54 protein-coding genes (1 of these 54 cut by a window edge) are annotated in these 48,012 nt (G+C 33.5%); 14 read left to right on the top strand and 40 right to left on the bottom strand.

Going from position 1 to position 48,012, the window contains the following annotated elements:
- Positions 1–1,294, bottom strand: partial view of a septation ring formation regulator EzrA gene (locus tag FD688_RS03115; RefSeq protein ID WP_138741753.1) — the 5' portion only. It extends 416 nt beyond the left edge of the window; the window shows 1,294 of its 1,710 coding nt (coding positions 1–1,294); it begins with the start codon at positions 1,292–1,294; its stop codon lies off the left edge, out of view.
- Positions 1,295–1,462: 168 nt separating this feature from the next.
- Between FD688_RS03115 and FD688_RS03120 the strand changes: the two genes are divergently transcribed.
- From FD688_RS03120 to FD688_RS03145, 6 genes are all read left to right on the top strand, one after another.
- A complete protein-coding gene (locus tag FD688_RS03120) occupies positions 1,463–1,927 on the top strand; it encodes a GAF domain-containing protein (protein WP_138741754.1) in 465 nt (154 codons plus the stop codon).
- Between the two features lie 197 nt (positions 1,928–2,124).
- Positions 2,125–2,733, top strand: coding sequence for a 30S ribosomal protein S4 (gene rpsD, locus FD688_RS03125; RefSeq protein WP_034532104.1), 609 nt, complete (start codon positions 2,125–2,127; stop codon positions 2,731–2,733).
- 119 nt (positions 2,734–2,852) lie between these two features.
- Positions 2,853–3,332, top strand: a complete 480-nt coding sequence (locus tag FD688_RS03130; protein WP_138741755.1) for a YueI family protein — start codon at positions 2,853–2,855, stop codon at positions 3,330–3,332.
- Positions 3,333–3,366: 34 nt separating this feature from the next.
- On the top strand, positions 3,367–4,620 hold the full coding sequence (locus FD688_RS03135; RefSeq protein ID WP_138741790.1) for a replication-associated recombination protein A: 1,254 nt from the start codon (positions 3,367–3,369) through the stop codon (positions 4,618–4,620).
- A 9-nt stretch (positions 4,621–4,629) separates the two neighbouring features.
- Positions 4,630–4,914, top strand: coding sequence for a hypothetical protein (locus FD688_RS03140; RefSeq protein WP_138741756.1), 285 nt, complete (start codon positions 4,630–4,632; stop codon positions 4,912–4,914).
- Between the two features lie 20 nt (positions 4,915–4,934).
- Positions 4,935–5,396, top strand: a complete 462-nt coding sequence (locus tag FD688_RS03145; RefSeq protein ID WP_138741757.1) for a universal stress protein — start codon at positions 4,935–4,937, stop codon at positions 5,394–5,396.
- A 33-nt stretch (positions 5,397–5,429) separates the two neighbouring features.
- Here the strand turns inward: FD688_RS03145 and FD688_RS03150 are convergent, their stop codons facing one another.
- From FD688_RS03150 to FD688_RS03290, 29 genes are all read right to left on the bottom strand, one after another.
- On the bottom strand, positions 5,430–6,248 hold the full coding sequence (locus FD688_RS03150; RefSeq protein ID WP_138741758.1) for a helix-turn-helix transcriptional regulator: 819 nt from the start codon (positions 6,246–6,248) through the stop codon (positions 5,430–5,432).
- Positions 6,249–6,268: 20 nt separating this feature from the next.
- Positions 6,269–6,823 (bottom strand): DNA-3-methyladenine glycosylase I, encoded by a 555-nt coding sequence (locus FD688_RS03155; RefSeq protein WP_138741759.1) that lies wholly within the window; start codon positions 6,821–6,823, stop codon positions 6,269–6,271.
- A 138-nt stretch (positions 6,824–6,961) separates the two neighbouring features.
- Positions 6,962–8,062 carry a D-alanine--D-alanine ligase family protein gene (locus FD688_RS03160; RefSeq protein WP_053791639.1) on the bottom strand — a complete coding sequence of 367 codons (1,101 nt, stop codon included), beginning with the start codon at positions 8,060–8,062 and terminating at the stop codon, positions 6,962–6,964.
- 70 nt (positions 8,063–8,132) lie between these two features.
- On the bottom strand, positions 8,133–8,894 hold the full coding sequence (locus tag FD688_RS03165) for a hypothetical protein (protein WP_138741760.1): 762 nt from the start codon (positions 8,892–8,894) through the stop codon (positions 8,133–8,135).
- Positions 8,894–9,760, bottom strand: a complete 867-nt coding sequence (locus FD688_RS03170; RefSeq protein ID WP_190242893.1) for an ABC transporter ATP-binding protein — start codon at positions 9,758–9,760, stop codon at positions 8,894–8,896. The genes FD688_RS03165 and FD688_RS03170 overlap by 1 nt, the downstream gene beginning before the upstream one ends.
- Positions 9,741–10,124, bottom strand: a complete 384-nt coding sequence (locus FD688_RS03175; RefSeq protein WP_138741762.1) for a GntR family transcriptional regulator — start codon at positions 10,122–10,124, stop codon at positions 9,741–9,743. The genes FD688_RS03170 and FD688_RS03175 overlap by 20 nt, the downstream gene beginning before the upstream one ends.
- Before the next feature lie 99 nt (positions 10,125–10,223).
- A complete protein-coding gene (locus FD688_RS03180; RefSeq protein ID WP_138741763.1) occupies positions 10,224–11,048 on the bottom strand; it encodes a MetQ/NlpA family ABC transporter substrate-binding protein in 825 nt (274 codons plus the stop codon).
- Between the two features lie 13 nt (positions 11,049–11,061).
- A complete protein-coding gene (locus tag FD688_RS03185) occupies positions 11,062–11,697 on the bottom strand; it encodes a methionine ABC transporter permease (protein ID WP_190242897.1) in 636 nt (211 codons plus the stop codon).
- Between the two features lie 49 nt (positions 11,698–11,746).
- Positions 11,747–12,781 (bottom strand): methionine ABC transporter ATP-binding protein, encoded by a 1,035-nt coding sequence (locus tag FD688_RS03190; RefSeq protein WP_138741765.1) that lies wholly within the window; start codon positions 12,779–12,781, stop codon positions 11,747–11,749.
- 335 nt (positions 12,782–13,116) lie between these two features.
- Positions 13,117–14,319 carry an FtsW/RodA/SpoVE family cell cycle protein gene (locus FD688_RS03195; RefSeq protein ID WP_138741766.1) on the bottom strand — a complete coding sequence of 401 codons (1,203 nt, stop codon included), beginning with the start codon at positions 14,317–14,319 and terminating at the stop codon, positions 13,117–13,119.
- A 22-nt stretch (positions 14,320–14,341) separates the two neighbouring features.
- Positions 14,342–14,566: a DUF2969 domain-containing protein gene (locus FD688_RS03200; RefSeq protein WP_034532084.1), complete on the bottom strand. Its 225-nt coding sequence runs from the start codon at positions 14,564–14,566 to the stop codon at positions 14,342–14,344.
- 46 nt (positions 14,567–14,612) lie between these two features.
- The gene (gene yidD / locus FD688_RS03205; protein ID WP_080768519.1) at positions 14,613–14,888 is read right to left on the bottom strand and encodes a membrane protein insertion efficiency factor YidD; all 276 of its coding nucleotides are present in this window, start codon (positions 14,886–14,888) and stop codon (positions 14,613–14,615) included.
- 26 nt (positions 14,889–14,914) lie between these two features.
- Positions 14,915–15,910 (bottom strand): rod shape-determining protein, encoded by a 996-nt coding sequence (locus FD688_RS03210; RefSeq protein ID WP_054449825.1) that lies wholly within the window; start codon positions 15,908–15,910, stop codon positions 14,915–14,917.
- A 64-nt stretch (positions 15,911–15,974) separates the two neighbouring features.
- Positions 15,975–17,282, bottom strand: a complete 1,308-nt coding sequence (gene murA, locus FD688_RS03215) for a UDP-N-acetylglucosamine 1-carboxyvinyltransferase (protein ID WP_138741767.1) — start codon at positions 17,280–17,282, stop codon at positions 15,975–15,977.
- 25 nt (positions 17,283–17,307) lie between these two features.
- Entirely contained in the window at positions 17,308–17,673 is a 366-nt protein-coding gene (locus FD688_RS07450; protein WP_318530872.1) for a DUF1146 domain-containing protein, read from the bottom strand.
- Complete coding sequence (locus FD688_RS03225; protein WP_034532079.1) at positions 17,657–18,079, bottom strand: F0F1 ATP synthase subunit epsilon; 423 nt, start codon at positions 18,077–18,079, stop codon at positions 17,657–17,659. The genes FD688_RS07450 and FD688_RS03225 overlap by 17 nt, the downstream gene beginning before the upstream one ends.
- Before the next feature lie 12 nt (positions 18,080–18,091).
- The gene (gene atpD / locus FD688_RS03230) at positions 18,092–19,498 is read right to left on the bottom strand and encodes a F0F1 ATP synthase subunit beta (protein WP_034532076.1); all 1,407 of its coding nucleotides are present in this window, start codon (positions 19,496–19,498) and stop codon (positions 18,092–18,094) included.
- Positions 19,499–19,521: 23 nt separating this feature from the next.
- Positions 19,522–20,424, bottom strand: coding sequence for a F0F1 ATP synthase subunit gamma (locus FD688_RS03235; RefSeq protein WP_034532074.1), 903 nt, complete (start codon positions 20,422–20,424; stop codon positions 19,522–19,524).
- 21 nt (positions 20,425–20,445) lie between these two features.
- A complete protein-coding gene (gene atpA, locus FD688_RS03240; protein ID WP_034532072.1) occupies positions 20,446–21,975 on the bottom strand; it encodes a F0F1 ATP synthase subunit alpha in 1,530 nt (509 codons plus the stop codon).
- Positions 21,976–22,006: 31 nt separating this feature from the next.
- Positions 22,007–22,549: an ATP synthase F1 subunit delta gene (gene atpH / locus FD688_RS03245; protein WP_053795281.1), complete on the bottom strand. Its 543-nt coding sequence runs from the start codon at positions 22,547–22,549 to the stop codon at positions 22,007–22,009.
- The gene (gene atpF, locus FD688_RS03250) at positions 22,539–23,075 is read right to left on the bottom strand and encodes a F0F1 ATP synthase subunit B (protein WP_034532069.1); all 537 of its coding nucleotides are present in this window, start codon (positions 23,073–23,075) and stop codon (positions 22,539–22,541) included. Before atpF ends, atpH begins: the two co-directional genes overlap by 11 nt.
- Positions 23,076–23,120: 45 nt before the next feature.
- The gene (gene atpE / locus FD688_RS03255; protein WP_034532067.1) at positions 23,121–23,333 is read right to left on the bottom strand and encodes a F0F1 ATP synthase subunit C; all 213 of its coding nucleotides are present in this window, start codon (positions 23,331–23,333) and stop codon (positions 23,121–23,123) included.
- Positions 23,334–23,361: 28 nt separating this feature from the next.
- Positions 23,362–24,078 carry a F0F1 ATP synthase subunit A gene (gene atpB, locus FD688_RS03260; protein WP_034532065.1) on the bottom strand — a complete coding sequence of 239 codons (717 nt, stop codon included), beginning with the start codon at positions 24,076–24,078 and terminating at the stop codon, positions 23,362–23,364.
- Positions 24,079–24,351: 273 nt separating this feature from the next.
- Positions 24,352–24,984, bottom strand: coding sequence for a uracil phosphoribosyltransferase (gene upp / locus FD688_RS03265; RefSeq protein ID WP_034532064.1), 633 nt, complete (start codon positions 24,982–24,984; stop codon positions 24,352–24,354).
- Positions 24,985–24,996: 12 nt separating this feature from the next.
- Positions 24,997–26,238 (bottom strand): serine hydroxymethyltransferase, encoded by a 1,242-nt coding sequence (gene glyA, locus FD688_RS03270; protein WP_138741769.1) that lies wholly within the window; start codon positions 26,236–26,238, stop codon positions 24,997–24,999.
- A gap of 30 nt (positions 26,239–26,268) precedes the next feature.
- Entirely contained in the window at positions 26,269–27,288 is a 1,020-nt protein-coding gene (locus FD688_RS03275) for an L-threonylcarbamoyladenylate synthase (RefSeq protein WP_138741770.1), read from the bottom strand.
- Between the two features lie 17 nt (positions 27,289–27,305).
- Positions 27,306–28,148: a peptide chain release factor N(5)-glutamine methyltransferase gene (prmC, locus tag FD688_RS03280; protein WP_138741771.1), complete on the bottom strand. Its 843-nt coding sequence runs from the start codon at positions 28,146–28,148 to the stop codon at positions 27,306–27,308.
- Positions 28,141–29,223 (bottom strand): peptide chain release factor 1, encoded by a 1,083-nt coding sequence (gene prfA, locus FD688_RS03285; protein WP_138741772.1) that lies wholly within the window; start codon positions 29,221–29,223, stop codon positions 28,141–28,143. Before prfA ends, prmC begins: the two co-directional genes overlap by 8 nt.
- Positions 29,224–29,233: 10 nt before the next feature.
- Entirely contained in the window at positions 29,234–29,818 is a 585-nt protein-coding gene (locus FD688_RS03290; RefSeq protein ID WP_138741773.1) for a thymidine kinase, read from the bottom strand.
- Positions 29,819–29,988: 170 nt separating this feature from the next.
- Between FD688_RS03290 and FD688_RS03295 the strand changes: the two genes are divergently transcribed.
- Together FD688_RS03295 and FD688_RS03300 are read left to right on the top strand one after the other, a co-directional pair.
- A complete protein-coding gene (locus tag FD688_RS03295; RefSeq protein ID WP_138741774.1) occupies positions 29,989–31,338 on the top strand; it encodes a Mur ligase family protein in 1,350 nt (449 codons plus the stop codon).
- Positions 31,338–32,048 carry a type 1 glutamine amidotransferase gene (locus tag FD688_RS03300; protein WP_138741775.1) on the top strand — a complete coding sequence of 237 codons (711 nt, stop codon included), beginning with the start codon at positions 31,338–31,340 and terminating at the stop codon, positions 32,046–32,048. The genes FD688_RS03295 and FD688_RS03300 overlap by 1 nt, the downstream gene beginning before the upstream one ends.
- Before the next feature lie 78 nt (positions 32,049–32,126).
- Here the strand turns inward: FD688_RS03300 and FD688_RS03305 are convergent, their stop codons facing one another.
- Genes FD688_RS03305 through FD688_RS03315 form a run of 3 tightly spaced genes read right to left on the bottom strand, consistent with a single transcriptional unit; the run spans position 32,127 to position 36,367 of the window.
- Positions 32,127–32,828, bottom strand: coding sequence for a S8 family serine peptidase (locus FD688_RS03305; protein ID WP_138741776.1), 702 nt, complete (start codon positions 32,826–32,828; stop codon positions 32,127–32,129).
- Positions 32,821–34,371: an ABC transporter transmembrane domain-containing protein gene (locus FD688_RS03310; protein WP_138741777.1), complete on the bottom strand. Its 1,551-nt coding sequence runs from the start codon at positions 34,369–34,371 to the stop codon at positions 32,821–32,823. Before FD688_RS03310 ends, FD688_RS03305 begins: the two co-directional genes overlap by 8 nt.
- Positions 34,352–36,367: a DUF4135 domain-containing protein gene (locus tag FD688_RS03315; protein ID WP_138741778.1), complete on the bottom strand. Its 2,016-nt coding sequence runs from the start codon at positions 36,365–36,367 to the stop codon at positions 34,352–34,354. The genes FD688_RS03310 and FD688_RS03315 overlap by 20 nt, the downstream gene beginning before the upstream one ends.
- A 168-nt stretch (positions 36,368–36,535) precedes the next feature.
- Here FD688_RS03315 and FD688_RS03320 point away from each other — a divergent pair, with 168 nt between their 5' ends.
- On the top strand, positions 36,536–36,718 hold the full coding sequence (locus tag FD688_RS03320; protein WP_138741779.1) for a hypothetical protein: 183 nt from the start codon (positions 36,536–36,538) through the stop codon (positions 36,716–36,718).
- A gap of 140 nt (positions 36,719–36,858) precedes the next feature.
- On the opposite strand, the gene FD688_RS03325 is transcribed toward FD688_RS03320, so the two are convergent.
- The 3 genes from FD688_RS03325 to FD688_RS03335 are packed head-to-tail and all read right to left on the bottom strand — an operon-like array spanning position 36,859 to position 41,426.
- Positions 36,859–37,857 (bottom strand): serine hydrolase domain-containing protein, encoded by a 999-nt coding sequence (locus tag FD688_RS03325; RefSeq protein ID WP_138741780.1) that lies wholly within the window; start codon positions 37,855–37,857, stop codon positions 36,859–36,861.
- 16 nt (positions 37,858–37,873) lie between these two features.
- A complete protein-coding gene (locus FD688_RS03330) occupies positions 37,874–39,709 on the bottom strand; it encodes an ABC transporter ATP-binding protein (protein WP_138741781.1) in 1,836 nt (611 codons plus the stop codon).
- Positions 39,693–41,426, bottom strand: a complete 1,734-nt coding sequence (locus FD688_RS03335) for an ABC transporter ATP-binding protein (protein WP_138741782.1) — start codon at positions 41,424–41,426, stop codon at positions 39,693–39,695. Before FD688_RS03335 ends, FD688_RS03330 begins: the two co-directional genes overlap by 17 nt.
- 130 nt (positions 41,427–41,556) lie before the next feature.
- On the opposite strand from FD688_RS03335, the gene FD688_RS03340 reads away from it, so the two are divergent.
- From FD688_RS03340 to FD688_RS03350, 3 genes are all read left to right on the top strand, one after another.
- On the top strand, positions 41,557–41,886 hold the full coding sequence (locus tag FD688_RS03340; protein ID WP_054449812.1) for a hypothetical protein: 330 nt from the start codon (positions 41,557–41,559) through the stop codon (positions 41,884–41,886).
- Between the two features lie 111 nt (positions 41,887–41,997).
- Positions 41,998–42,351: a hypothetical protein gene (locus FD688_RS03345; RefSeq protein WP_138741783.1), complete on the top strand. Its 354-nt coding sequence runs from the start codon at positions 41,998–42,000 to the stop codon at positions 42,349–42,351.
- 104 nt (positions 42,352–42,455) lie between these two features.
- Entirely contained in the window at positions 42,456–43,010 is a 555-nt protein-coding gene (locus FD688_RS03350; RefSeq protein ID WP_190242898.1) for a cysteine hydrolase family protein, read from the top strand.
- Between the two features lie 128 nt (positions 43,011–43,138).
- On the opposite strand, the gene FD688_RS03355 is transcribed toward FD688_RS03350, so the two are convergent.
- The 3 genes from FD688_RS03355 to FD688_RS03365 are packed head-to-tail and all read right to left on the bottom strand — an operon-like array spanning position 43,139 to position 45,609.
- A complete protein-coding gene (locus FD688_RS03355) occupies positions 43,139–43,855 on the bottom strand; it encodes an ABC-2 family transporter protein (protein ID WP_138741785.1) in 717 nt (238 codons plus the stop codon).
- A complete protein-coding gene (locus tag FD688_RS07475; protein WP_138741786.1) occupies positions 43,836–44,645 on the bottom strand; it encodes an ABC transporter permease in 810 nt (269 codons plus the stop codon). The genes FD688_RS03355 and FD688_RS07475 overlap by 20 nt, the downstream gene beginning before the upstream one ends.
- Positions 44,620–45,609 (bottom strand): ATP-binding cassette domain-containing protein, encoded by a 990-nt coding sequence (locus FD688_RS03365; protein WP_138741787.1) that lies wholly within the window; start codon positions 45,607–45,609, stop codon positions 44,620–44,622. The genes FD688_RS07475 and FD688_RS03365 overlap by 26 nt, the downstream gene beginning before the upstream one ends.
- 920 nt (positions 45,610–46,529) lie before the next feature.
- On the opposite strand from FD688_RS03365, the gene FD688_RS07355 reads away from it, so the two are divergent.
- Positions 46,530–46,688 carry a hypothetical protein gene (locus tag FD688_RS07355; protein WP_190242896.1) on the top strand — a complete coding sequence of 53 codons (159 nt, stop codon included), beginning with the start codon at positions 46,530–46,532 and terminating at the stop codon, positions 46,686–46,688.
- A gap of 82 nt (positions 46,689–46,770) precedes the next feature.
- On the opposite strand, the gene FD688_RS03370 is transcribed toward FD688_RS07355, so the two are convergent.
- Positions 46,771–47,148 (bottom strand): DUF1304 domain-containing protein, encoded by a 378-nt coding sequence (locus FD688_RS03370; RefSeq protein ID WP_138741788.1) that lies wholly within the window; start codon positions 47,146–47,148, stop codon positions 46,771–46,773.
- A gap of 193 nt (positions 47,149–47,341) precedes the next feature.
- Here FD688_RS03370 and FD688_RS03375 point away from each other — a divergent pair, with 193 nt between their 5' ends.
- A complete protein-coding gene (locus FD688_RS03375) occupies positions 47,342–47,905 on the top strand; it encodes an Ltp family lipoprotein (protein ID WP_138741789.1) in 564 nt (187 codons plus the stop codon).
- Positions 47,906–48,012 lie beyond the last annotated feature (107 nt).

Here is a 48,012-nt window from a genome sequence, read left to right on the forward strand (position 1 = left end):
TTCTTCTGATGTTTAATAGTTGTAAATCAAACTTTTGAAGACTATCTCTTGCAACTTTCTCTTCCTTGCTTAGTTCAGCAACAGAATCGTTAATATCTTTTTGTTGTTTTTCAATTGAGCTTAATTCCTGCTTAGCATCTTGTTGATGCTTTTGAACGACTGAATATACAGCATTGTTACCATTAATTGCATCATAATCATTATTATAGATTGTCTCAATCTTACTAATCTTATCTGCCAATTCAGCTGTATTTTCAATTTCATCGTGTTCTAGATTGTAATTCTTGCTCAAACCATTTAGTTCATCACTTAAAATTCTATTTTGATTCTTAGCATGGAAGATGAAATCATATACCAATCCGATGTTTTTCTTTACTTTACGCTTAGCAATAATTTCTTTTTCCATGATGGCATACATTGAATCAATTGTTTCTTCGATGTATGTGCATATCTTTTTAGTTTCAGGAATGTCTAGTTCAGCAAGTGACTTCAATCCTTCTTGACATGATTCCTTTAGAGTGTTGATAGTTTCGTCAATATTATCTTCGACAAAGTTGTAATCAGTTTGAATCATAGTACGATGACCACGTTCAATTTCATCCAATTGTCTTTGATATTCTTTTGATAATGAAACATATGTATCAGGAATAATCTTCATTAATTCATTTATTTCATTAATCAAGTTGTTAATCTTGCCAAGCAATTCTTCAGCTTTATTTTGATCCCCATTTTCAGTTTCGGCAACAAATTCTTCATAAACACCTTTTATAGAGCTCAATTTATCTTCGAGTTTGTCGCTACTTGGACCAAATGAATAGTTTTGTGATAGTAATTGTTGGTTAATTTCTCTAATAGTGTTATCAACATCTTCAACCGCCTTGCGGTGTATAGTATCAACTTCTCGCAGTTTACTTAAACCATCATGAATATCATTTAGTTTAACGTCAACAACTTCGATGGCCTCCCCTAGGTCACCAATAGTAGCACTGGCTGATAATAGTTTGTAGCTATTAAGGAAATCTTCTGCATCACTCATATCATATCTGATACTTGTTAAGTCTGAATTGGTAATTTTTTCATATTGTTCTTTATATTCATTAAATTTGTCGAAAGATTCACCATTTAATTTAATTTTACCAGTCGCTTCTAACTCGTCTCCGATCATTTCGTTCTTCAGATTAGCCTTTTGCTTTTCCAGACCGTCAAGTCGTTTAAATAGATTCTTTCGATAAAAGAATGTCGCTAACAGTAGTATTACAAGCACTACTATTATGAAAATAACCAAATCAATCATTTTGACATCTGTCCCCTTACAACTTTTTATTTTAATCTTATTTTTTTAGCATTAAACATTTGTATTTTTAATATTTTAATAATAAACTAATTAACTATATTCAATTATATCATACGAGATAATTATTAAAATACCTAATTATCAATATATACAAGGGAGTTTTCAATTATGAAAATCAATTCAATGCTAGCACAACAGTTAGACGCGCTGTTAACCGATGAACATAACAACGTTGCCAACATGGCAAATGCCTCTGCACTACTAATGCAAGAACTTCCAGATGTAAGTTGGACCGGTTTTTACACTTATGTGGACGATAAAAACGAATTAATTTTAGGCCCATTCCAAGGAAAAGTTGCTTGTGTCCACATTAAAAACGGTAGCGGTGTGTGTGGTACTGCATTTGATAAAAATGAAACTATCCGTGTAGAAAACGTAAATGATTTTCCAGGTCACATTGCCTGTGATTCAAACAGTAAATCAGAAATCGTTATTCCAATCGAAAAAGATGGAATCCGCTTTGGGGTATTGGATATTGACGCCCCAATATTCGATCGATTTTCAAAGGAAGATCAAGAAATGCTAGAAGAATTTGTGAAAGTATTTGAAAACCACATAACCATTGACAATTAGTGGTAATAATCATACAATAATTCTTGTGTAAAATAATGCAGCAGTACACGGTAAGCTCGTCAACATATTGATGCCTTAATGGTTCAATTAGTACCCTCACGGCTGCTGAGGTGAACATTGCAGAGCAATATGCACGAATACTAAGTGTACAGTGATTATTTTACTCCAAATAATAATTTTTATTGGAGGATATTTTTATGTCTAGATATACAGGTCCAAGTTGGAGAATTTCTCGTCGTCTTGGTATTTCACTTTCAGGTACTGGTAAAGAATTAGCTCGTCGCCCATACGCACCAGGTGACCACGGTCAAGGTCGTCGCGGTAAGCTATCAGAATACGGTACTCAATTGAAGGAAAAGCAAAAGCTACGTTTCATGTACGGTTTAACTGAACGTCAATTCTCAAAACTATTCGTTCGTGCGGGTAAGATTAGAGAAGGTCGTCACGGTGATAACTTCATGGTATTACTAGAACGTAGACTAGACAACGTTGTTTACCGTTTAGGTTTAGCAACTACTCGTCGTCAAGCTCGTCAATTAGTTAACCACGGTCACATCACTGTTGATGGCAAACGTGTTGACATTCCTTCATACGAAGTAAAGATTGGTCAAGTTATTTCAGTTCGTGAAAAATCAAAAGACCTACAAATCATCAAGGAAGCCGTTGAAGCTGTTGTTGGTCGTCCACAATACGTTTCATTCGATGCTGACAAACTAGAAGGTTCTCTAACTAGATTACCTCAACGTGACGAAATGAATGCTGATATTGATGCATCACTAATCGTTGAATACTACAACAAGCTATAATTTCTGGTTATACTTGTTGCTCCAAAAAAGCGCTTTGCATTTGCAAAACGCTTTTTTTCTACCCACTTTTAATTAATGATAAAATAGTAATAAGACATAAATGAAAAGGAGCAATTAATATGAGTGAAGATGATGTAAGTAGTCGTTTGGAACAATCATCCATGGGTGGAACTCCAAAAGTTAACCCCGATGAGCAACGTAGATATCTAGGAACTTTTAGAGAGCGTGTTTCTTTAGCAATCCAAATCAAGGATTTATCAAATCCAAACGCAGTAAATGCACTTCAAAAAGAATTTGATAATAATAACAACTACCAACTAATCATTAACGGTAACTTGGATCATGATGTGGTCTCCCCTTTTATCAGACTAGCATCACAAAATAACATTAAGTTTGTAATTAAAACGGACTCGTTCTACCGTACTGCACCCGATAACTACGGTGTAGTCTATGCTAACAGCCAATCAATTAACGTCAATCCCGTTGATTTCGAAGAAAAGTACAAGCAGCAAGATACTTCAAATGATTCATCAGAGGATTCTGGTGACAAACAAACCAACCAATCATTTTTTGGTAAATTAAAAAATATATTCAAATAAAGGTGATGATAAATTGCATCCATTAGCATACCGTATGCGTCCAAAGAAAATTCAAGACGTTGTCGGTCAACAAGACTTAGTCGGTCCGGGTAAAATCATCGATCGAATGGTAAAAGCAAAGATTTTATCATCAATGATTCTATATGGACCTCCTGGAACGGGTAAAACCAGTATTGCCAGTGCGATTGCTGGTTCAACTAAGTATGCATTTCGTCAACTAAATGCAGCAACAGATACAAAGAAAGACTTACAGATTGTCGCTGAAGAAGCAAAGATGTCTGGAACCGTTGTATTACTACTAGATGAAATTCATCGATTGGATAAAACTAAGCAGGACTTCCTGTTACCATTACTAGAAAGTGGAAATATTATCCTAATCGGTGCAACTACTGAAAACCCATATATTAATATCAATCCTGCCATTAGAAGCAGGACTCAAATTTTCGAGGTGCACCCTCTTAATGAGGATGATATTAAATCAGCTATAAAACGTGCGTTAACTGATAAAGACAATGGATTGGGAAATATGAACATCGATTTAGCTAAAAATGCATTACATTTCCTATCCACTAGCACCAACGGTGATTTAAGAAGTGCTTTAAATGCACTAGAACTGGCAGCTAAGTCCACTTCTGGCGATGAAGAAGGTATCATTCATATATCATTAAAAGATGTAGAATCATGTCTTCAAAGAAAAGCTTTAACACAAGATAAAAATGGTGATGCTCATTATGATGTTGTTTCAGCTTTTCAAAAATCAATTCGTGGATCGGATGTTAATGCTGCCCTCCATTATGCTGGTCGTTTAATCGAATCTGGTGACTTAAATTCCATTAGTCGTCGTTTAATGGTAATCGCATACGAAGATGTGGGACTAGCTAATCCAGCTGCTTGTGCTAGGACTGTTTCAGCCATTGAAGCCGCCAACAAAGTCGGTTTCCCTGAAGCAAGAATTCCGTTAGCCAACGCAATCATCGAATTATGCCTATCACCTAAATCAAACACAGCAATGCGTGCGATTGATGCGGCGATTGCGAAAATTAGAACTGGTAACTATGGTGACATTCCTGATCATCTAAAGGATAGTCACTACTCAGGTGCTAAAAAGTTAGGCCATGGTATTAATTACAAGTATGCTCATGATTATCCAAACGATTGGGTTAAACAACAATACTTACCTAACAAGATTAAAAATGATACTTACTATGAGCCCAAAACCAATGGTAAGATTGAAAGTACATTTAAACAGCAATACGAAAAATTACTTCACGCACAGCGTGATAAATAGGAGTCTACAATGTTAATTAGAATTCTAGTGTTATTAGCGACAATTGTGTTATTCACAATTGGTCGTTTCCTCTTAACCCATACTGATAAACCATTTATGATGCTACATCCTGAAAGTAATCAAGCACTTGGTAAACTCGTTAAATTCTTTGGAATTGTCTTTTGTGTTTTAGCAACATTTTCAGCAATCGCAATTTTTATTCCAAATATCTTTTTCGTTACAACCATTATGGTAATAAGTTGTATAATGTTATTGGTGATGGAGTTAATGTTACTTACATTCATTACCAAGTAAATAGTTTGAGGTGAAAGAATATGTTACAAGATTACAGTCAAATTATGATTCCAATCGATGGTTCAAAGAACTCAAAGTTAGCATTCAATAAGTCAATCGAAGTTGCCAAACACAATAATGCTGACTTACACATCGTGCACGTAATCGATACGCGATCATTCACTAACCTAGCTAATTTCGACTCATCAATGTTAGATGACGTTACTAGCCGTGTTAAAGATTCACTAGAAAAATACTTAAAGAAGGCTCAAGATGCTGGAATTAAGAATGTTGATTATACAATTGAATACGGTGCCCCTAAATCAATTATCTCAAGAGATTTAGTTGATCGTTTCGACACTGATTTAATCATTATCGGTGCCAACGGACAAAGTGCTGCTGAGCGTTTATTAATTGGTTCAGTTGCTTCATACGTAACTCGTGTAGCAGAATGTGATGTTTTAATCGTAAAATCAGACTTAAACAATAAAGTAGAAAAATAATAAAAAGACCTGGGTGTTATTCCAGGTCTTTTTTTATTCAACCGTCCAGTCATCATTGACTGCCAATGGATTGTTTTCGCTTAAAAATTGTTTCCAGTATTCAAAAACACCGTTGGGTTGATCTAACTTATCAAATTTGATGTCAATCCCCTTACTTTCGATACCAACAATACTTCGTAAAAACGCACGACATGATATTTTCTTTAAATAACTTGAATCATTTTTCAAATTCAATGTTGTGCAAATTGCATCAAGTTCACGGTATAAAATTAAGAATTGCATATCCTCAATGTCTGATTGACTCATCTGTTTGGTAATTTCAATTGTCTCAACCACATATTGATAAGCAATAGAGAATTTACTCATTGCAAAATAGTCAATCGCTAACATCCCCATAATAACCATTTTTTGCATGCTAATCTCATTTTTTTCATAGAAATTAAAGTTCAGTCTTTGGAGTTCATCAATCGATGCACTGTAATTTTGATTACTAAGTTGAACTGCAGCATGAATAATTTGGAAATACTTAATATCTTCCTTATCTTCCAATTTTTCTTCATACTTGTCCAATTTTTTCTGTATCTCGTCTGGAATACATAATGCTGCACAAAATGGAATGCTATCAATTTCGTAACTGGCCACTTTACTCTCGTTTTCAATCACCTTATCAATATCAAGTAACAATATCTTACAAATGTTTTTCACAACATATAAACTAATTTGGTGGTCATAACTACCATTTTCAATCTGACAAATCACTGGTTGAGTACAGGCAACTTGTTTAGCAAGCTGGCATTGAGTTATGTTTAAATTTTTACGTCGCTTCTTAATTAAAGTGCCGTTAATATTCATTCTAAAATCCTTTCTTTGAATCACACTTTAAAACTATCATTTAATTCTTTATGTCTAAAACAATCTAATTCATGATCATTAATCACCCCTACTGATTGAAAATATGAATATAGTGTTGTTGGCCCAACACGTTTGAATCCTGCATCCCTAAATTGTTTAACGTATGGTTTAATGAATTCCTTAATGTCATCTTTATTATTATCATTTAGTCCATCCATTTGCATAAAATCAAATGGTTCCCATGTTAAATGAACTAAATTATTGCTCATACAAGCCTTAGCATTTTCGACTGTGGCAATTATTTTGGCACGATTACGAATAATTGAGTCATCATTCATCAATCTTTCAATGTCTACATCATTAAAACAACTAATTTTCTCAACATCAAAATTTACAAAATCTTCTCTAAAAGCTTCCCTTTTACGTAAAACCGTTGACCATGATAATCCAGCTTGAAAAATTTCTAGCGTTAAACATTCAAATAATTCAGATAATTTTTTCTTTGGAACTCCCCATTCCTTATCGTGATAAACCAACATTTCAGCGCTATCACTAGCCCATGCACATCTTTTCATATTTCATAATTCCTTTCGGTGATTTTTACTCTATTACATACGCGTAAAAATACAATTTTTTTCGGTTAATTTAATACTTTCTTAAACAATTTTCCAACAAAAAAAGAGATAATCCAAATGATTACCTCTTTTTTATTATTATGATAATGGTTTGAAGTCGTGAATGATGTTGTTTCGACGATCAAATTCTTTATAAGCTAAATCAATTAATCTATCGATTAGTTCAGTGTAACTGATACCTGAAGCTTCCCATAGTTGTGGATATAGACTAATGTTAGTGAAACCAGGTAATGTGTTAACTTCTCCAAGGTAAGGAACACCTTCTTTAGATACTAAGAAGTCAATACGAGCTAATCCTTTTAGACCTAATGCCTTGTATCCGCGTAATGCTAAATCAGTGATTTCGTCTGATAGTGATTCTGGAATATCAACTGGAATATCAAACTTAACTTGGCTAGCATCAACAAACTTGTTGTCATAAGTATAGAACTTGTCTTCCTTAGGAACACGAATGGCACCAACTTGAGAAGCAATTGGTTTTTCGTTACCTAAGATTGAGATTTCTAATTCTTCTGGACCGTTGATGGCTTGTTCAGCTAAAATCTTGTAATCATATCTGAATGCATCCTTTAGTCCATCTTCAAATTCCTGTTCATTTGTTACCTTGTGAATACCAACTGATGAACCTTGGTTAGCTGGCTTCAAGAAAATCACGTCACCAAATTCGGCTTGTAATTTAGCATAAGTGAATTGATCTTTATTATCAGGAGTAATCAAGTGGTAGTTAGTATTTCTAACTCCTGCTAGGTTTAACATCTTCTTAGTAATGTCTTTATCAAAGCCCATTGCTGATTCCAAGATACCACTACCAACGTATGGCTTATGTAGTAATCTTAGAAGACCTTGGATAGTACCGTCTTCACCCAAGTTACCGTGAACGATTGGGAAGAATACGTCAATATCCTTAGTCTTTGATAAGTTTTTAATTGGGGCCAATGGATCAGAGAAGTCCAAGTTCTTAACAGCTTCTTCAACCACAGCATCTTCAGGTTCACCATCAAACACACGATGTGATGATTCATTATCTAAGATGATTCCTGTCTTAGTAATTAAGAATAAGCTAATATCGTACTTATCTTTATCCATTGCATCATAAATGTTATGAGCTGAACGTTTTGAAACATCATGTTCTGATGAATCTCCACCGAAAAGTAATGCTAAATGAGTCTTTTTCATCATTTTATACCGTCCTATCAATAATTCTTTGAAACTACATTATAACATGGTTTTATAGATTAAAGAATTCTTTTTACCTTTTTACTTGTTCTAATTTGGTGAATAATAAATTAAATAATGCTGCAATAATAGCTAAAACGATTGTGAATCCAATCAATGGATATGGTCTAGGAACTTTTGCGCCAATAGAAAAAATAAAGTTCAAAATTGCGTCCCCATTGATGTGAGCATAAAATCTACTAATTATTCTTTGTGAGCTATATTGAGTTAACAAATTAGTAAGAAACATATAACAAACTATCCCAATAGAGTAAAAGATTGATTTACCAATCTTATTCATTAAAGATGTCATAGTTCCAAAAGTGTTCATAACAATGAATATGAATAGCAATACCACATAGTCTGTAATAAACATTGAAATTGATTGGGCAAATACATTACTAAAAGCTTTACCATAGGCCTGATAATACAAGTAAGTTTCATTAGGTCCTATTTTCATGCTTATGAAGCTAATAATCAAGTTAACTACATTAACGATAAGAGCTGCTTTAGCAATAAAAAGCATCTTAGCTTTCCAAAATGTCTTACGTGAAATCCCATTTTGCATTGCCAATTTAAATCGTCTGTAATTGAAACTAATTCCAATCATGGTTACAACAGTAATGATATAAGGTGCCATGAAAAAAGTTTCTTTAAATTGATATTCAATAGGTGGTTGACCATCTACTACTGATAAAAGTCCGAATAAGATATAAACAACAGAAACGATTATTCCATACCATATGTATGGAATAAAGTCGTGGCAATATTGCTTTGCGAGTGCTTTTGTCTTCACTATAATCCCCCCCTATCCATAATATATACTAGTAGTTTTTGTAGTTTCATTTTTTCAATATCAACGGATGCTGGAACCTCTCTATCAGGAAGTTGATCCATAAAGTGAACGGTCTTGTAACGACCTAATTGTTCTTCATCCAATACCTTAACACCATCGATGTAGCTGTTAACATCTTCTGCTGGTCCTGAAACACTGTATGATTTTGATGATACTTCATCAATGCTTCCGTTCATCTTAATTACTCCGTCTTGAAGTAATAGTACATGACTGATAATACGGTCAATTTCATCAATAATATGGGTAGAAATGACAAATGTTCTTGGATTTTCACTGTATGTTTCAATCAAGTTACTTTGGAATATTTCACGATTTCTGGCATCCAAACCTAACGTTGGTTCATCCAACAAGATAAACTTGCAAGGAACACATAGTGAGATGATGATTTTAACAATTGATTGGTAACCGGTAGATAACTTGTTAAGCTTTTGGTTAATATCTAATTTAAATTCCTTAACCAACTTTGTTTGTAGTTCAACATCATAATCTTGATACATTGACTCAACAAAAGAAAAGATTTGAGAAACCTTATCCTTTTTAGTGTACATATCATCTTGGTTCATGAAGTAAATTTCGCTTAGTGCTTCATCATTTTCGTGGACTTCTTGTCCATCAAAAAGGACTTGTCCAGCTGACGGACGGTTATAATCAGCAATCATGCTCATTAGAGTTGATTTACCGGCTCCGTTTTCACCGAATAATCCATAGATTTCGTTTTCTTCTAAATTGAAATTAACTTCATTTAATAGAGGTTGTTTTGCAAACTTGAAACGTTTAGCTAAATGTTTAACTTCGATCTTGCTCATTGTCATATCCCCTCTTTACTAGTGCTAAAATATCGTCTTCAGATAGATGCAATTTCTTTGATTCATTGATTAAATTCAAAATGTAATCATTGTAGAAATGTTCCTGTCTTCGTTTAATAATTATCTCTTGAGCTCCTTGCTTCACAAAGGTTCCACGTCCACGACGTTTCTCTAACAAATCATTATCAACCAGCATGTTCATCCCCTTAAGAACTGTTGCTGGATTAATCTTAAATTGCTTTGAAATTTCTGTCGTAGATGGTACTTGTGCTCCCTCGTGAAAAGCACCAGTAAAGATTGCATCCTCTAATTGAGTAGCAACCTGAATAAAAATGGGCTCCGGACTATTAAAGTCAAATTGCATCCTTTTCACCGCCTATCTTTAGTTAATTACTTATGTAACTAACTATAAAGTTAAATTTTAAAAATGTCAATAAAAAAAAGCGTCTCAGACGCTTTTTAATTAGTAATTCTTAGCTGGTAGTACAGAACCCTTATAATGTTTTTTAATCCATTCTTGAGTTGATTTAGATTGTAAAACCTTAACCAATTCTTTGATGTCTTTTCTGTTTTGATCACCATTTCTAACGGCAACAATATTGAAGTATGGTGAGTTCTTTTCAGCCTTTTGTAAAGCAATTGCTTGCTTATCCGGTTGTAAACCACCTTGAACGGCGTAATTAGAATTAATTGCAACCGCATCGCCTTCACCATTGTTGTAAATCAATGGCATAATCTTTGGTTCATATCCAGTTTGGAAAACCAAATGTTTTGGATTATAAGCAATGTCACTGAAGTTGGCTTGAGTGATATCTACACCCTTTTTAATCTTGATTAGACCATTTTGTTGGAATAATTGAAGAATACGACCATAATCTGGTGCATTACTACTTACTAAGATGTGAGCGCCATTTTTAAGGTCTGAGAGCTTTTTGTACTTCTTGGAATAAATACCAATTGGTTCCAAATGAACAGCCCCAACGTTAACTAAATGACCATCATATTCCTTATTCCATTGATCTAAGAAAGCAGGAGTTTGGAAGTAGTTAGCATCCAATTGTTTACCAACCAAAGCACGATTAGGTAATACATAGTCCTGAAATGTAACGATATCTAACTTGATGCCTTTTTTTCTAAGTTCTGGTTCAATATGACGAAGAATTTGAGCATGGGGAATGTTAGAAGCCCCAATTCTAATAGTATTCTTTGCCTTATAGTTACCAGGACCCAGTAATAGTAAAACGATGAATAGAACAACGATTCCACCAAAGGATAAAAGCTTTTTCATTTTAATATCCCCCTTATAGTGTACGTTTATCGATTTTCTTAACTAGTAAGTCCCCAACTGTTTGAACGATTAGAACAATAATTAAAATAATAACGGTTGCCACTAAAGTAACAGTGTTGTTATTTGATTGGAAACCATCCAAGTATGCTAGGTAACCTAAACCACCAGAACCAATAGCACCAGCCATTGCAGTGTATGAAATCAATGAAATAGCAGTAACAGTTGCTCCCGAGATTAAAGCTGGAGTACTTTCTGGAAGTAATACTTTAAAGATAACATCCCAGTTAGTTCCACCCATTGATTTAACTGCTTCAATTACACCATCATCCACTTCTCTGAAGTTAGCTTCAACCATTCTAGCGTAAAATGGTGCAGCTGAAATAACTAGTGATGGAATTGCGGCCTTAGGTCCAATAATTGTACCTACAAGGTCCTTTGTGAATGGTAATAATAGTACGATTAAGATAATAAATGGAATTGATCTAAATACATTTACTAGAAAAGATACTACCCAGTTAATAATTTTCCAACCGAAACCTGATTTATTACGACTTTCAAATAACAATAGTCCTAAAATAATCCCTAATACAGCAACGATAATCATTGATAAAGCAGTCATCCAAACTGTTTCCCATGTTGCTTGTCTCATTGCACTCCAATTAACATTATTAAATTGGAAGTATGATTGAATTCCTTGATTAGCCACGGTTAATCACCTCTGCTTCCACATTTACTGATTTTAAGTATTCAACCGCCTTGTTTTGATCTTCAGGAGTTCCTAATAGTTGCAAAACAAGTGAACCAATGGAACCACCCTGTGTTTGATGAATACTTCCTTCGACGATATTTAATTCCAAAGAATCAAATTCTCGAATCATTTGTGACACAATTGGTTGTTGTGATTGATTACCCTTAAAGGTTAACTTAATTACCATTCCATTTGGATAGTTCTTAATAATTTCATCGACGGTCATACTCAAATCCTTAGCATTAGGATTGTCATCTTCACTAACGAAACGTTTAGTAATAGCTTGTTTAGGATTTTGGAAAATGTCATAAACATTACCAGATTCAACAACTTGACCATCTTGCATAACGGCAACTTTTGAAGCTGTCTTTCTAATTGCATGCATTTCGTGTGTAATCAAAAGAATAGTTAAATTTAACTTCTTATTGATTTCTAGTAATAAATCTAATATCTCATCAGTTGTTTGTGGATCCAATGCACTGGTTGCTTCGTCAGAAATAAGAATTTCTGGATCATTAGCCAATGCTCTAGCAATCCCTACACGTTGTTTTTGTCCCCCAGATAATTCAGAAGGATAATCATTTTCACGTCCCTTTAAACCAACTAATTCAATTAGTTTTTCAGCCTTTTGATGACGTTGTTCTTTATCGACACCAGCAATTTCTAATGGCAATTCAATATTTTGTTGGATAGTTCTAGACCAAAGTAAGTTAAAGTGTTGGAAAATCATACCAACCTTTTTACGTTGTGCCCTTAAATCCTTACTACTTAATTTTGCAATATCCTTACCATTAATTTCGATAGAACCAGAAGTTGGGGCTTCTAGACCATCTAACATTCTAACAAGAGTTGATTTACCAGCACCAGAATATCCGATGATACCAAAGATTTCACCATCGTTAATTTCTAGGTTAACGTCTTTAACAGCTGTTAGAATGCTTTTATCAAGTTTGTATTTCTTGTTAACATTCTTAAATCTAATCAAACTGTTTCTCCTCACTTTCAAATAAAAAAGCCTTCCGCACCTACTGATTTAACAGTAAAGGACGAAAAGCTCGTGTTACCACCTTTTATTCACTATTGCCTCACGACAATAGCCTCATAAGTATCTTTAATACTTGAGCAATATAACGTTTGCCAGACGATGTTAGTTTATCCCAAATTTCGCTAACTGATTATTTATCAAGACCATATTCGGTAATTACAAATAACTCTTTTTCACCAACCGAGCTCTCTTTGATATTCGTTAACTACCTACTCATCTTATAATCAAATTTTAATAAAGTATACAATTAATTAATGTACATGTCAATTCGTTAGCTATGAGAAGTCACGACTAGCACTGAACATGTATCCATAATTATGATACTGCATTGACATGACTAATCCAATCCCAATCATGTTTCCAATCAAGGCTGAACCACCCTGACTGACGAATGGCAAAGGAATACCAGTCAATGGTAATAATCCAATACTCATACCAATATTTTCAAATACGTGGAATAAAATCATCATGATAATTCCTGTTGAAATGTATGCGTAGTAAACGTTTTTAGTTTCAAAAGTAACCTTAATCATTCTATAAATCAAAACGAAATAAATTCCAATTAAAACTAATCCACCGATGAATCCAAAGTTTTCACCGATAACTGAAAAAATCATGTCTGATTCACGAACCGGAACGTATACGTGAGATACATTAAATCCAGTTCCACTGAATCCACCAGAACCAACGGCCTTAATACTTTGCCATAGTTGATAACCCGATCCAGCTAGATTTTCAGGATTTGATGGGTCCAACCAATCATTAACACGATCAAATTGGTAAGATTGAAAACCTAATGCTTCCAATATCTTTCTCCCACCACTGGTGATGACTAAAACTAAAGCAGTTCCACCAATCGTTGCAAATGCAGCGACTCCAGGAACAATGATTCTCCAAGTGATTCCAGATACAATAACTAATCCACCAAGCATGGCGAAGAAAACAAGCATTGTACCGAAATCATTTTCAATTTTTAATAACACACAGATTGGTAATGTCCATAAGATCATTTTTCCCAATAACAGTGCATCTGTTTTCAATGTGTGAACAGCGTAGTTTCTGTTATGCTCAACAATCACTCTTGCCAACATAACCACAAACGCTGGTTTCATAATTTCGGCCGGTTGAAAAGTCAACGGACCTAATTGGAACCAACTTTTGGCCCCTGTTTGAATAAAGTAATATCTACTGTACAAAACAAGTAACGATGCCAGTAACGTTAAAGCTCCCCAGTAAATAATTGGTGCAACTTTCCATAATTGTTCAGAATCAAATTGCATGATGATTATGATTAATACAGTTCCGATTGTATACCATACCAACTGTGTAATCATTTGCTTCACGATTGTTCCGGAATAAGAATCATGATTTACGGCAACATAAATTGCACCAATACCAATCAATGCTAAAAGGCCAACACAAATTATGATTGTCCAATCTAATCGAGAAGAATTGCTATCATTGTCACTATTAAACACTGCAAATCACCTCTAAATCATTTTAGCCCTTGTGTAAGTTGTATTGGCTAATTAATAATTCGATTCCTTCGTCTAAGGATTTGGCTTTAAATACATTGTCTTCATCAAAAACAGCTTCAAACTTTTCTTCATCAACTTGACGAATGAAGCCCACTTCTTGCTTTCCAACAAAAAGAACTTCGCGTTCTTCGCCGTTCACGTTCTTTGTATCTAAAGTAACTTCAATATTTTTCTTTCCCTTTGACATTTTGTCCTCCTAAAAATAAAAGTAGTCGATTCAAATATTTGATCGACTACTTTAAATTCATAGAACGTCGATAATCTTTCGACGCCCTCTTATTTCTAAAAATAGTAAAATGATCAGAAACCGGATCATAACCACCTTTGACAAAAGGATGACAACGTAAAATCCGTGCACACCCCATTACAAAACCTAATAATGCTCCGTGCTTTCTGACAGCATCGATCATATAAGTAGAACATGTCGGATAATAACGACAAGAGGCCGGTAATAGTGGTGAAATAAATCGTTTATATCCCATCACCAATTTTATCAGAAACTTTCTCATCAGTTATCACTTTCTTATATTAATCTTTATTTTTTGCTTTCTTGTTTGTTGATATGTTCAAGTAATGCACCTGCACCCTTAGCAACATTATCTAGAGGACTTTCAGAAATTAACACTGGCACAGTTAATTCTTTTGAAATGGCATGGTCGATTCCTCTTAACAAGGCACCACCACCAGTTAAAATAATTCCTCTATCCACAATATCAGAAGCTAATTCAGGAGGAACTACTTCTAAGACATCCTTAGCAGCATCAATGATTTGATTTACTGTATCTTCAATTGCCTTTTGAACTTCCTTACTGTTTAAAGTAATAGATCTAGGCATTCCACCAAGAACATCTCTACCACGTACTTCCATTTCCTTAACATCAGTTTCATTAGGGTCTGCAGTACCGATGGTAATCTTAATCTTTTCAGCGGTATGTTCTCCAATAACCAATCCGTGTTTGTCCTTTATGTAAGAAACAATATCTGTGTTCATTACATCACCAGCTACACGAATTGACTTACTTGCAACGATATCACCTAATGATAACACGGCGATGTCAGATGTTCCACCACCCATATCAATTACCATGTTTCCTTTTGGTTGGAAAATGTTCATTCCAGCACCAATTGCAGCAACTTTAGGTTCTTCTTCGATGTAAACTTTACCACCACCGGATTTTTCAGCAGCTTGGATAATTGCTTTTCTTTCGATGTTAGTAATGTTTGTTGGAGCACAAATCATGGTCTTAGGCTTTGACATAAAGCCCTTAACACTTAACTTGTTGATAAAGTATGTAAGCATTTTTTCAGTTACATCGAAATCTGAAATAACTCCTTCTTTTAGTGGTCTGATTGCACGAATGTTACTTGGTGTTCTACCAACCATTCTGTATGCTTCAGAACCAACTGCTAACAACTTGTTTGTTTTAATATCTACTGCAACTACTGATGGTTCGTTTAGCACGATTCCTTTCCCAGTTACGTAAATCAAAACATTAGCAGTACCTAAGTCAATGCCGATATCTTTTACCATTTCTCTCTTCCTCCTGAGTTAACTCATGTATTAAATATTATATCATATAGCTCTATAATTCATTTTATTCTTGCGAAGTTTTACTAATGAAAATTTCTTCATCATCTTTCATGTTAACTCTCTTAATGTCAGCACCCAATTTAGCTAACTTAACATGAAAATCGTAATATCCACGATCTAAATATTTTAGGTTTCTAACGATTGTAATACCGTCAGCAATTAATCCAGCAAGAACGAGTGCTGCAGCAGCTCTCAAATCAGTTGCAGCTACTTCCGCTCCGCTAAACTTAGTTGGTCCGTTTAAGACCACACTCTTACCGTTAATTCTAAACTTAGCGTTCATTCTAGCTAATTCATCCAAGTGCATAAAACGATTTTCAAAAACTGTTTCAATCAATAAACTACTACCTTGAGCAGCTAATTGTAAAACAGTCATTTGAGGTTGCATATCTGTTGGAAAACCTGGATATGGGAGTGTCTTTACGTCAACAGGCTTTAATTCGTCTGGACCAATAACACGAATTCCATTAGGTTCTTCCTTAACAGTAACACCCATTTCTTGCATTTTAGCGATTAATGGTTGATTGTATGATGCTTCTGCATCTTCGATCAAAATGTTACCGCGTGTCAAAGCAGCAGCTACCATAAAAGTACCTGCTTCAATACGGTCTTGTAGTACACTGTGATCTACACCGTGTAACTTACTTACACCCTTAATCTTAATTTTGCTTGTACCTGCTCCCATAACATTAGCACCCATCGCATTTAAGATGTTAGCTAAGTCAACGATTTCAGGTTCTTGAGCAACATTTTCGATGATTGTTTGGCCTTCTGCTAATGTGGCAGCCATCATAATGTTTTGAGTAGCACCAACACTTGGGAAGTCCATATAAATTTCGGCACCCTTTAAACCGTCTTCAGCAAAAGCTTCAACGTATCCATCGTGTTGTTCGATTTTGGCACCTAGTGCTTCAAAACCTTTCAAGTGAATATCAATTGGACGAGAACCAATTGCACATCCACCTGGCAATGCAACCTTAGCATGACCTAATCTGGCCAATAGTGGACCCATTACTACGATTGATGCTCTCATCTTTGAAACATATTCTAATGGAGCTTCGTATGAGATTTGGTTGGTAGCATCAAAACTCATTTGATTCTCATTAGTATTAAAGTCAACTTTTAAGTTCAAGAAGCGTAAAACTTCTTCCATTGTATATACGTCTGATAATAGTGGTACGTTGTTTAAAACTGTTTTTCCTTCACTGGCTAAAATAGTAGCAGCCATTATTGGTAGGACAGCATTTTTTGCACCTTCAATGTGGACGTTACCGGTAAGGCGTTGGCCTCCCTTAATCACGATTTTATCCACTGGTAACCCTCCAGTAATTTCAATTTTAATGATTTATTGTAATGTTTATTATCCATATAAAGAAAGATCCCGACACATATCCAATACAGATAGATAATAGAATTATTAAAATTCGGTACTGATTAATGTGCATTTTGACATATCTTTCTAGATGAATATCATTTAAACTCCAAAAAGCTAATCCAATAAAAAATAATTGGATAGCTAAATCTAAGAAAGAATTAATATTTGATGATTCCATAATATCTCCATTCTTTATAGCAACTATAACATAAAAAATGCTTTTTGTCTTTCTAATCTTTACTAAGTATTTATTAATTTGTTTTTTATTTATGTATAAAAAAAGGTCTGCATAAAAAATGCAGACCTCTTTCTTAATGTTTAGCAACATGAATTCGGTTAATAGCTCTTCTCAAAGCAACTTGGTTTCTTAGGATTTCTTGGTTATCATGCTTTTGTCTAGCGATTTCCAATGCTTTTTGAGCACGGTCTCTCGCAGCAGCGGCACGATCAACGTCGATATCCCCTTGCTTTTCGGCACTATCAGCAATAACAGTTAAGTTATTGTTTGAGAATTCAACGAAACCACCGTTAACAGCAATTTCATCTACATCTGAACCGGATTTTACTTTTACTTCGTCAACTTCCAATGAAGCTATTACGGGAACATGATTAGGCATAATTCCTAATTGACCACTCTTGGTTCTAACAATAACCAAGCGAGCATCTTCACGTTCATATACCTTACCATCAGGAGTAACGATACTAACGGTTAATACTGAGTTGTTATCAGCCAATTAGAACCCTCCTTAGTTGTTTTGCTTCATTTTTTTAGCATTTTCAACTACGTCTTCAATAGGTCCACAGTTTCTAAATGCATCTTCAGGAAGATCATCATACTTACCATCTAAGATAGCTTTGAAACTTTCAACAGTCTTGGCAACTGGAACATATCTACCTGGTAAACCAGTAAATGTTTCAGCAACACTAAAGCTTTGTGATAGGAAGAATTGAATACGACGTGCACGACCAACAATAGTCTTTTCTTCGTCAGATAATTCATCCATACCTAAGATAGAAATGATATCTTGAAGTTCATGGTATCTTTGCAATACTTGTTGTACTTCAGTTGCAACCTTGTAGTGTTCTTCACCAACAATTGATGGATCTAGTGCAGCTGATGTTGATGCCAATGGATCAACGGCTGGGTAGATACCTTGTTGAGTTAATGAACGTTCCAAGTTAGTTGTTGCATCCAAGTGAGCGAAAGTAGTTGCAGGAGCAGGGTCGGTGTAATCATCGGCAGGAACGTAAACGGCTTGAATTGAAGTAATCGCACCATTCTTAGTTGAAGTGATACGTTCTTGCAATTGACCCATTTCAGTAGCCAATGTAGGTTGGTAACCTACGGCTGATGGAATACGACCTAATAATGCGGAAACTTCAGTACCAGCTTGAGTAAATCTAAAGATGTTATCGATGAATAATAGAACATCGGTACCAACTTCATCACGGAAGTATTCCGCAATAGTCAAACCAGTTAAAGCAACACGCATACGTGCTCCAGGTGGCTCGTTCATTTGACCATATACCATGGCTGTCTTGTCCAAGACACCTGAACCTTTCATTTCAAAGTACATATCGTTACCTTCACGAGTACGTTCACCAACACCGGTGAATACTGAGATACCGTTATGTCCTTGAGCAATATTATGAATTAATTCTTGAATTAAAACAGTTTTACCAACTCCGGCACCACCGAACAATCCAACCTTACCACCACGAATGTATGGTGCTAGTAAATCGATAACTTTAATACCGGTTTCTAGAATTTCTGCAGATGGATTTAATTGATCGTAACTTGGAGCTTGTCTATGAATTGGCCAACGTTCTGTATCGTCGCCAAATTCAGGACCACCATCAATTGGTTCACCAAGAACGTTGAATACACGACCTAGAGTGTTTTCACCAACAGGAACTGAAATAGGAGCTTTAGTATTTTCAACTTCCATTCCACGACGTAAACCGTCAGTTCCATCCATGGCGATAGTTCTAACTACACCGTCACCTAATTCAAGGGTTACTTCTGTAACTAAAGTTTCATTATCATCTTTGTGTACACGAAGAGCGGTGTTGATGTCAGGTAATTCAACGTCCGTTGGGAATTCAACGTCAACGACTGGTCCAATAACTTGAATAATCTTACCAGTACTCATTTTCGTTAATTCCTCCCGTCATTTTAGTGCTTCAAAGCTTCTTGACCACCGACAATTTCAGTAATTTCGGTAGTAATTGCAGCTTGTCTTGCACGGTTATATTGTAGTTCTAATCTAGAAATAAGATCTGATGCATTATCTGAAGCAGATTGCATAGCAGTTGAACTAGATGAATGTTCTGAAGTCTTAGCATCAAGGATTGCTCCAAATACTAAACTTTGTGCGTATTGGGGTAATACAACCTTCAACACAGCAGATTCATCTGGTTCAATTTCATATTCAGCGCTAAAATCATGTGCCTTAATATCTTTGCTTGATTCTTCTTCAAATGCTTCGCTATCCATTGGTAGCATTTTTTCAGCTCTAAAAGTTGAAGAAATACGGTTAACAAAGTGTGTGTAGCAAACATATAACTTATCAAACACACCATCTTCAAACATTGAGTTTGCGGTCTTAACGATTTCTCTAACTTCAGCAAATGTTGGAATATCTGAAACGCCACGATATTCATAAGCCACGTTTACATTACGGTTCTTATAAAAATCAGCACCATTTCCACCTACAGCTAAAATCATGTAATCGTCAGGATTTGGAGTATGTTCTTCAATAAAGTTATTAGTTTCTCTAATCACATTACTGTTATAACTTCCTACCATTCCACGATCAGATGTAATAACTAGGTATGCTGTCTTACCAGACTTATGGTCAGATGCATTACTTGAGGAATTAATTTTGTCTAACAAATGAGACTGAGCTAAATGCATTACAACAGCCTTAACACGAGAAACATATTCCTCATAATTACTGGTATGCTTTTGAATACGATTTAACTTCGCAGTTGAAACCATTTGCATGGCAGTAGTAATTTGACGTGTATTTCTGGTTGATGCAATACGATGTTTAACATCATTAATAGATTCAGCCATTAGTTCTCACCATCCTTCAAGCTAGTTATTTTGTGTTTCTTCTTGCTTACTTGGTGTGAATGATTTAGTAAATTCATCAACTGCATTTGCTAAAGCATCACCTTCTGGTAACTTACCAGTGTTTACAATTGTATCTAATAAGTCACGGTGTGAAGCATCGAAGAAGTTGAATAGTTCAGTTTGGTAACGATGGATATCGTCAACAGCAATGCTGTCTAGGTAACCATGTGTCAAACTAAATAGAATAAGTACTTGTTTTTCGACAGGTAGTGGAGCGTGAAGAGGTTGTTTTAGAACTTCTTCTGTACGAGCACCACGGTTTAACTTGGCTTGTGTTGCATCATCCAAGTCAGAACCAAATTGAGCAAAGGCTTGTAGTTCATGGTATGAAGCTAAATCAAGTCTCAAAGTACCTGCTACTTGTTTCATTGCTTTAATTTGAGCGTCCCCACCAACACGAGAAACTGAAGTACCAGCATCAATAGCTGGACGAGTTCCTGAATAGAACATATCTGAATTCAAGAAGATTTGACCATCAGTAATTGAAATAACGTTGGTTGGAATGTAAGCTGAAACGTCCCCTGCTTGTGTTTCAACAATTGGTAAAGCAGTCATTGAACCGCCACCTAATTTGTCTGATAACTTAGCAGCACGTTCTAGTAAACGTGAGTGGGTATAGAAGATATCACCAGGATATGCTTCACGACCAGGAGGTCTACGAAGAATAAGTGATAGTTCACGGTAAGCGTTAGCTTGTTTTGTTAAATCATCATATACGATTAAAACGTGCTTACCTTGGTTCATAAAGTATTCACCAATAGCTGCACCAGCATATGGAGCAATGTATAGTAATGGAGCAGGTTCAGAAGGACCGGCTGACAATACAATTGTGTAATCCATTGCGCCAAACTTTTCTAGAGTAGCAACTTGTGAACGGACAGTTGAGTCCTTTTGTCCAATCGCAACGTAGATACAAATCATATCTTGATCCTTTTGGTTCAAGATTGTATCAACAGCGATTGAAGTTTTACCTGTTTTTCTATCACCGATGATTAATTCACGTTGACCACGGCCAATTGGAACTAACGCATCGATTGATTTAATACCAGTTTGTAATGGTTCAGAAACACTTTGTCTGTCCATGATACCTGGAGCTTTCTTTTCAATAGGACGAGATGATTCAGTCTTGATATCACCCTTACCATCAATTGGTTGACCTAATGAGTTGATGGTTCTACCCACCATTTCTTCTCCAACAGGAACTTCCATGATTTTACCGGTACGTTTAATAGTTGCACCTTCACGAATATGTGTACAGTCACCTAAAACAACAATACCTACATCGTTACTTTCAAGGTTTTGAGCCATACCATAGATTCCGTTTTCGAATTCAAGTAACTCACCAGACAACGCATTATCTAAACCATGAGCACGAGCAACACCGTCACCAACATAGGTAACAACCCCTGTTTCTTCAACAGCTAGGTCATCCTTGTAACCGGATAATTGTTGCTTGATTAGAGCACTGATTTCTTCAGCATTAATGCTCATAAAAGTTTCACCTCTTTGATAGATATTGTTATTAACTCAATAGAAGCTTTTTAATGTTGTTAATTTTTGTCTTAACACTTCCATCAAAAATAACGTTCGATGATTTTAGAATTACACCACCGATTAAACTTTGATCAACTTTGTTATTTAAGATAACTTCGTTGGCACCTACACGCGCCTTGAAGACGTCTGTAAGTTTTTGCTTTTGTTCGTCGGATAGAGGAACTACAGATAGTGCATCAGCATGAACAATCTTATGTTTTTCGTTATAAGAATGTTCAAATTCTTCCACAATCAAAGTAAATTCATCCATTTTGTTAGAACCTAGTAAAACTTTTAATAGGTTCTTAACATATTCGACGTCAGAATTGTCAATCAAAGGTTTGATTAAACTTTCTTTTTTGTCTTCTGGAAAGCTTACATCAGTTAAAACTCGACTTAGTGATGAATTATCATCAAATACTTGTTTGATGGATAACAATTCACTCAAACCGGCTTCAACTTGATTTTGTTCTTCAAGCACTTCATAAAGTGCTTTTGAATAACGTTTTGCGAATGTGATTTTATCTAGCATCTTGCTTCCCCAACCCTTCAATATAAGAATCAATCAATGCCTTTTGATCGTCAGCTTTTAATTCTTTTTGAATGATCTTAGAAGCAATTTCAATAGATAAATTGGCCACATCATTTTTGGTGTTTGCTAAAGCATCTTTACGTTCTTGTTCAATATCTTTTTGAGCAGAAGTCTTGATACTTTGAGCATCGTTTCTTGCAGTTGTGATAATTTGGTCACTTTGTACTTGAGCAGATTGTTTAGCATTATTAATAATGCCAGTTGCATCTTCTCTAGATTTTGCCAAGGCGTCTTCACGTTGCTTTGCTAAATCTTCAGCGTCCTTACGTGACTTTTCTGCAGAATTGATGTCATCGGCAATCTTGTTAGCACGTTTTTCCATCATTTCTGATAATGGCTTCCATGCGAATTTCATGATAAGCAACATCAACACAATGAATACAAACGCGGTGAAAATCATATTACCGTAGTACAATCCACCACCATCGGTCACAGCGACAGTTGGCAATAATGAATGTGAAAGCATCTATTGACACCTCCTTAACTGAGAATAGAAGAATTATTTTTCCTATTACTTGTTCATGTAAACTAGAGAAAGAACAAGTGAAATAATTGGCATAGCTTCGACCAAACCAACACCAATAAACATGTTAGTTCTTAATTGACCAGTCATTTCTGGTTGTCTAGCCATTCCTTCTAGAAATTTTGAAACAACAATACCGTTACCGATACCAGCACCGATAGCGGAACCACACATAGCGATACCTGCAGCGATTACACCCATGGTAAATCCTCCTTAATAATAAATAAAATTATTCCTCAGGTTGAAGCTTTTGAGAAATGTATACAAAAGTTAGTGTTACGAAAACAAATGCTTGAACACTCCCAATAAAAATTGAGAACGCATCCCAAATCATTGCAATGAAGATACTTGGGATAAAGCTTAGTGCTCCCATTGAAAAAGCTAATTTTGTAACCATTCCTAGAAGCAATTCACCTGCGAAAATATTACCGTATAAACGTAAACCTAGAGTTAAGAAATTAGCTAACTCTTCGAAAACGTTTAAAGGAAACAATAACTTAAAAGGCTTAAAATAGCTTCCTACGAAGTAGCCTTTAAAACCTAGTTTTGAGACCCCTAAGAAATGAGCTAATGATAATGACAATGCTGCCAATGTCAAAGCTACAATAGGATCAGCGGTTGGACTCTTAACATATGTAACACCGCTATAATCAATTTGGAATAGTAATCCCATTTGATTAGAGATGAAGATGAATAAGAATAATACAAATGCATATAGTCCAAAAGCACTGGCCTCAGATCCTGAAATCGATCCCTTAACTATTCCGTTGGTAAAATCTACAATCATTTCTAGGAAATTTTGCTTTCCTGATGGAATAACTTGTAGCTTTCTTGAACAGATAAAAACTAATAAAAATGTAAATACAGCAGCCACAGTAACAGCAACCATATTACCAATATTAAAAGTTAGTCCAAATAGTTTAAAAGTGGATATTGGATCATTCACAGATTATCACCCCTTTTCGCAACCTAAGCATACTAAACATTAACATCAAATTAATGATAGTTTTAACTCTTAAGATGATGTATTTCTCTTTCAAAATACAATAAGATAGTACCACCATTCAGGTTTCATTTCAAAATAAAATAGTTATTTAACACATTTTTTACAAAAATTACAATTTATGCTTTACAAATTGTAAAAAATGTATCTTAGACTTTTAGTATAAAGTTATGAATAAATAAAAAAATCCATCGCAAAAAGACGATGGATTTTTATTTATTTAGTACCAAATAGACGATCTCCGGCATCACCTAATCCAGGTACAATGTAACCGTTTTCTAGATGATCATCTAATGCAGCAGTATAGATATCTACATCACCATGGGCTTTTTGAAGCGCTTCCACACCTTCAGGAGCAGCTACCAAGCACACAAATTTAATATTACTTTCGTCGACACCACGCTTGATTAAAGCATCAATTGCCATAATGGCAGAACCTCCTGTAGCAAGCATTGGATCAACAACAAAAATTTGACGTTTGTCAATATCACTAGGTAATTTCACAAAGTATTCATGAGGTTCCAAAGTGTCTTCATCACGATACATACCGATATGACCAACCTTAGCGGCTGGAATTAAATCTAAGATACCATCAACCATACCGATACCAGCACGAAGGATGGGCACAACCGCAACCTTCTTACCAGATAGTTGCTTTGCATGTGCAATTCCCTCTGGTGTCTTTACATCAACGTCTTCTAGTGGCATATCTCTAGATACTTCAAAAGCTAACAGTGACGCAATTTCATTTACAACTTCACGAAATTCTCTAGTCCCACAATTTTCGTTTCTAATAATAGTTAACTTGTGTTGAATCAATGGATGATTCATTACTTGAAATTTTCCCATGATTAATCTCCTTTAATCAAAAATTGGATGTGATTGGGTTAATTGGGATACTTCTTCTCTTACTTCATTTAGGATATTTTCATCATCATGATGTTCAATTGCACGTGTTATCATGTTTGCAACTTTACGTGAATCTTTTTCATCGAACCCTCTAGAAGTAATTGCAGGAGTACCTAATCTTAATCCACTTGTAACAAATGGACTTAATTTTTCATCAGGAATTGCTTCCTTATTAGTTGTAATCTTAAGTGAATCTAATAGAATTTGAGCTTCTTTCCCATTCAATTCAGTCTTGGTTAAATCTAATACCATCAAATGATTATCTGTACCATCAGATACTACTTTAATGGTATCACTATTGTTAAATTCATCTGCCATTGCAGCAGCATTTTTAATAACTTGTTTTGAGTATTCTTTAAATGCTGGTTGCAAGTCTTCAAAAAAGCAAGCAGCTTTACCAGCAATCACATGTTCCAAAGGTCCACCTTGTGATCCTGGGAACATAGCAGAATTAATTTTTTTAGCATATTTTTCGTTAGACAAAATCATTCCACCACGAGGGCCTCTTAAAGTCTTATGAGTGGTGGTAGTTACGACATCGGCAATTCCGATAGGACTTGGATGTAATCCGGTAGCGACTAGTCCAGCAATGTGGGCCATATCTACCATTAAGTATGCGCCAACTTCGTCGGCAATTTCTCTGAACTTGTTCCAGTCGATGATACGGCTGTAAGCTGAAGCACCAGCAACAATAATTTGTGGTTGAACTTCCTTAGCAATTTCTAAGATATCATCGTAGTTAAGACGTTCAGTCTTTGGATCTAGGCCGTATGAGAATGATTGGTAAATCTTACCTGAGAAGTTTACCTTAGCACCGTGGGTTAAGTGACCACCGGCATTTAAATCCATCCCTAAAATCTTATCTCCAGGCTTCAAAAATGCTGAGTAAACAGCTTGGTTAGCTTGTGAACCTGAATGTGGTTGAACATTAACATATTCAGCCCCAAATAACTTCTTAGCACGTTCAATCGCTAAAGTTTCTGATTTATCTACAAATTCACAACCACCGTAGTATCTTTTACCAGGATATCCTTCGGCGTATTTGTTAGTTAAAACAGAACCTTGCGCAGCCATTACAGCGTTTGATGCAATGTTTTCTGACGCAATTAGCTCAATTGTGTTTTCTTGACGAGTTTGTTCATTCTTAATTACATCCCATAATTCTTTGTCTTCATTTTGGTAATCGTATTTCATGATAGAAGTGCCCCCTCAAAATTTACGTAACTATTTATTAAAATGTTTTTGTCCAGCAGATTTATTCAATCTGTTCATATATGCTTCACCAATGCCTTGATTTGCAAAACCTTGCGTCAATATTGATTTTACTTCTTTTTCATTGTCAAAATGTCTTAGTCCTGCAAACAAGGCATGACTTGCTGATAAGACGGTATCTCCTAATGAAAATGTTTCAACATTATCAGGCCAATCAACATCATTTAAAACAGTATCAATTGCCATGACTCCAACAGTATGATCTTGTTTAGATGCCCATTTAGCAGCTTCTTTGAAGTCGCTAATAGCGTCTACAATATAGACTTGTGCTGATGGTGCGTAATGTTTGTACTTCATTCCAGGTGCCTTTGGAATTTGACTATCAGATAGATGAACTCGTTCGTCTAGCACTGGTTTATTAATAATTTCTTCGATTTGTTCGGCTGAAATAGCACCCGGTCTTAATATGGCAGGTTGATCAGTCGACATATCCAAGACAGTGGATTCAACACCGTATTGACATTCTCCATCATCTAAGATCCCTGCAATCTTACCTTTTAAATCATGATAAACATGTTTTGCCAAAGTAGGACTGGGTTTCCCAGATGTGTTCGCAGATGGGCCAACAATTGGTACCCCTGCTTCTCTAATCAATGATAGTGTAACCTCATTATTAGGATTTCTAAATGCTGCAGTATCTAATCCACCGGTAACGGTTTTAGATAATACATTGTCTTTCAAATTAAAAATAATAGTTAATGGTCCAGGCCAAAATGTATCAATTAGCTTCTTTGCCTCATCAGACAATGGTTGTGCGTATCTTTCAACCATTTCTGGGCCGTCAACATGGACGATTAAAGGATTATCACTTGGACGTCCTTTAGCCGCGTAAACTTGCTTAACAGCATCTTCATTAGTTGCATCAGCTCCTAAACCATATACCGTTTCAGTTGGAAAAGAAACTAATTTTCCATCCGCGATATCTTTAGCAGCGTCAGATAAATCATCTGCAGTGTATATCTTTGTGTCCATAAATAAATACATCCCCCCTAATAATTAACTCGAATCATTCTCGGATTACCGAAAAAGTCATCACGATTGGTGACCTCGCATCCTGGAATTAATTCGGTAAAAATATTGGTAACTGATTCGGTCTGCTTAAATCCAATTTCAAGATATAAACTACCGTGAAAAGTATCCTTCTTTATTCTAATATAATCTGCGATTTTTTGATACATAAATAAGCCATTATTTTTGGCAAATAATGCTTCTTTTGGTTCGTGTTCTATTACACTTTCATCCATATATTTAATTTCATCTTCGGAAATATAAGGAGGATTGCTGATTATTACGTCATAATCTTCGGTTATAGCACTAAACAAATCACTCTCTATGAACCTAACGTTGGTTTTGTTCATTTTGTTGTTGAAATCCGCTACTTCTAAGGCTTTTGAGGAGATGTCAGCAGCATCTACTTGCCATTCTGGGTGTTTCTTGCTGATTGAGATGGCAATTGCACCACTTCCTGTTCCCATATCAAGTACTTTAAGCTCTTTTCGATTGGCAAAATCGGTTAACAACCACTCAACTAATTCCTCAGTTTCGGGGCGTGGAATTAGAACTCTATCATCGACTTTAAAACGATTACCATAAAACTCTGTTTCACCGATAATATATTGAGCTGGCTGACCATCCAGATATTGATAAATCCAGTTAAAGTATTTTTCAACGTCTGCAGGATTCATTGTGTCGCGGTAATGCAATAACAAGTGTGTATTATCAAAGCCAAACATTTCCATCAAAAATAATTTAGCAGTTTCTTGATCTAAGTTTTTTTCCGATATAAGAAAAGAAGCCCTCTTCTGGGCTTCAAAATAAGTCATATTAGTCATTCTTTAGTTGCTCCAACTTGGCAGTTTGGTCAGATAGAATCAATGCATCAATAATATCGTCTAAGTCACCATTCATAACCTTATCCAACTTGTTAACAGTTAAACCAATACGGTGATCAGTAACACGGTTTTGTGGATAGTTGTAAGTTCTAATTCTTTCTGAACGATCACCAGTACCAACAGCTGACTTTCTTTCAGCATCGTATTTATCTTCTTCTTGTTGTTGGTAATAATCATAAACACGTGACTTCAATACTTGCATTGCTTTAGCACGGTTTTGTTGTTGTGAACGTTCATCTTGCATGGCAACAACAATTCCTGTTGGCAAGTGGGTCATTCTAACAGCTGATGAAGTTTTGTTAACGTGTTGTCCACCGGCACCAGATGCACGGTAAACATCAGTCTTAATATCTTTTGGATCAATATCTATATCAACATCTTCAGCCTCTGGCATAACACCAACGGTAGCAGTAGAAGTATGAATACGACCAGCTGATTCAGTTGAAGGAACACGTTGTACACGATGAGCACCGTTTTCAAACTTCAACTTAGAATAAACATTTTCACCTTGAATCATGATGGCAATTTCCTTAAAACCACCAACTTCAGTGTCGCTTTCATCAATGATTGATGTCTTCCAGCCTTGGCTTTCTGCATAACGAATGTACATATTGTATAAGTCAGCAGCAAACAAGCTACCTTCATCCCCACCAGCAGCACCATGAATTTCCATGATAATGTTCTTGTCATCATTAGGGTCCTTAGGTAATAGCATAATCTTGATTTGTTCTTCAAGTTCAGCCTTCTGTGGTTCTAATTCACTAATTTCACTCTTAACCATTTCATTCATGTCATCGTCTAGCTTTTCAGCAAGCATGGCCTTGTCGTCTTCTAGTTGTGAGACAACATCCTTGTACTTGTTGTAAGCTGCAACAACTTCTCTTAAACTACCTTCTTCTTTAGATAGTTCCATGAAACGTTTTGTATCCGCGATAACTTCTGGGTCACTGATCAATTCGTTTAGTTCATCGTATCGATCAACTACTGATTGCAGCTTTTCAAATATTTCATCCATTAATTATTCCTCACTTTCCCATTTCGTCCAAAGGTGGGTTGAAATAATGCTTACGACATACTGGGTAGTATGATTCGTTTCCACCTACTTGAATTTGTTCACCTTCATATACTGGTTGATTGTCATGAAAGCGAAGGTTCATTGTGGCTTTACGACCACAGAACCAACAAATTGTCTTCATTTCTTCAATCTTGTCAGCATATAATAATAATGCTTCTGATCCCTCAAATAACTTGTTTTGAAAGTCATTTTTTAAACCAAATGCGATTACCGGAATCGATAACTCATCGACAATTTTTGCCAGTTGTAAGACGTGAGCCTTAGTCAAAAATTGGGCTTCGTCAATTAAGATACAACTAGCATCTGGGTCAATTTCCTTGACCATTTCAAAGCAATCAGAATTCGTTTCAATCACATGTGCACCTCTACTCAATCCTACTCGGGAGGCAACGGTACCTCTTTCTTCCCTTGTGTCCAATGCACTTGTCATGATTACGACAGATTTACCTTGTTCTTCATAATTATGAGCAACTTTGATGATTTCAATGGACTTTCCACTGTTCATTGCCCCGTAGCGATAATATAGTTGTGCCATGATTAAACTCGCTTTCTGTATTTTTTCATTTATTATTATAGCTGATTTACGAATTAATTTCGACAGTTCCAAAGAATTTACATCATTTTACTGAAATAATGCAATTATTCGGTCTATAATAGTAAAGTATGATAAAATTTTGTGTATTAATTAATTAAGGAGTACAAGCAATGTCTATAAGAAGCGAATTTGCGACTTTTGCTGGTAAGTCTTCATACTGGTTTTTACATACCTTTATGAATGGAGGAAGTTCTCTTCCTGGTAAGATTACCACAGCAATTGATCCAGCGATTTTAAAACATCTAGGTCAAAACTATGACATTATCGTGGTTACTGGTACTAATGGAAAAACCCTAACCACTGCACTTACTGTTCAAGTGCTAAAACAAAAATATCAAAACGTCGTTACTAATCCATCTGGTTCTAACATGGAACAAGGTCTAGTAACTACATTTCTAAAAGCTAAAAACCCTAAGACCAATCGTTCACTTGCTGTCTTAGAAGTCGATGAAGCAAATGTTATTAAATTGACTAAGTACGTTCAACCAATCGCCTTTGTCTTCACCAACATCTTCCGCGATCAAATGGATCGTTATGGCGAAATCTATACTACCTACAAGAAGATTATTGATGGAGTTAAATTAGCACCAAATGCTACTATTATCGCCAATGGTGATGCTCCAATCTTTAACTCTGTTGATTTGCCTAACCCTAAAATTTACTATGGTTTTAAAAATCACGATGACAGCGATAATTTCAAGGCAGAACCAAATACCGACGGTGTCTTATGCCCGGTATGTCAAAACATCTTGCACTACCACTACATTAGTTATGCCAACTTAGGTAACTATTTCTGTGAGCATTGTGGTTTCAAGCGTCCAAAACTAACTCATGAATTAACTAAACTTGGCGCATTAACTCCAAACTCATCTGACTTCACTGTCGATGGTCAAGATCTATCAATTGGTATTGGTGGAGTTTACAACATTTACAACGCGTCAGCTGCTTATTCAGTTGGGCGCTTCCTTGACGTTGAACCAAAAGATATCGCTCAAGCATTTACTGCTAATGAACGTGTCTTTGGTCGCCAAGAACTAATCAATGTTGATGGTAAGGAAACCACATTAGTATTAGTTAAGAACCCTGTTGGACTAAACCAAGTCATCGATACTATCTCCAAAGAACAAGATGACTTCTCACTAATCTGCTTATTAAATGCCAACTATGCTGATGGAATTGATACTAGTTGGATTTGGGACGGTGAATTTGAACGCTTCACTAATATGCCAATCAAGAAGTTTATCACCGGTGGTGAAAGATATAAGGATATTACCTTTAGATTTAAAGTTGCTGGTGTTGATGAAAACATTCATGAAGTTCAACCTAATCTAGAAAAGGTAGTTGAAGAAATCCCTAATCTACCAACTAAGAAGGTTTATATCTTAGCTACCTACACTGCAATGCTTCAATTAAGAAAAGACTTTGCGGAAAAAGGTTATATTAAGGGAGGTATGGAATAATGACCAAAGAATATACATTACACATTGCCCACTTATATGGTGATTTAATGAATACCTATGGTGATTTAGGAAATATCTTAGTTCTTAAATACTATGGAAAGAAAATGGGTATTAATGTAGAATCAAAAGTCGTTAGTTTAGATGAAGACTTCAAGTCCGACGACTATGACATCGCCGTTTTCGGTGGTGGACAAGATTTTGAACAAAGCATTGTTTCAAAAGACTTCCAAACTAAAAAAGATGAAATCAAAAAATTCATTGATTCAGATGGTTGTTTGTTAGCCATCTGTGGTGGTTACCAACTTCTTGGTAAATATTACATTGATGCCGAAGGAAATAAGATACCTGGTATCGGCGTATTAGATCACTATACAGAACAACAAGATGATAACCGTTTCATCGGTGACATCAAGATTAAGAATAAAGAGACCGGTGAGGTTTACCATGGCTTCGAAAATCATCAAGGTGTAACTTATACAGGTGATGGCGAACGCCCTTTAGGTGACGTTGAACAGGGTTATGGTAACAATGGTTCCGATCAGGCTGAAGGTGCAATTTTCAAAAATGTTTACTGCACTTACTTCCACGGCCCTATCCTAGCTAGAAATAATATCATCGCAAAACATATCTTAATCAAAGCCTTAAAGCGTCGTTATCCTAACGATGACTTCTCTGCACAAGAAAAGATTGACGTTTCTGAATCATATTAAAAAATAGTTCAAATCTTTATAAGATTTGAACTATTTTTATTCATAAGTATTCTACATTTATATGTTTAGATATAATTTCTATCCATCTTTATTTATATTCGAAATAATCCCACTAAATATTCCAGCAGAAATACTAGTTCCAAACGTATTAATATTTTTTCCGTTATCCATTTTAAATTTTATAGGATATAAACAATCTCCACCGTATATAAACTCATTAACACATGTTCCGAAATTAGAATAGTCTGCTCTTTCATAATTAGAATTTAAAGCTCCAACTGTGATAACAGTACTAAACATAGCCGGTATAACCATATAAGGATATATATCATCCAAATTAATTCCGTAGTTACCAGCAGAACACACAATTGTAACTTTTTTTGAATCAGCATACTTTATTGCATTCTTCCATTTTTGATAAATTCTTAATCCCTCTTCTGTATTAATTTTTATTACGGTATCCATAGAAATGTTTATTAAATTTATTCCTTTATCTATAGCTTCGTACAGTTTGTAAATTACGTCTGAATAATCTTTTTCAGCTAAAAAACTATAGAAAAAACAATCGTTTGATGCGTATAAGGCAATACTTTTGCCCACAATCTCTCCATGTGGACTTATAACTTTATCATTAAAAAATGATTTTTTAAACTTTTTTTGTATATAATTACTTTTACTAATTCCTGAATCAATCAAACAAATTCTATCTAATTTATGATTAATAATTTGTTCATATTTTTTTAACAAGCCTTCATAAACTTTGTCCCTTTCACTACTCATTTCCTAACACAATCTTTCTGCTCTCTTGAATATCCGGATGGTTATGATCTATTACTATCACAATATTATTATTTTTTTCCAAAAAATGATATAAACTTTGTTGATTTTTATAGTAAAGATTACTAATAACCTCATCAAATATAATCACACAATTTGAATCCAATAATGATCTAATAATCTTGATTTTTTGAACTTCTCCAGTACTTAAATCTTCCACAGATTTATTTAGCTCCATTTTAAATTCTAATATCGAGCAAATTTTACTAAAGTAGTTAAAATCAATGTCATTTAATCCTATAAAAATATTATCTCTTACTGTTCCAGGTATAAGCTTACTTTCAAAATCAACATAAACAACTTTGTCAACATTAAGCATTTTAATATTGCCTTCTTCTAAATCAACTTCTCCAAAAATAGCCTTGGCTAATGTTGTTTTACCAGAACCATTATGTCCTTCAATAAAATTCAATCCCTCTTCAAAATCAAAGCTAATATTTTTTGATTTGAAATTAACATAGTTAATTCTTACATTGTCAATAATCAATCTAGATTTTCCATTATCGGATGTGCTAATATTAAAATCATTTCTTTTATTTAAACTATTAAAATAATTGTTTACACGACCCATGGATATTCTCAACTCTTTATACTGAGGCAAAACAGACATTGCACTGGTAATTGGTATAAATATAGTCGAACTAAAAGTGAATATCGCAATTAAACTTCCTACAGATAATTTATTATTGATTACAAACATTGTTCCAATAAATAGAATAATAAAAGGAATCATTGTAGATACGATACCTATAAAACTGGAAAAAAAAGAATTAATAAACACATATTTTATATTACTAACTTTAAGATCAGTATTATCATTCTTAAACATTTTCTCTATGAAAGAAGAAGCATTAAAGGATTTAATAAGAGACAAAGAGTCACTGACCCTTCTTAAAAAATTATTAGTATTATCCAAGCTTTCTTTTATTGCATTATATCTAGATTGTATCAATTTACTAAAAAAAACATTAATCAATAATAATATAGGTAATATGGATATTAAAATCAATGTTATTATCCAATCTAGGTAAAACAAAGAGATAACATACATTACTATCGTAATAAACGAACTTATTAAAGTCACTATAAAAGAAACAATGTCATCCCCAATATTTTCAAAATCACTGTTAAAAAGAGTAGCTAATTTATAATCTTTATTTATTTTTTCTTTGCTATCTAAAAATTTGTTTATAATCTTTTCTCTCTTTGTATATATATATTTTTGTGACATTCTAGCTGAAATAATACTCACTATACAATTTAATATTATTTCCATAATGATAAGTAATATCATTATCCCGAAAAAAGCATCTAGCTTTTTAGTGGATTTCCCAATAATTATTTTATCAATTAAGTATTTCATACCGTATGGAAACGAAACCGATATCAACACTGCGAAAAAAATGAAAATAATCATAATTAATAAAGATATCTTATTCTTTTTAATAAATTCATTTAATGACATATTAAAATTTTTGTTTATCATTTTTTACCTCACTTATAAAGTTGTTCATTAAACCACTAAATATCGGCGAAAATGTATAGGCACCTTCTACACTTAGTTTAAATGAAATATTTGTATTTTTTTTATTCTGTAATATATATTCTGCAACATTTTCATCATTAAAATTTTCTATATAATAATCACTAGTATTTATAAAATTATCAAAATCTAAACTCTTTAACTTATCTCCTTTACTTTGGACATAATTATAGGCAACATAAATCGAAAAAATATTTTCCTCATTCTGACTTTCTAGGTTATCTTCTCCTATGAAACTATTAAGAAGATCTACGGCTATTTTATTTAAAGAATGATCTTTTAACTTACATGAATAAAAACATAAACAAATAATGAGTCCAATTGAATTAAAAATATCGCATTCTAAATCACCAATCTCATAATCATTTTTATTAATGTTTAAACAAGTTAATTTGCTCTCTTTATCCTTAAAAAATTTATAATAAACTTCTTTAATTTTGTCCAAGACCTGAACTATTTCATCCGCATGTTCTTTATCTGCCAAATGTGTTTTAAAGAAAGAAAGTCTGAGAATCCTCATCTGAATTTCAAGATCACTATCACATGTTGAGTCAATATTTTCATTTAATTGTTCGTACATAGTTTTTGAGAAATATTTTTCAACAATTTTTCTTCCTTGCTTTGTGTATAGACTTTTGTCCGTAAAATTAAAGTAATAAGATGGAATATAACCTTTTTTTAAAGCATCTAACTCATCCAATAAAATTCTGTTGTCAATATTACTACTATTTTTTTCAAAAATTTTTAATATTTTATTGCTATAATTATTAACTCTAGAATCAATTCCTCTCATATTTTGCAAAAAGGTATAGTATAAAGCTGTATTTCTTATAACAGTCCTAAAAAGGAATTTTTCTTTTTTTGCTATTATTTCTATGTTATTCTTTATTTCATTTTTATGTTCTAAAATAACATTATATGAATCTTTAAATCCGTTCAAAAAAGATTCTAAATTTAGATTATTACCATACAAAGTTTTATAAATCTTATTTATACTTACTTTTTTCTCTATGTTATCCTTTATTATTAATTTATTTTTATAATCATAGTCAATAGTTTGATTATTGACAAATTCAAACATGATATCTGGATTAAATATTATACTTGTACAATATTTTATTGATTTTCTATAATTGTTAGGTGTTATTTCCGTATTTAAAACACTTCTTTCATAATTATGTCCACACAATGTTTCTAAATCAACAAAAACGGGATTATATCTGTTTATAATGCAATTTTCGTAATGCATATCCGTTGATCCTAACATGTAAAAAATTGTTTCAAACACACCCATCCGATAAAACAATTTATTGACACCGCTATCTGGAGGATTTATTTCCTTAATATGTTCAACCCATGAATGATCTTTAAAAAAAACACACTTTGGTATTACATAATTAAATTTCATATATTTTTTTAAAATTACTACAATTTTTTCTAAAATCAAATACTGATTATATCTTTGCGGTTTAAACACTAAGTCACCATCATCACAATGGACAATAGCAACTGTCACTCCTTCATGAACATCTCCTTTGTCTAGTTCAATGGATTTAACGTGTCCATATTTTGTTTTTAACACTTTACTAATAATTTCTTTATCTTTATAAAAATAATACAATATCGTATTATTTTGATTTATATAATCGTGAACTTTATAAATTAGATCTCTTTCCAAATCATGGAAAGATTCAAATATATTGATAAGATTAATGTCATTTACATATTCTTTTATGTCTTTATTCCCATCAAATGAAAATAAAACATAATCAATAATAAAGTCATTAATTAATGACACAGTATCATCTAAAATTGAATAATAAGAATATAAATAATTTATTCTTTTTATCAATTTAATATCTTTTTTTATCGGATAATCATTTAATAAATATTTCTCACATTTTTTCTTAGTGATTTTTTTTAAAATTTCTGGTTTCATTATTATCACCTCGTTATCTAATCTAATTCATATCAATATTATATATTATAATTTAATAATCAAATATTAATTTTTCTTTAATATCATTGACTTAATGAAGTTATCAATTTACTATAATGTCAATCGATAAGTGTTATCGATTGACATTATAGTAAAGGAGGAATAAGAATGGATAACAAAGTTGACTTTAAAAAATTGGAACAACTTGTGATAGAAGAACAAGGTCAAATGAACGAAAATACTATTACAATTACTATTCCAATTGGTTTAACTGCCGTTGGTTTAACTGCAGGCTTTTCAGCATATGAAGATGGCATGAAGAAGAAGAAGAAGAAGAAGCATCATCGCTAAAAAACTGATAACAATGTTTTTTTATCGAGAGAACTAAAGCGTCGTTATCCTAACGATGATTTCTCTGCACAAGAAAAGATTGACGTTTCTGAATCATATTAATAAACAAAAAGACGGATACTTAAAGTATCCGTCTTTTTTTATTTATTTTCGTTTAAATAAGTTTCAATCAAAGGTTTACGACGTTCAATATAATATTCATTGGGTGATACTGGATGAATACGGTTAGATAGGAATATCATAGCGCGTTTCTTTTCAGGGATAATGACGATGAAGGTTCCGGTAAAACCAGATTGCCAGATAAATGGCATCCCCTTGTAATTAATTCTTTCAAAGCCATAGCTCCTTCCTAAGTCATGCTTAGTCTGGTCGGTGTAAAAACCACGGACCGTGTCGGAGCTTAGGATTGGATTATCCTCTGGATTCAATACTGATTCAACAAATAACAATAAATCATCCATATTACTGAACAAACCGGCTGAACCACAGTCTTCACCTAATACTTGCGCCTTTGGATCATGAACTTTCCCCTGCAATAAACCATTTTGTTTATCATAGGTGGTTGGTACACAGCTACTTGCCTTAGGATGAAATGAGCTATTATCCATGTGTAATGGCTTTAATACCATTTCTTGTATCAATGGTTGAATCGATATTCCAGTCACCTTCTTGGCAATTAATCCCAAGAAAATAAAGTTAACATCGGCATAATGCATTTCGTGGTTTAAACCACTTCCAGCTTTCAGTTGTAATAAGGCCTTAATTAAATCATCGTGATTTAATTGGTCACGATGTGGAATGTAACCCTCAATTCCTGAAGTGTGAGTAATTAAATTGCGCACAGTCACCTCTGGATATTGCCATTCTGGTAGGTAGTCGGTAATTGAATCTTCTAGTGATAATTTACCGTCTTCGACGAGCTTTAGAATCACCATCGTGGTTCCAACTACTTTAGTTATGGAGGCCATATCATAGATTAAATGACCGTCGGTTAATGGTTCTTTTTCAGGTAATAATTGTTTATTCCCAATCAAATGACGTTGAATACCATCTTCATCAATAAACGCGTAGTTCACTCCTGGGACGACCCCATCGTCAACTAGCTTTTGAATCGCCAATTCAGTTTTATTATATTTCATCGTCTTCATCACCTAATTATAGATTGTTACCAATAAATTGAGAATTGTATAAGTCAGCGTAGAAACCATTTTGTTCCATTAATGTCTTATGGTTACCTGTTTCTCTAATTTGTCCATGGTTCATCACAATAATCTTTTCAGCGTTTTGTACCGTTGATAATCTATGTGCAACAACGAAACTTGTACGACCTTGAATCAAACGATCCATTGCGTCTTGGATTAATGATTCCGTTCTAGTATCAACGGAACTAGTAGCTTCATCCAGAATAAGAATTTCAGGATTAGCTAAGAATGCTCGAGCAATTGTAATTAATTGTCGTTGCCCTTGAGAAATGTTAGAAGCATCTTCATTTAGCACAGTATTATATCCATCAGGTAATTTTTCAATAAATTCATCGGCTTGAGCTTCTTTAGCAGCTTGATATACCTCTTCGTCAGTTGCATTGGCATTACCATACTTAATATTATCGAAAATGGTACCAGTAAATAACCAACTGTCTTGTAGAACCATTGATATGTGTGATCTAAGTTCACTACGTGAGTATTCACGAGTATCGATACCGTCTAACTTAATCGAACCAGAATCAATATCATAGAAGCGCTCTAACAAGTTAATGATAGTGGTCTTACCAGCCCCAGTTGGTCCGACAATCGCAACAGTAGTTCCTTTTGGTACATCTAAGTTAAAGTCCTTAATTAAAGGATTGTCTTCAACATATCTGAAGTTAACATCTTCAAACTTAATCTTATCGTTGGTGTCTTCGTGAGCCAACTTAACGTCTGAATCCTGCATCTCTGGTTCATCTAGAATTTTAAAAATTCTTTCGGCAGATGCAATAGTTGATTGAATGGTATTAGTTAAGTTAGCTAAATTAGTGATTGGTTGGTTAAACATATTGACGTATTGTAAAAATGCTTGAACATTACCTAAAGTAACTGCACCTGCGGCAACCTTAATTCCACCAAAGATAGCAACAAAAACGTAGTTTAAGTTCTTAACAAAGTTCATTAATGGGAACATAAAACTAGAAACGAATTGTGCCTTCCATGCATAACTGTAGTAATTATCATTTTGTTCTTCGAATTGTTTAATTGCTTCTTCTTCACGATTAAAAGTCTTAATGATAGTATGACCAGCAAAGTTTTCTTCAACTTGACTGTTAACATCACCTAAATGACTTTGTTGTTTACTGAAGAAACGTTGTGACTTAGGAGCAACTACACCGACGATGATTCCAATCAACGGTAATGTACAGATGGCAACCAATGTTAATGAAAAACTAATTGTTAACATCATATACAAAACACCAAAGAATAAAAGCACACTGGTGATAAATTGAGTTAAGTTAGTTTGAAGCATTGTAGAAATATTATCCATATCGTTTATCATTCTAGACATAATATCCCCATTAGAATGGGTATCATAGTATGAGATTGGTAAACGTTCTAGCTTAGCTTTTAAATCTTTTCTCAATTGGTAAACAACCTTTTGAGAAATATAAGTCATAATAAACTGTTGTCCAACATTAAATAACGCTGCCAAAATATACAATGAAGCGACCGTTATTAAGATGTGACCAACTGCTGTAAAATCAATTGGAATTGAAGAGATGTGTAAACCTTGTTTCTTCATTACAAAGGCTTTCATCACACCTTTATAAATTTCGGTTGTCGCTTCCCCTAAAATCTTAGGAGTAACAATTTGTAAGACAACCGCAGCAATTGCCATGATTAATGTGAAGACGATTCCTAGCATCCATGGTTTAACATACTTCACTAAACGCCATGTTGCTGACCAAAAATTTTCTGCTTTAGCGCCCTTTCCTTTTCCATGATTATGCACGGTCGTCATCTCCCTTCTTAATTTGTGAGTCTAAGATAGCACGGTAATATGGGTTGTCCTTGGATAGTTCTGCGTGAGTGCCTGATCCAACGACCTTACCATTGTTCAATACCAAGATGACATCAGCATCGGCAACAGTTGAAATTCTTTGCGCAACAATGACTGTTACAGCGTTTTTAATCTTTTCATCCTTGTTTAATGCTTGTCTTAATTCGGCGTCAGTCTTGAAGTCCAATGCTGAGAATGAATCATCAAATACATATATATCTGCATTCTTTAGAATAGTTCTAGCAATTGCCAAACGTTGTTTTTGACCACCAGAGAAGTTGTCACCATTTTGTTCGACGCGGGCATCTAATCCGCCCTCTTCTTTTACAAAGTCATCAGCTTTAGCAATTTCTAGTGCATGCCAAACTTCATCATCAGTAGCATTTTCATTACCATACATCATGTTTTCCCTAACAGTACCAGTGAATAAAACTGCCTTTTGTTGAGTGATTGATATTAACTTGTGAAGTTCTTTTTGCGACATGTCCTTGATTGGAGTGTCATCAATTTTGATTTCTCCACCAGAAACATCATATAGTCTTGGAATCAAGTTCACCAAACTAGACTTACCTGAACCAGTTTCCCCAATAATAGCAACCGTTTGTCCAGCTTTAGCCGAGAAATTGACATCCTCTAGTGCTAATTTAGTATTATCACCATATTTAAAATTAACATGGTCAAATGAAAGACTAGCGACACTGGATTTAGGTTCAACTGGATTTTTAGAGTCTACGATCGAATCTTCAACATCCAAGACTTCATTAATACGACTAGCAGATGCTTGCGCTCTTGGAATAAATACAAAAAGCATTGATAGCATCATAAAACTAATCAAGATTTGTGTAGCATAAGTCATAAATGATACCAAGTTACCAACTGCCAATGAATTAGTTGAAATCATTTTGGCACCAAACCAAACAATTCCAACATTTGTAGCACTTAATATCAAAGTCATAAGTGGAAACATTAGTGAAGTTAACATAAAGACTTTAATTCCAGTCTTAGCATACTTATTATTATATTTATCAAAACGGTCTTGTTCATATTGATCACGATTAAATGCACGGATAACACGAACACCGGTTAGACCTTCTCTAAATACTAAGTTCAATTTATCAGTTTGACCTTGTAATTTCTTAAACAATGGTCCCGCAAATGACATAATAACAAATACAGACACTAATAAGACACCTAATGCACATAGAAAGACAACGGTAAGATGTGGACTCTTAACAAAGGCCAATACCATTGCTCCTACCAACATAATTGGTGCCATTACCATCATTCTTAATACTTGAATCATTACGTTTTGGATTTGAACAACATCATTAGTATTTCTAGTAATTAATGATGCATCCCCAAATTTATCCAAGTCTTGATCAGCTAAATAAATGATTTTGCGGTATAAAGCTGATCTAATTTTCTTTCCCATTTTTTGAGATTGAGTGGCAGCAAAGAAAATGTTTCCTCCTGCTGCTAATACCCCGATAAATGCAACTCCTAACATCTTAAGGCCTTGTGTCCAAATATAATGAATATCATTTTGAGCAACACCCTTGTCAATTAAGTTAGAAGTAACAGTTGGTAAATACAAATCACTTGAGACTTGTACAACCATAAATAGGACAGCAGCAAGTACTGCCCACCATACTAAATACTTTTTAGCAAGTTTTATCATATTTACATTCACTCCGAACGATTTTTTTATTAATTGCCGTTTTAAAATTCAAATGATTATTATATACTCTAATCGTAGATTTTAAAAGGAATTGAACCCTTTTATTAAATACAAATAAAGGAGTAATACTATGGGAAGCAATTCAGATGCACTTAGAAACGTTTTAACGTTTGTCAAAAACAATCCTGATAAGGTCATCATTAATAACAATAAGTACAACAATGCCATTCAAATGCTCATCCAAGATGACGTTGCTGTCGGTAATCCTGACCTATTCTTTCCCAAGAACAGAATTAGAGCTAACCGAATGAATCGAGCATTTTTAGAGGAAAATAGTCACCTCTTAGATTATTTCAGTGAAATGACCGATACAAGTTCAATGGCATTCAATGACGTCTGGATCTCTACCAGTCATATCTTAGACCTAGGTAAATATTTCTTAGATTTATCTTTTGAATAGACTCAACATTAACTATAACAAAATTTTTATGCTATAAAAAGCAACATCTTGACGTTTTTTATTTTAAATAGTATTATTTTATACTGTTAGTATAAAAAACGGAGCTATAAAATGAACAGTAAAATCGCCGCAATTATTATCTCAATATGTGAATTCTTCCTGGTTGCCCTATATACTGCAACCGGAACGATATACGCATTTTCAGATGGTCTCGACATTGAAAATGCCGACATAATCGGCTTAATATTCTTTATCCTCGCGCTTTGCTATCTAATTCAAATTATCTTCAATTTCTTTTTAAGAAGCATATTAGCCAAAGAAGTATTTTTAGGAATCCTAGTACTGATTTTCTTCGCTACTTGTATGTTTACTACGGATATTAATCTTGAATTAGTAATCATTAATTGGATTGTGATTATCGCAAACATTTTAAACGTGATGGATTTAGACTTATTGAAATTCTAAGTAGGACAGTTTGTCCTACTTTTTTCTTATGTTTTCGATTAATAAAAGTGAATATTATTAATTATTAATATATAATAGGTAGTAATTTAATTAAGGAGTTATCCATTATGAGTAATGAAGCCTTACTGATTATTGATTACACAAACGATTTCGTTGATGATAAAGGAAAATTAACCGTTGGAAAACCTGGTCAAGTGTTGGTTGACTACATCGTTGATCTAGCGGAAGAATTTCGTCAAGCTGGCAAGTGGGTCATCCTGCCAACCGACTTGCATCAAGAAAATAACCCTTATCACCCAGAAACTAAGTTATTCCCTCCTCACAATTTAAAAGATACTTGGGGACGTGAATTTTACGGCGAATTAAATAACTGGTATAACGAGCACAAGGATGAAGAAAAAGTCTATATGTATGACAAGACTAGATACAGTGCTTTTGCCGGAACTGATTTAGATCTTCGATTACGTGAAAGAAAAATCGATACACTACACCTAGTTGGGGTCTGCACAGACATCTGTGTATTGCACACTGCAATTTCTGCTTATAATTTAAACTATAACGTGGTTGTTCATGAAAAAGGTGTCGCCGGATTAACTCAAGCTGGTCATGACTTTGCATTAAATCATTTCAAAGGTAGCCTTGGTGCTATTGTTAAGTAAACAAAAGAAGCTATCAAATGATAGCTTCTTTTGTTTATTCCGAAAACTTATAATTTTGTATTATAAATAATTTCATCAATTAATTAACACTTACATAATGCCTAATACTAAATTTCCAAAAAAATCTGCTAATTATAAATAAAACAATTGCAATAACTATAAAAAATATGATTCTGTCTTATTACATATTCCGCAGGAATGTTTGTACTACATAAAATTGGTAAAAGAATTAAAAAAACAGCATTACTTGTTTTTTTGAATACAATAGATGGAAATTGATTTAATGACAAAATACCGAAAAACAATTCATGTATATCATCTATATTAATAAACCAAATTGCAGAAGTAGTTACTATGAACCATAAACTGTAGCAAGTTAAAATACTTACTAATACTAATAATATAATTATTGGTAAGTATTTTATATCAATCAAATTATAGTAAGTAATAATGATGATTGGCGGCATGACATTTAAAATATTTCCAAAGTCAAACTTTCTGAAGGACACGAAAAATTGACTATCAATTGGTTTAATTAAAATATTATCAAGGCTACCATTTCTTACCATTCTTGGGAAATATGGTAAGTTGGATATACATAAACTAAATAATATTGATTTTATTATCTCGCTAAATGAAACCAAAATTAACAAGTATCTTAAAGAAACGCCATGAATACCATAAGCAGAAATATATATATATTTGTAAAAAAACACGCTTATAGTAAACCATGTGGCCTCATCTATAAAGCTAATAATAAAATTTGTTCTGTAAATTAATAAATTTGCAAAATTTATTTTTATAAGTGATAACAAAATATTTATCTTATTTTTCATTTCCGTCATACCTCATTAATCCTCTTTTCCAAAATAGCATTATCAAATATGCTAATATTAGAATCCAAATAAAAATAATCAGTAAAGCTTTTAAGCAATTGAAATAATCTATTTTTTTTAAAATTAAATTTAAAGGAAAATATATGATATAAGGAAACGGTGTAAAAAAAAGAACGCTTTGTAATTTTTCTGGAAATAAGCTCAAAGGAATCAATGATCCTGCAAAAAACTGAATAATTATTTCAAGAGTATATGAAACTGCCGAAATTTCTATTATAAAAAAGGACATAAGTATAAGTAAGTAATATAACAAAAACGATATAATTGATGAACATATCAGGAAAAAGGTAAATAAAAGAAGCGAGATAAAAGTATTATTATTATAACTTCCCTTAATAACGTAAAAAAATAAAATAATAAAAATTAGTGGAACATTAATAAGTAGTTTCAGTAAAACACCCGCAAAAAAAGAGGACATCCTGTATTTAAAATAAGATATAGGTAACAACAAAAATTTAATAATTCCACCTTCACGAATATCATTATTCATATCCCATTGGAAGTCTGGTGTAATACAGACATTTAATATACAACTAAATAAATAGTAAATAATCATTTGTGTTCTATCGAATCCTCCTACGATAGATGAATAGTTGTAAATATATAACCATATGACTATATACCCAAGAAGTGGTATAGACGAAAATAGAAAGTTCAATAAAAATGATGATCTATATTGTAAGTGTTTTTTAAACTTTAATTCAAATACTTTTTTATAAATTCCCATTTTTTTCTCCATTCAGGTACAATTCTTCTATTATATCTTGCATATCTAGGCTTCTAATTTTAAAACTAATTATGTCATTATCTAATGAAATAACTTTCAAACAATAATCAATCTTCTTTTTTTCTATTTTTATGGTTAATCCATAGTTTGTAATATTAGTGACAGCATTAGATATCTTTTTTATTATCGGATGAATATTGGTGATACTAACATCAAGATATACAAATTCATCATTTATGTTACTTAAACTTTTTATAGATCCATCATAAATTTTTTTACCTTTAGAAATAACTATTAACCTATCAGATAATGCAGTGATGTCATCAATACTATGACTTGTTAATATTATTGTCGTTTCATTTCTTTTCTTGTAATCATTTAAAAACTTTCTTATTTCTTTTTGAGTTATGAAGTCAAGTCCTATTGTTGGTTCATCTAAAAATAAAACATCAGGGTCATGAATTAATGAACAAATCAACTCGCATTTCATTCTTTCACCTAAAGAGAGTGATCTTGTTGGTGAATCAATTATTTTTTCTATTTTTAATAATGTTAAAAGTCTTTTTAGGTTTTCATTAAATTTATCGTCAGGTATATTGTAAATTGACTTATAAAGATTAAAGGTTTCCCTTGGTGATAAATCCCACCATAGTTGACTTTTCTGTCCCATTACAACACCTATTCTTTTTAAAAAAACATTTCTTTTCTCAAATGGAGAATAACCTAATACTTTAACTTCTCCCTTTGTTGGCAAAATGGTTCCATTCATAATTTTAATTAGTGTGGATTTCCCCGCACCATTTTCACCAATCAATCCAATAGTTTCACCTTTGCAAACAGAAAATGTTACGTCATTTACAGCATTTATTTCTTCAAAGTTTCTAAAAAAAATTGATTTTATGTAGGAAATAATGCCACCACTTATAATGTTTCTTTTATAATTTTTTTGAACGTTATTTAATTTTATAGTTTCCATTTAAAAAAATCTCCGCTAGTCGGTACTACAACATGCCCAACATTGTTTTTGTTTATTTCTTGTATTATTTTGACACCACATCCTATAATTTCATCATGGCGTAGAGTAACTATCATTTTTTTGATATTCAATTAACACATTTTTCATATCAACTATGATAATTTTGTCATTAACCTCATCAATTAATTCCATATTATCACTATGTTATTGATTTCATCTGATAATGAAGTTGTACTAATGTTCTTTTCTTCATCGTTCATATAATCACCACTTTTTTAAGTTATGAATGAATAATAACATGTTATTATTTTTCAAACCCATTTATAAGCGTTTCTTTATAAAATATTAACTTTACTTAAATTAAAAAATCTTTTTTGTGTTTTATGCACTATATTACATATTATTAATATAAAAAATTGATCAATTTCTAAAATAAATCTTTAATAAGAATATGCTGAAACATAGGAGATATTTTTTGACGATATATATATTTATATGATAATGATTAGATGACTTTAAAGTATCCATTCCAATACCACAAAGCTATTTAAAGATTTGCACAATATTTTACTTTTATAAAATTGCAATATATGTAATACGATTTTTTATTTTCAACTCTCATTCTAAAATTTAACTTTACCTTTCTCTCATATTAAAGTTGTAAAATACGAATATTCCTTTTCAATATATCTGATAACTATTAAGGGGGAGAAAAATTGAAAAAGAATAAAAATAAGACTGTCCGATTACTATGTATATTCGCAAATTTATACCTATTAATCTCTAGTCTAATATTTGGCATAATCCTTTTGAAAACCTCTAATCGGATGGTAACTGAGGGATTTTCCCAAATATATAGCTGGTTTTACGTCCTATCGCTAATCACCCTAGTAATTTGTTTAATTGCACAAATACTCATTATGTTCGTTAATAATGTGCAGTTAAAAAAACTAGCCATTTTTGAGATTGCTTTTGTTGTTTTTGAAGGCATTATTTTCACGTTAGGCGTAATTGACTGGCAACTAATGATTAAGACAATCTTAACTGCCTTAATCGCGTTGGTTTTACATATACTATAATCTTCTCGAAGAATCCTTATCTGCCATATGATAAGGATTCTTTTGTAAATAAAAAACGTCACTATCCAGTGACGTTTGTGTTTTAAATGTTATTTGTTATGAATAATGAAATCAAAGCCAATGCAGCTGGCAAGCCTTGAGTGATGATAATCTTCTTGTTAGCGGTAAATCCACCAAAGATAGCTGCAACTACTACGAATCCTATAAATAGATATAGGTTAAAAGTTGCAATCGATTGTGGTAAAACAAACATTGTCAATATTATACCTACACCAACAAAACCATTGTATAGCCCTTGGTTAGCCATACTAATTTTGGTCGCTGGTGTAAATAGGTATTCCATTGATAGATCAAAAGCTTTTTGAGCCATTTTGGTACGACTGAAGAACATTTCCAAGATCATGATGAACAATGCTTCAATCGCAACAATTAACGCTAATACATCACTGATAATTTGCAAACTAATCACCCCTTATCATTCGTTTAACTCGATTCTAACATACTATAAATAAACAGATTTAAGTTCGAGAGATTGTTTAGAATTTCTTAAATCAAATAAAGATTATATACTAATTATATTGCTATTAACCTTGTCTCATCTTTACAAAAGTGATAACATTATTTACTTATTTTTTCTATGAGGGAGATAAATAATGCAAAACAATAATGTTAAACCGTGGTATAAAATATGGTGGGTATGGGTCATCATATCAGCTTTCTTCTTTCTTTTCTTGATTTGTATAGTCGGTGCCAACGTAAACGATGATAAATCAACTGATAAAGCTGATACAACTCAAGTATCAAAGAATGATGACAGCGATTCTAACGATACTTCTAACGATGATAGTAATTCTTCAGACACGAGCAGCAGTAGTTCAGACACAAGCAACGATGATTATGATTCGAACGGAACTGATGATCAACAAAAAGCTTTAGACCAAGCTAATTATTTTGCTAACGACGCAAACATGTCAAAGGCCAAAATTTATGAACAACTAACTTCTAGTTATGGTGGTAACTTCTCTTCAAGCGATGCTAACTATGCTATCAGTCATCTAGATGGCGTTGATTGGAATCAAAATGCCTTAGCAACCGCTAAAAAATATGTTGATGATTATCACATGTCAAAAAGCGAGCTTTATGATCAACTAACTTCTAGTTATGGTGAACAATTCACCGCATCACAAGCTCAATACGCTATTAATAATTTAAACTAAAATAAAAAGCACCATCACTAAAAGTGACGGTGAACTGAACCCCTTGAGTTGGAGAAATCTAACCTAAGGGGTTCTTTTATGTTTTCTAAAGAATTAAAATTAGCTGC

The organism is Apilactobacillus kunkeei, from assembly GCF_005930975.1.
Lineage (GTDB): Bacteria > Bacillota > Bacilli > Lactobacillales > Lactobacillaceae > Apilactobacillus > Apilactobacillus kunkeei_E.

Bases quoted from the DNA above. Each gene is read 5' to 3' on its own strand.
- FD688_RS03120 (WP_138741754.1), top strand. From the start codon at position 1,463: ATGAAAATCAATTCAATGCTAGCACAACAGTTAGACGCGCTGTTAACC.
- rpsD (WP_034532104.1), top strand. From the start codon at position 2,125: ATGTCTAGATATACAGGTCCAAGTTGGAGAATTTCTCGTCGTCTTGGT.
- FD688_RS03130 (WP_138741755.1), top strand. From the start codon at position 2,853: ATGAGTGAAGATGATGTAAGTAGTCGTTTGGAACAATCATCCATGGGT.
- FD688_RS03135 (WP_138741790.1), top strand. From the start codon at position 3,367: ATGCGTCCAAAGAAAATTCAAGACGTTGTCGGTCAACAAGACTTAGTC.
- FD688_RS03140 (WP_138741756.1), top strand. From the start codon at position 4,630: ATGTTAATTAGAATTCTAGTGTTATTAGCGACAATTGTGTTATTCACA.
- FD688_RS03145 (WP_138741757.1), top strand. From the start codon at position 4,935: ATGTTACAAGATTACAGTCAAATTATGATTCCAATCGATGGTTCAAAG.
- FD688_RS03150 (WP_138741758.1), bottom strand. From the start codon at position 6,248: ATGAATATTAACGGCACTTTAATTAAGAAGCGACGTAAAAATTTAAAC.
- FD688_RS03155 (WP_138741759.1), bottom strand. From the start codon at position 6,823: ATGAAAAGATGTGCATGGGCTAGTGATAGCGCTGAAATGTTGGTTTAT.
- FD688_RS03160 (WP_053791639.1), bottom strand. From the start codon at position 8,062: ATGATGAAAAAGACTCATTTAGCATTACTTTTCGGTGGAGATTCATCA.
- FD688_RS03170 (WP_190242893.1), bottom strand. From the start codon at position 9,760: ATGAGCAAGATCGAAGTTAAACATTTAGCTAAACGTTTCAAGTTTGCA.
- FD688_RS03175 (WP_138741762.1), bottom strand. From the start codon at position 10,124: ATGCAATTTGACTTTAATAGTCCGGAGCCCATTTTTATTCAGGTTGCT.
- FD688_RS03180 (WP_138741763.1), bottom strand. From the start codon at position 11,048: ATGAAAAAGCTTTTATCCTTTGGTGGAATCGTTGTTCTATTCATCGTT.
- FD688_RS03185 (WP_190242897.1), bottom strand. From the start codon at position 11,697: ATGAGACAAGCAACATGGGAAACAGTTTGGATGACTGCTTTATCAATG.
- FD688_RS03200 (WP_034532084.1), bottom strand. From the start codon at position 14,566: ATGTCAAAGGGAAAGAAAAATATTGAAGTTACTTTAGATACAAAGAAC.
- yidD (WP_080768519.1), bottom strand. From the start codon at position 14,888: ATGAGAAAGTTTCTGATAAAATTGGTGATGGGATATAAACGATTTATT.
- FD688_RS03210 (WP_054449825.1), bottom strand. From the start codon at position 15,910: ATGGTAAAAGATATCGGCATTGACTTAGGTACTGCTAATGTTTTGATT.
- FD688_RS07450 (WP_318530872.1), bottom strand. From the start codon at position 17,673: ATGTTGCTAAACATTAAGAAAGAGGTCTGCATTTTTTATGCAGACCTT.
- atpD (WP_034532076.1), bottom strand. From the start codon at position 19,498: ATGAGTACTGGTAAGATTATTCAAGTTATTGGACCAGTCGTTGACGTT.
- FD688_RS03235 (WP_034532074.1), bottom strand. From the start codon at position 20,424: ATGGCTGAATCTATTAATGATGTTAAACATCGTATTGCATCAACCAGA.
- atpA (WP_034532072.1), bottom strand. From the start codon at position 21,975: ATGAGCATTAATGCTGAAGAAATCAGTGCTCTAATCAAGCAACAATTA.
- atpH (WP_053795281.1), bottom strand. From the start codon at position 22,549: ATGCTAGATAAAATCACATTCGCAAAACGTTATTCAAAAGCACTTTAT.
- atpF (WP_034532069.1), bottom strand. From the start codon at position 23,075: ATGCTTTCACATTCATTATTGCCAACTGTCGCTGTGACCGATGGTGGT.
- atpE (WP_034532067.1), bottom strand. From the start codon at position 23,333: ATGGGTGTAATCGCTGCAGGTATCGCTATGTGTGGTTCCGCTATCGGT.
- upp (WP_034532064.1), bottom strand. From the start codon at position 24,984: ATGGGAAAATTTCAAGTAATGAATCATCCATTGATTCAACACAAGTTA.
- glyA (WP_138741769.1), bottom strand. From the start codon at position 26,238: ATGAAATACGATTACCAAAATGAAGACAAAGAATTATGGGATGTAATT.
- FD688_RS03275 (WP_138741770.1), bottom strand. From the start codon at position 27,288: ATGGACACAAAGATATACACTGCAGATGATTTATCTGACGCTGCTAAA.
- prmC (WP_138741771.1), bottom strand. From the start codon at position 28,148: ATGACTAATATGACTTATTTTGAAGCCCAGAAGAGGGCTTCTTTTCTT.
- prfA (WP_138741772.1), bottom strand. From the start codon at position 29,223: ATGGATGAAATATTTGAAAAGCTGCAATCAGTAGTTGATCGATACGAT.
- FD688_RS03290 (WP_138741773.1), bottom strand. From the start codon at position 29,818: ATGGCACAACTATATTATCGCTACGGGGCAATGAACAGTGGAAAGTCC.
- FD688_RS03295 (WP_138741774.1), top strand. From the start codon at position 29,989: ATGTCTATAAGAAGCGAATTTGCGACTTTTGCTGGTAAGTCTTCATAC.
- FD688_RS03300 (WP_138741775.1), top strand. From the start codon at position 31,338: ATGACCAAAGAATATACATTACACATTGCCCACTTATATGGTGATTTA.
- FD688_RS03305 (WP_138741776.1), bottom strand. From the start codon at position 32,828: ATGAGTAGTGAAAGGGACAAAGTTTATGAAGGCTTGTTAAAAAAATAT.
- FD688_RS03310 (WP_138741777.1), bottom strand. From the start codon at position 34,371: ATGATAAACAAAAATTTTAATATGTCATTAAATGAATTTATTAAAAAG.
- FD688_RS03315 (WP_138741778.1), bottom strand. From the start codon at position 36,367: ATGAAACCAGAAATTTTAAAAAAAATCACTAAGAAAAAATGTGAGAAA.
- FD688_RS03320 (WP_138741779.1), top strand. From the start codon at position 36,536: ATGGATAACAAAGTTGACTTTAAAAAATTGGAACAACTTGTGATAGAA.
- FD688_RS03325 (WP_138741780.1), bottom strand. From the start codon at position 37,857: ATGAAATATAATAAAACTGAATTGGCGATTCAAAAGCTAGTTGACGAT.
- FD688_RS03330 (WP_138741781.1), bottom strand. From the start codon at position 39,709: ATGACGACCGTGCATAATCATGGAAAAGGAAAGGGCGCTAAAGCAGAA.
- FD688_RS03335 (WP_138741782.1), bottom strand. From the start codon at position 41,426: ATGATAAAACTTGCTAAAAAGTATTTAGTATGGTGGGCAGTACTTGCT.
- FD688_RS03340 (WP_054449812.1), top strand. From the start codon at position 41,557: ATGGGAAGCAATTCAGATGCACTTAGAAACGTTTTAACGTTTGTCAAA.
- FD688_RS03345 (WP_138741783.1), top strand. From the start codon at position 41,998: ATGAACAGTAAAATCGCCGCAATTATTATCTCAATATGTGAATTCTTC.
- FD688_RS03355 (WP_138741785.1), bottom strand. From the start codon at position 43,855: ATGACGGAAATGAAAAATAAGATAAATATTTTGTTATCACTTATAAAA.
- FD688_RS07475 (WP_138741786.1), bottom strand. From the start codon at position 44,645: ATGGAGAAAAAAATGGGAATTTATAAAAAAGTATTTGAATTAAAGTTT.
- FD688_RS03365 (WP_138741787.1), bottom strand. From the start codon at position 45,609: ATGGAAACTATAAAATTAAATAACGTTCAAAAAAATTATAAAAGAAAC.
- FD688_RS07355 (WP_190242896.1), top strand. From the start codon at position 46,530: ATGTTCGTTAATAATGTGCAGTTAAAAAAACTAGCCATTTTTGAGATT.
- FD688_RS03375 (WP_138741789.1), top strand. From the start codon at position 47,342: ATGCAAAACAATAATGTTAAACCGTGGTATAAAATATGGTGGGTATGG.